The organism is Paraburkholderia sp. RL17-373-BIF-A, from assembly GCF_046030175.1.
In the GTDB taxonomy this organism is placed as follows: domain Bacteria; phylum Pseudomonadota; class Gammaproteobacteria; order Burkholderiales; family Burkholderiaceae; genus Paraburkholderia.
On record NZ_JARESO010000008.1, the window covers coordinates 55,717 to 112,039 of the forward strand.

The 56,323-nt window shown below is 63.3% G+C and carries 55 protein-coding genes (2 of these 55 running past the window's edge); 41 read left to right on the plus strand and 14 right to left on the minus strand.

Going from position 1 to position 56,323, the window contains the following annotated elements:
* The 8 genes from ugpQ to P0D80_RS12200 all read left to right on the plus strand — a co-directional run.
* Positions 1-433 carry the 3' portion of a glycerophosphodiester phosphodiesterase gene (gene ugpQ / locus P0D80_RS12165; protein ID WP_408284123.1) on the plus strand. Its footprint begins 353 nt before the window's first position, so the window shows 433 of its 786 coding nt (coding positions 354-786); its start codon lies beyond the left edge, outside the window; the stop codon is at positions 431-433.
* Between the two features lie 102 nt (positions 434-535).
* Entirely contained in the window at positions 536-1,651 is a 1,116-nt protein-coding gene (locus P0D80_RS12170; protein WP_132376217.1) for an ABC transporter substrate-binding protein, read from the plus strand.
* 146 nt (positions 1,652-1,797) lie between these two features.
* Entirely contained in the window at positions 1,798-2,736 is a 939-nt protein-coding gene (locus tag P0D80_RS12175) for an ABC transporter permease (RefSeq protein WP_132376216.1), read from the plus strand.
* Positions 2,733-3,524: an ABC transporter permease gene (locus P0D80_RS12180; RefSeq protein WP_095417604.1), complete on the plus strand. Its 792-nt coding sequence runs from the start codon at positions 2,733-2,735 to the stop codon at positions 3,522-3,524. The genes P0D80_RS12175 and P0D80_RS12180 overlap by 4 nt, the downstream gene beginning before the upstream one ends.
* Before the next feature lie 32 nt (positions 3,525-3,556).
* The gene (locus tag P0D80_RS12185) at positions 3,557-4,627 is read left to right on the plus strand and encodes an ABC transporter ATP-binding protein (protein WP_408181180.1); all 1,071 of its coding nucleotides are present in this window, start codon (positions 3,557-3,559) and stop codon (positions 4,625-4,627) included.
* Between the two features lie 401 nt (positions 4,628-5,028).
* Entirely contained in the window at positions 5,029-6,309 is a 1,281-nt protein-coding gene (locus P0D80_RS12190) for a dicarboxylate/amino acid:cation symporter (protein ID WP_132376214.1), read from the plus strand.
* A 55-nt stretch (positions 6,310-6,364) separates the two neighbouring features.
* Positions 6,365-8,365 carry a sensor histidine kinase gene (locus P0D80_RS12195; RefSeq protein ID WP_408284127.1) on the plus strand — a complete coding sequence of 667 codons (2,001 nt, stop codon included), beginning with the start codon at positions 6,365-6,367 and terminating at the stop codon, positions 8,363-8,365.
* A 17-nt stretch (positions 8,366-8,382) separates the two neighbouring features.
* Positions 8,383-9,735, plus strand: coding sequence for a sigma-54-dependent transcriptional regulator (locus P0D80_RS12200; protein WP_408181182.1), 1,353 nt, complete (start codon positions 8,383-8,385; stop codon positions 9,733-9,735).
* A gap of 61 nt (positions 9,736-9,796) precedes the next feature.
* Here P0D80_RS12200 and P0D80_RS12205 read toward each other — a convergent pair whose 3' ends face one another.
* Positions 9,797-10,327 (minus strand): TlpA disulfide reductase family protein, encoded by a 531-nt coding sequence (locus P0D80_RS12205; RefSeq protein ID WP_132376212.1) that lies wholly within the window; start codon positions 10,325-10,327, stop codon positions 9,797-9,799.
* A gap of 170 nt (positions 10,328-10,497) precedes the next feature.
* Between P0D80_RS12205 and P0D80_RS12210 the strand changes: the two genes are divergently transcribed.
* Positions 10,498-11,184, plus strand: a complete 687-nt coding sequence (locus tag P0D80_RS12210; RefSeq protein WP_408284130.1) for a hypothetical protein — start codon at positions 10,498-10,500, stop codon at positions 11,182-11,184.
* Positions 11,185-11,528: 344 nt separating this feature from the next.
* Here P0D80_RS12210 and P0D80_RS12215 read toward each other — a convergent pair whose 3' ends face one another.
* Both P0D80_RS12215 and P0D80_RS12220 read right to left on the minus strand, forming a co-directional pair.
* Positions 11,529-13,127 carry a YifB family Mg chelatase-like AAA ATPase gene (locus P0D80_RS12215; protein WP_408284132.1) on the minus strand — a complete coding sequence of 533 codons (1,599 nt, stop codon included), beginning with the start codon at positions 13,125-13,127 and terminating at the stop codon, positions 11,529-11,531.
* A gap of 121 nt (positions 13,128-13,248) precedes the next feature.
* The gene (locus P0D80_RS12220) at positions 13,249-13,503 is read right to left on the minus strand and encodes an accessory factor UbiK family protein (RefSeq protein ID WP_012431591.1); all 255 of its coding nucleotides are present in this window, start codon (positions 13,501-13,503) and stop codon (positions 13,249-13,251) included.
* A 428-nt stretch (positions 13,504-13,931) separates the two neighbouring features.
* Between P0D80_RS12220 and P0D80_RS12225 the strand changes: the two genes are divergently transcribed.
* From P0D80_RS12225 to ptsP (P0D80_RS12255), 7 genes are all read left to right on the plus strand, one after another.
* Entirely contained in the window at positions 13,932-14,270 is a 339-nt protein-coding gene (locus P0D80_RS12225; protein WP_006048089.1) for a P-II family nitrogen regulator, read from the plus strand.
* 44 nt (positions 14,271-14,314) lie between these two features.
* Complete coding sequence (locus P0D80_RS12230; protein WP_408178249.1) at positions 14,315-15,823, plus strand: ammonium transporter; 1,509 nt, start codon at positions 14,315-14,317, stop codon at positions 15,821-15,823.
* A gap of 236 nt (positions 15,824-16,059) precedes the next feature.
* Positions 16,060-17,349, plus strand: a complete 1,290-nt coding sequence (gene gshA / locus P0D80_RS12235; RefSeq protein WP_012431593.1) for a glutamate--cysteine ligase — start codon at positions 16,060-16,062, stop codon at positions 17,347-17,349.
* Between the two features lie 102 nt (positions 17,350-17,451).
* Positions 17,452-18,408: a glutathione synthase gene (gshB, locus tag P0D80_RS12240; protein ID WP_132376167.1), complete on the plus strand. Its 957-nt coding sequence runs from the start codon at positions 17,452-17,454 to the stop codon at positions 18,406-18,408.
* Positions 18,409-18,751: 343 nt separating this feature from the next.
* Positions 18,752-19,282 (plus strand): PTS sugar transporter subunit IIA, encoded by a 531-nt coding sequence (locus P0D80_RS12245; RefSeq protein WP_132376166.1) that lies wholly within the window; start codon positions 18,752-18,754, stop codon positions 19,280-19,282.
* Positions 19,283-19,374: 92 nt separating this feature from the next.
* Positions 19,375-19,644: an HPr family phosphocarrier protein gene (locus P0D80_RS12250; protein ID WP_408284135.1), complete on the plus strand. Its 270-nt coding sequence runs from the start codon at positions 19,375-19,377 to the stop codon at positions 19,642-19,644.
* Between the two features lie 303 nt (positions 19,645-19,947).
* Positions 19,948-21,696, plus strand: coding sequence for a phosphoenolpyruvate--protein phosphotransferase (ptsP, locus tag P0D80_RS12255; RefSeq protein ID WP_408284137.1), 1,749 nt, complete (start codon positions 19,948-19,950; stop codon positions 21,694-21,696).
* 83 nt (positions 21,697-21,779) lie between these two features.
* Here the strand turns inward: ptsP (P0D80_RS12255) and P0D80_RS12260 are convergent, their stop codons facing one another.
* The 3 genes from P0D80_RS12260 to gpmA form a co-directional block, all read right to left on the minus strand.
* Positions 21,780-22,538: a HesA/MoeB/ThiF family protein gene (locus tag P0D80_RS12260; protein ID WP_408284139.1), complete on the minus strand. Its 759-nt coding sequence runs from the start codon at positions 22,536-22,538 to the stop codon at positions 21,780-21,782.
* A 166-nt stretch (positions 22,539-22,704) separates the two neighbouring features.
* Positions 22,705-24,285: a S41 family peptidase gene (locus P0D80_RS12265; RefSeq protein WP_408284141.1), complete on the minus strand. Its 1,581-nt coding sequence runs from the start codon at positions 24,283-24,285 to the stop codon at positions 22,705-22,707.
* Between the two features lie 304 nt (positions 24,286-24,589).
* Positions 24,590-25,339: a 2,3-diphosphoglycerate-dependent phosphoglycerate mutase gene (gpmA, locus tag P0D80_RS12270; protein ID WP_132376162.1), complete on the minus strand. Its 750-nt coding sequence runs from the start codon at positions 25,337-25,339 to the stop codon at positions 24,590-24,592.
* A gap of 137 nt (positions 25,340-25,476) precedes the next feature.
* Between gpmA and P0D80_RS12275 the strand changes: the two genes are divergently transcribed.
* The 5 genes from P0D80_RS12275 (at position 25,477) to P0D80_RS12295 (ending at position 28,451) form a co-directional block, all read left to right on the plus strand.
* Positions 25,477-25,902, plus strand: coding sequence for a rhodanese-like domain-containing protein (locus P0D80_RS12275; protein ID WP_012431601.1), 426 nt, complete (start codon positions 25,477-25,479; stop codon positions 25,900-25,902).
* A complete protein-coding gene (grxC, locus tag P0D80_RS12280; RefSeq protein ID WP_007179466.1) occupies positions 25,899-26,162 on the plus strand; it encodes a glutaredoxin 3 in 264 nt (87 codons plus the stop codon). Before P0D80_RS12275 ends, grxC begins: the two co-directional genes overlap by 4 nt.
* Before the next feature lie 151 nt (positions 26,163-26,313).
* Positions 26,314-26,784, plus strand: a complete 471-nt coding sequence (secB, locus tag P0D80_RS12285; protein ID WP_007179465.1) for a protein-export chaperone SecB — start codon at positions 26,314-26,316, stop codon at positions 26,782-26,784.
* 22 nt (positions 26,785-26,806) lie between these two features.
* A complete protein-coding gene (locus tag P0D80_RS12290) occupies positions 26,807-27,805 on the plus strand; it encodes an NAD(P)H-dependent glycerol-3-phosphate dehydrogenase (RefSeq protein ID WP_408178252.1) in 999 nt (332 codons plus the stop codon).
* A gap of 97 nt (positions 27,806-27,902) precedes the next feature.
* Complete coding sequence (locus P0D80_RS12295) at positions 27,903-28,451, plus strand: O-acetyl-ADP-ribose deacetylase (protein ID WP_408284145.1); 549 nt, start codon at positions 27,903-27,905, stop codon at positions 28,449-28,451.
* Here P0D80_RS12295 and trmL read toward each other — a convergent pair.
* Positions 28,424-28,894: a tRNA (uridine(34)/cytosine(34)/5-carboxymethylaminomethyluridine(34)-2'-O)-methyltransferase TrmL gene (gene trmL / locus P0D80_RS12300; RefSeq protein WP_132376159.1), complete on the minus strand. Its 471-nt coding sequence runs from the start codon at positions 28,892-28,894 to the stop codon at positions 28,424-28,426. The two genes, P0D80_RS12295 and trmL, sit on opposite strands and share 28 nt — an antisense overlap.
* A gap of 18 nt (positions 28,895-28,912) precedes the next feature.
* Entirely contained in the window at positions 28,913-29,698 is a 786-nt protein-coding gene (locus P0D80_RS12305; RefSeq protein WP_408284148.1) for a ComF family protein, read from the minus strand.
* A gap of 84 nt (positions 29,699-29,782) precedes the next feature.
* Here P0D80_RS12305 and P0D80_RS12310 point away from each other — a divergent pair, with 84 nt between their 5' ends.
* The 8 genes from P0D80_RS12310 (at position 29,783) to P0D80_RS12345 (ending at position 37,133) form a co-directional block, all read left to right on the plus strand.
* A complete protein-coding gene (locus P0D80_RS12310; protein ID WP_408178255.1) occupies positions 29,783-30,748 on the plus strand; it encodes a methyltransferase domain-containing protein in 966 nt (321 codons plus the stop codon).
* Between the two features lie 313 nt (positions 30,749-31,061).
* Positions 31,062-31,535, plus strand: a complete 474-nt coding sequence (locus P0D80_RS12315; RefSeq protein WP_132376156.1) for a DUF2244 domain-containing protein — start codon at positions 31,062-31,064, stop codon at positions 31,533-31,535.
* 143 nt (positions 31,536-31,678) lie between these two features.
* A complete protein-coding gene (coxB, locus tag P0D80_RS12320; RefSeq protein WP_408178256.1) occupies positions 31,679-33,316 on the plus strand; it encodes a cytochrome c oxidase subunit II in 1,638 nt (545 codons plus the stop codon).
* A 44-nt stretch (positions 33,317-33,360) separates the two neighbouring features.
* The gene (gene ctaD / locus P0D80_RS12325) at positions 33,361-34,974 is read left to right on the plus strand and encodes a cytochrome c oxidase subunit I (RefSeq protein ID WP_106282189.1); all 1,614 of its coding nucleotides are present in this window, start codon (positions 33,361-33,363) and stop codon (positions 34,972-34,974) included.
* Between the two features lie 122 nt (positions 34,975-35,096).
* Positions 35,097-35,231, plus strand: a complete 135-nt coding sequence (locus P0D80_RS12330; protein WP_243658215.1) for a cytochrome oxidase small assembly protein — start codon at positions 35,097-35,099, stop codon at positions 35,229-35,231.
* A gap of 42 nt (positions 35,232-35,273) precedes the next feature.
* Complete coding sequence (locus P0D80_RS12335) at positions 35,274-35,900, plus strand: cytochrome c oxidase assembly protein (protein WP_132376154.1); 627 nt, start codon at positions 35,274-35,276, stop codon at positions 35,898-35,900.
* 35 nt (positions 35,901-35,935) lie between these two features.
* Entirely contained in the window at positions 35,936-36,145 is a 210-nt protein-coding gene (locus P0D80_RS12340) for a DUF2970 domain-containing protein (RefSeq protein ID WP_132376153.1), read from the plus strand.
* Positions 36,146-36,275: 130 nt separating this feature from the next.
* Positions 36,276-37,133, plus strand: a complete 858-nt coding sequence (locus P0D80_RS12345) for a cytochrome c oxidase subunit 3 (RefSeq protein WP_132376152.1) — start codon at positions 36,276-36,278, stop codon at positions 37,131-37,133.
* A gap of 165 nt (positions 37,134-37,298) precedes the next feature.
* On the opposite strand, the gene P0D80_RS12350 is transcribed toward P0D80_RS12345, so the two are convergent.
* The gene (locus P0D80_RS12350; RefSeq protein ID WP_007179452.1) at positions 37,299-37,508 is read right to left on the minus strand and encodes a twin transmembrane helix small protein; all 210 of its coding nucleotides are present in this window, start codon (positions 37,506-37,508) and stop codon (positions 37,299-37,301) included.
* Positions 37,509-37,619: 111 nt separating this feature from the next.
* On the opposite strand from P0D80_RS12350, the gene P0D80_RS12355 reads away from it, so the two are divergent.
* From P0D80_RS12355 to P0D80_RS12375, 5 genes are all read left to right on the plus strand, one after another.
* Positions 37,620-38,336: an SURF1 family protein gene (locus P0D80_RS12355; protein ID WP_408284152.1), complete on the plus strand. Its 717-nt coding sequence runs from the start codon at positions 37,620-37,622 to the stop codon at positions 38,334-38,336.
* Between the two features lie 69 nt (positions 38,337-38,405).
* The gene (locus tag P0D80_RS12360) at positions 38,406-39,068 is read left to right on the plus strand and encodes an SCO family protein (protein WP_408178259.1); all 663 of its coding nucleotides are present in this window, start codon (positions 38,406-38,408) and stop codon (positions 39,066-39,068) included.
* 22 nt (positions 39,069-39,090) lie between these two features.
* Positions 39,091-40,200 carry a COX15/CtaA family protein gene (locus P0D80_RS12365; RefSeq protein ID WP_408284154.1) on the plus strand — a complete coding sequence of 370 codons (1,110 nt, stop codon included), beginning with the start codon at positions 39,091-39,093 and terminating at the stop codon, positions 40,198-40,200.
* 6 nt (positions 40,201-40,206) lie between these two features.
* Positions 40,207-41,112: a heme o synthase gene (gene cyoE / locus P0D80_RS12370; RefSeq protein WP_132376148.1), complete on the plus strand. Its 906-nt coding sequence runs from the start codon at positions 40,207-40,209 to the stop codon at positions 41,110-41,112.
* Positions 41,113-41,116: 4 nt separating this feature from the next.
* The gene (locus tag P0D80_RS12375) at positions 41,117-41,734 is read left to right on the plus strand and encodes an SCO family protein (RefSeq protein ID WP_408284157.1); all 618 of its coding nucleotides are present in this window, start codon (positions 41,117-41,119) and stop codon (positions 41,732-41,734) included.
* A gap of 67 nt (positions 41,735-41,801) precedes the next feature.
* Here the strand turns inward: P0D80_RS12375 and P0D80_RS12380 are convergent, their stop codons facing one another.
* A complete protein-coding gene (locus P0D80_RS12380; RefSeq protein ID WP_408284160.1) occupies positions 41,802-42,092 on the minus strand; it encodes a YciI family protein in 291 nt (96 codons plus the stop codon).
* Positions 42,093-42,347: 255 nt separating this feature from the next.
* On the opposite strand from P0D80_RS12380, the gene P0D80_RS12385 reads away from it, so the two are divergent.
* A complete protein-coding gene (locus tag P0D80_RS12385; protein WP_408284162.1) occupies positions 42,348-44,204 on the plus strand; it encodes a methyl-accepting chemotaxis protein in 1,857 nt (618 codons plus the stop codon).
* Positions 44,205-44,455: 251 nt separating this feature from the next.
* A complete protein-coding gene (locus tag P0D80_RS12390; protein ID WP_132376144.1) occupies positions 44,456-45,268 on the plus strand; it encodes a MetQ/NlpA family ABC transporter substrate-binding protein in 813 nt (270 codons plus the stop codon).
* A 13-nt stretch (positions 45,269-45,281) separates the two neighbouring features.
* On the opposite strand, the gene P0D80_RS12395 is transcribed toward P0D80_RS12390, so the two are convergent.
* Complete coding sequence (locus tag P0D80_RS12395) at positions 45,282-46,208, minus strand: bifunctional helix-turn-helix transcriptional regulator/GNAT family N-acetyltransferase (protein WP_408178264.1); 927 nt, start codon at positions 46,206-46,208, stop codon at positions 45,282-45,284.
* A gap of 370 nt (positions 46,209-46,578) precedes the next feature.
* Between P0D80_RS12395 and P0D80_RS12400 the strand changes: the two genes are divergently transcribed.
* From P0D80_RS12400 to nagE, 5 genes are all read left to right on the plus strand, one after another.
* Positions 46,579-47,313: a GntR family transcriptional regulator gene (locus P0D80_RS12400; RefSeq protein ID WP_132376142.1), complete on the plus strand. Its 735-nt coding sequence runs from the start codon at positions 46,579-46,581 to the stop codon at positions 47,311-47,313.
* A 102-nt stretch (positions 47,314-47,415) separates the two neighbouring features.
* A complete protein-coding gene (nagA, locus tag P0D80_RS12405) occupies positions 47,416-48,519 on the plus strand; it encodes an N-acetylglucosamine-6-phosphate deacetylase (protein WP_132376141.1) in 1,104 nt (367 codons plus the stop codon).
* Positions 48,512-49,519 carry an SIS domain-containing protein gene (locus P0D80_RS12410; protein ID WP_408284353.1) on the plus strand — a complete coding sequence of 336 codons (1,008 nt, stop codon included), beginning with the start codon at positions 48,512-48,514 and terminating at the stop codon, positions 49,517-49,519. The genes nagA and P0D80_RS12410 overlap by 8 nt, the downstream gene beginning before the upstream one ends.
* Before the next feature lie 38 nt (positions 49,520-49,557).
* Complete coding sequence (ptsP, locus tag P0D80_RS12415) at positions 49,558-52,122, plus strand: phosphoenolpyruvate--protein phosphotransferase (RefSeq protein ID WP_408284165.1); 2,565 nt, start codon at positions 49,558-49,560, stop codon at positions 52,120-52,122.
* A gap of 110 nt (positions 52,123-52,232) precedes the next feature.
* A complete protein-coding gene (gene nagE / locus P0D80_RS12420) occupies positions 52,233-54,008 on the plus strand; it encodes an N-acetylglucosamine-specific PTS transporter subunit IIBC (protein WP_408178266.1) in 1,776 nt (591 codons plus the stop codon).
* Between the two features lie 130 nt (positions 54,009-54,138).
* On the opposite strand, the gene cydX is transcribed toward nagE, so the two are convergent.
* The 3 genes in view from cydX to P0D80_RS12435 are tightly spaced (at most 35 nt apart) and all read right to left on the minus strand, a layout consistent with a single transcriptional unit that may run on beyond the window.
* Positions 54,139-54,255, minus strand: coding sequence for a cytochrome bd-I oxidase subunit CydX (gene cydX, locus P0D80_RS12425; RefSeq protein ID WP_408284167.1), 117 nt, complete (start codon positions 54,253-54,255; stop codon positions 54,139-54,141).
* A 28-nt stretch (positions 54,256-54,283) separates the two neighbouring features.
* Complete coding sequence (gene cydB, locus P0D80_RS12430) at positions 54,284-55,420, minus strand: cytochrome d ubiquinol oxidase subunit II (RefSeq protein WP_408284169.1); 1,137 nt, start codon at positions 55,418-55,420, stop codon at positions 54,284-54,286.
* A gap of 35 nt (positions 55,421-55,455) precedes the next feature.
* Positions 55,456-56,323: the 3' portion of a cytochrome ubiquinol oxidase subunit I gene (locus P0D80_RS12435; RefSeq protein WP_408178269.1), read on the minus strand. The gene runs 725 nt beyond the window's last position; 868 of the gene's 1,593 nt are visible here — the last part of the coding sequence; its start codon lies beyond the right edge, outside the window; the stop codon is at positions 55,456-55,458.

Below are 56,323 nucleotides of genomic sequence, written 5' to 3' on the forward strand. Positions count from 1 at the left end.
TGCCGCCAACATCGAAATCAAACCGTGTCCGGGCCGCGACGAGATCACCGGCACTTTGGTGGCAAGCGGCGCGCTGACGTTATGGCAAGGCCAGACGCCGCCGTTGCTGTCGTCGTTTTCGTTCGAGGCGCTGGCCGCGGCGCGCGACGCGGCGCCGTCGGTGCAACGCGGCATGCTGTTCGACGAGGTGCCTGACGACTGGCTGCGCATCGTGCGTGAACTGGACTGCGTGTCCTTTCACGCGAACCAACGCTATCTCACGGAGCGGCTGGTTGCGGAGATTCACTGCGCCGGCCTGCGCGTGCTCGCCTACACGGTCAACGACACGGCGCGCGCGCAACTGCTCGCGCAATGGGGCGTCGACATGATTTGTACAGATCGCATCGATACACTGCGACCCGACATGTTCTCGGCGCCGGCCAACCCGGCCTGAACATGGCGTGGGCGCGCAAGTGCAGGAGTGCACGACGCGCCCCGAAGCTCGAATTAGAAATTTTCCAAACGTAGCAATTTCGGCAGAGGATGGGGAAAGACTATGAACCGCACCGCGTTAGCTCGCATACTTTCGATGTCGGCCGTTGCGGGTGTCACCGCCGCCGGCGTCAGCAGCAGCGCTTCGGCCGCGCCGCTCGACGCACTGATCGCCGCCGCCAAGCAGGAAGGCCAACTCACCGTGATCGCGCTGCCGCACGACTGGTGCAATTACGGTGAACTGGTGGCCGGCTTTCAGAAGAAGTACGGCATCAAGATCAACGAATTGAATCCGGACGCGGGTTCGGGCGATGAAATCGAAGCCATCAAGGCGAACAAGGGCAACAAGGGTCCACAGGCGCCCGACGTGATCGACGTGGGTCTGTCGTTCGGTCCGTCGGCGAAGGCGGAAGGTCTGCTGCAGCCGTACAAGGTCGCCACGTGGAACTCGATTCCGAAAGAGTCGAAGGATGCCGACGGCTATTGGTATGGCGATTACTACGGCGTGCTCGCGTTCGAAGTCAACGCCGACATGATCGACAAGGCGCCGTCGGACTGGAGCGACCTGCTCAAGCCGGACTATAAGAACGCTGTCTCGCTGGCCGGCGACCCGCGCTCGGCCAACCAGGCGATTCAAGCCGTGTACGCCGCCGGTCTGTCGCAAAGCAAGGGCGATGCGAGTAAAGCCGGACAGGCCGGCCTCACGTATTTCGCCAACCTGAACAAGAGCGGCAACTTCGTGCCGGTGATCGGCAAGGCCGCATCGCTCGCGCAAGGTACTACGCCGATCATCGTGCGTTGGGACTACAACGCGCTGGCCGACCGCGACACGCTGAAGGGCAATCCGAAGGTGGAAGTGGTGGTACCGAAAACGGGCGTGGTCGCCGGCGTGTATGTTCAGGCGATCAGCGCCTACGCCCCGCATCCGAACGCAGCCAAGCTGTGGATGGAGTATCTGTACTCCGACGAAGGCCAGATCGGCTGGCTGAAGGGTTACTGCCATCCGATGCGCTACAACGAACTGGTGAGCGGCAAGAAAGTGCCGCAAGCGCTGCTCGACAAGCTGCCGCCGCCGTCGGCTTACAAGAACGTGGTGTTCCCGACGCTCTCGCAACAGGACGCGTACAAGGACACCATCACGAAGCACTGGGACGAAGCGGTTGGCGCGAACGTCAAGTAAGCGGCATAGCGTGAGTCGCGGCGGCAACGCAGCACGCGCGCCGCGACGCCGAACCGAAGCCTGAAGTTTTGTCGCCCCGGCGCGCCGCCGCTCGTGATGAGCGCTGCGCGCCGGGTGCGTTTGCCAGATTGCCCCAAGGGTGAGCTATGAGCGCTTCATCGGATGCTGGATCGGTGCAGCCGGAATTGCTGGTTCCGCCTGTGCCCACCCCAACGCCTCGCGTCAACGGTCCAAGCCGCGCGTCGTCGTTGCTCGCCTGGATCGGCGTGGTGCCGTTTTTCACGTTCGCGCTGCTGTTCCTGATTCTGCCGACCGGCTTTCTGATGGTCGGCGCGTTCCAGGATTCGCAAGGCCATTTCACGCTCGCCAATTTCCGCGACCTGCTCCAGCCGACCGTGATGGATGCGTACTGGATCAGCTTCAAGGTGAGCGCCGCCTCCTCGATCGGCGGCGCGGTGATCGGCTCGCTGCTCGCATGGGCGGCGGTGCAGGGCAAATTGCCCGGGTGGATTCGTCCGACCTTGATGACGTTTTCGGGCGTCGCGTCGAACTTTGCCGGCGTGCCGCTCGCGTTCGCTTTCATCTGCACGTTGGGGCGGGTCGGGCTCGTCACTGTGCTGCTGAAGAAATACCTCGGCTTCAATCTGTACTCGACCGGCTTCAGCATCCTGAGCTTTTCCGGTCTGACGCTGACCTATCTGTATTTCCAGATTCCGTTGATGGTGCTGATCGTCACGCCCGCGCTCGACGGCCTGAAGCGCGAATGGCGCGAGGCCTGCGATTGCCTCGGCGGCACCGCATATCAATACTGGCGCTACGTCGCGCTGCCGGTGCTGTGGCCGAGCGTGCTCGGCGCCGCGCTGCTGCTGTTCGCCAATTCGTTCGGCGCGGTCGCCACGGCCTATGCGCTGACCGGCAGTTCGCTGAACATCGTGACGATCCTGTTGTACGCGCAGATTCGCGGCGACGTGATGCACAACCAGAATCTCGGCTATGCACTCGCGCTCGGCATGGTGCTTGTCACGGGCCTTTCGAATGGCGGCTACATCTGGCTGCGCTCGCGCGCTGAAAGGGGACGTCGATGAAAAGCCAATCGCGTGTGGGTGCGTGGACCGCGATGATCGTCGGTTCGCTGTACTTTCTCATTCCGTTGATCGCGACATTCGAGTTCAGCCTGCGCATGAAGCGCGGCACCTATAGCTTCGAAGCGTACAGCGTCGTGCTCGGCGATCCGCGCTTTCAGGCCTCGTTCGGCTACTCGATTCTGATGGCGCTGCTGACGATCGTCGTCGGCGTGTTGCTGGTTGTGCCGACCGCGTACTGGGTGCAGTTGCGCTTGCCAAAGCTGCGGCCGCTGGTCGAATTCATCACGCTGTTGCCGCTGGTGGTGCCGGCGATTGTGATCGTGTTCGGTTATCTGCGCATCTATAACAGCAGTTCGATTCTGCCGCTCACGGGCAACGAGCGCGCCACCGATCTGCTGCTGGTGTTCGGCTATGTGACGCTCTCGCTGCCGTACATGTACCGCGCCGTCGATGCCGGGCTGCGTGCGGTCGACGTGCGCTCGCTCACCGAAGCGGCAGAGTGTCTCGGCGCGAACTGGCCGACCATTCTCTTCAAGGTGATCTTCCCGAACATCCGCTCGGGCATTCTGTCCGGCGCGTTTCTCACCTTTGCGGTGGTGATCGGCGAGTTCACGCTGGCGAGCCTGCTCGACCGTCCCGCGTTCGGTCCGTACCTGCAATTGATTGGTGCGAACCGCGCGTACGAGCCGTCGGCGCTCGCGATCATCGCGTTCGTGATCACGTGGGCATCGATGGGATTGATTCAGGTATTCGGCTCGGCCCGCGCGATGAGCGGCCAGAAAGTGTGACCAATGAGTTTGACGGACTGAGGCGGCGAATCATGGCATTTCTTGAGATCGAAAATCTGCATAAGTCCTTCGGGGCGAACATTGCGCTGCATCACTTCGACATGCAGATCGAACGCGGCGAATTCATTACTTTCCTCGGACCGTCCGGCTGCGGCAAGACGACGGTGCTGCGCATGATCGCCGGCTTCGAAACGCCGACGCGCGGCATCATCCGGCTCGACAACAAGGACGTCACGCACCTTCGCACGCGGCAACGCAAGGTCGGCATGGTGTTCCAGTCGTATGCGCTGTTTCCGAACATGACGGTGGCCGAGAACATCGGCTTCGGACTGAAGATCACGCATCGGCCGCAGGCGGAGATCAGTCAGCGCGTGGAGGAGATGCTGCAACTGATCAAGCTGCCGCATCTCGGCGGGCGTTATCCGTGGCAATTGTCCGGCGGCCAGCAGCAGCGCGTGGCGCTCGCGCGCGCGCTCGCCGGCAAGCCGCAGGTGTTGCTGCTCGACGAACCGCTCTCCGCACTCGACGCCAAGATCCGCATCTCGTTGCGCCAGGACATTCGCGCGTTGCAACGCGAACTGGGCATCACGTCGATTTTTGTCACGCACGATCAGGAAGAGGCGCTGTCGATTTCCGACCGCATCGTCGTGATGAACGAGGGCCGCGTCGAACAGATCGGCACGCCCTCGGAGATCTACAACTTTCCACGCACACGCTTCGTTGCGTCGTTCGTCGGCACGCTGAATATCCTGGCCGGACATGTGGTCGATCCGGCGACCGGCAAGATGATCGTGGACGGCCAGGAGCTGACCACCACGCAGGAGTTGCCGTCGAACGATGCGGGCAAGAAACGCCTGCTCGCGCTGCGGCCCGAAGCTATCGTGCTGGAGCCGGCCGCGCCTGGCCGCAACACGTTGAACGCCACCGTCGAGGAAGTGAATTTCCTCGGCGCCGTAGTGCGCATCCGAACCCGCGTGAAAGACGCCGTGATTTCGCTCGACATATTCAACGACCCGAATCGCGGTTTGCCCGAACGCGGGCAGCCGGTGTCGCTCGGTTTCTCGCACGAGAATCTGCTGGTGCTGGAAGAGGGCAGCGTTTAAACGATACGAGTCAGGCGGCGCTTGCGTCCGGCAGTGCACGCCGTAGAAAGCCCTACGGGTTATCCCGAGGCTGCCGCCACAATGGATTCCGGATTCCCCGACAGCCCTTGTCCGGATTTCCGGAATCCCGGACGGCACATAGGATGAAGCGCCAGAAAACCCATAAGAATCAAGGCGCCGAGCCCGGCATCAAGCTGGCATCGACCTTGCGAAATAGAAGCCGCGGCCGCAACGGTCCGACAACTAAAGCAAGGAGACAACGATGTCCGATTTCCCTTCCCGGTATTTCTGAATTCGTCGTCTTGTCGCGGCCTAATGCCGTGCACAGGCGTGACGACTATTCGTTCGCATGATGCGCAGCGTGGCAGGCCATTGAGCTCATCCACATCGCAGGAACCATCGTGAAGAAACCTATCCACAAAGTGCTGTACGTCCAGGTGATCGTGGCGATCATCATCGGCATCGCGCTCGGGCATTTCTACCCGAATTTAGCCGTCGACATGAAGCCGCTCGGCGACGGCTTCATCAAGCTGATCAAGATGGTGATCGGGCCGATCATCTTCTGCACGGTGGTGACGGGCATCGCCGGCATGGAAGACATGAAGAAGGTCGGGCGCGTCGGTGGCAAGGCGCTGCTGTACTTCGAAATCGTCTCGACCTTCGCGCTGGTGCTCGGCCTGATCGCCACGCACGTGTTGAAGCCGGGCGTCGGCTTCAACATCGACCCGGCGACTCTCGACGGCAAGTCGGTCGCGTCGTACGCCGCCAAGGCGCACGGCCAGACCACGGTCGACTTCCTGATGCACATCATTCCGGACACGCTCTCGTCGGCATTCGCGCAGGGTGAAATCCTGCAGATTCTGCTGATCGCGCTGCTGTTCGGTGCGGTGCTCGCGACGGCCGGCGAGAAGGGCAAGGTCGTGACGAACTTCATCGACGGGCTCTCGCATATCCTGTTCGGCATTGTGCGGATCATCACGAAGCTGGCGCCGATCGGCGCGTTCGGCGCGATGGCCTTCACGATCGGCAAGTACGGTATCGGCTCGCTGCTGCCGATGCTGAAACTGATCGGCACGTTCTATCTGACCTCGATCGTGTTCGTGGTGGTGGTGCTTGGCATCATCGCGCGTGCGGTGGGCTTCAACATCCTGCGCTTCGTGGCGTACATCAAGGAAGAGATGCTGATCGTGCTCGGCACGAGCTCGTCCGAAGCCGCGCTGCCGCAACTGATGCTGAAGCTCGAAAAGCTCGGCTGCTCGCGTTCGGTGGTGGGCCTCGTGGTGCCGACCGGTTATTCGTTCAACCTCGACGGCACCAACATCTACATGACGATGGCCGTGCTGTTCATCGCGCAAGCCACCAACACCGACCTCACGTGGACGCAGCAGCTCACGCTGCTGGCGGTGACGATGCTGACCTCGAAGGGCGCGAGCGGGGTGACCGGCGCGGGCTTCATCACGCTGGCCGCGACGCTGGCCGTGGTGCCGACCATTCCGCTGTCGGGCATGGTGCTGATTCTCGGTATCGACCGCTTCATGAGCGAATGCCGCGCGCTGACGAACATCGTTGGCAACGGCGTGGCGACCGTGGTGGTGTCGGCGTGGGAAAAGGAACTAGACCGCAACAAGCTGAACGCCGCCTTGCGTGGCGACGTGACGGTCAAAGAGCCGGCCGGCGTTTAAGCCGCGCATCGGCAACGTCTTGTAACGCAACCCTCCCGGCCGCGGACACCAGCGTATGAATCCGGTGCCCGCCGGCCAGACTCCCGCGCCGTCGGCCGACGAGGCTAGCGCCGACGACGCGTCGCCTTATGCCACAATAAACGATCCTCATCGATCGGATATTGCCAACGTGACGCGACGCCTGCTGATCCTCTTCGCGCTCGTCGCCGGGCTCGTGGTGGCGTGCGGGCTCACGTACAGCATCGCGTGGCAAAGCGGCATCGACCATTTGCGGCGCAACGCCTCGGTACGGGTCGACCGTACGACCAGCGCGCTGAAGAGCACGCTCGAACGCTACGAATCGCTGCCTTATCTGCTGGCCGAACATCCCATCGTGCAGGACGTGCTGGTTAGTCCCACTCCGGCCAATGTCGCGCGCGCCAATGTTTATCTTGAAGACCTGAACCGCCACGCGCGCGCCACGGTCACCTACATCATTCCGCTCGACGGCTTTTGCGTCGCGGCGAGCAACTGGCGCGGGCCGGGCAGCTTCGTCGGCGCGGGCTATCAATTCCGGCCGTATTTTCTCGATGCGGTCAAAGGCAGCGTGGGGCGCTTCTTCGGCATCGGCACGATCTCGCAGGCGCCGGGCTACTACATCTCGCAGCCGGTGCGGCGCGAGGGCAAGATCGTCGGCGTGGCGGTCGTCAAACTCGACCTCGAATGGTTTCAGGGCGCGGATGCGTCCGAGCCGCTCGTCGTGACCGACGACCACGGCGTGATCTTTCTGTCGTCGGTACCGGCGTGGAAATACCATACGATCCGGCCGCTGTCGGGGCCCATCGCCGATTCGATCTACCAGGCGCGTCAATACGCGCAGCAGCCGATCGCGGCGCTGCCGGTGTCGATCGAACGCACGCTCGAAGGCAACGCGCAGATCGTGCGCATTGGCGGCGGCCGCTACGCTCCGCGTTATCTGGCATCGCGGCGCGGCATGGGCGAGCCGGACTGGCATCTGATCACCCTGTCGCCCGTCGATCCGGTCGACGCCGACGCGCGCAAGGCGACCATCGTGACCGCCTTCGGCTACGTGTCGCTGGTGTTGCTCGCGTTCTACTGGAGAATGCGCCGGGCGCGCGTGCGCGAGGTGATGCGCAGCCGCGCGCTTCTGCAAAAAGCCTACGCTGAACTGAACCGGCGAGTGGCCGAGCGCACCGCGGATCTTTCTCAGGCGAATGAACAGTTGCAGAAGGAAGTGGCCGAACGCACGCGCGCCGAGCAGGAGTTGCGCGCCGCGCACGACGAGCTCATCCAGGCGAGCAAGCTCGCCGCGCTCGGTCAGATGGCCGCCGGTATCACGCACGAACTGAATCAGCCGCTCGCCGCGTTGCGCGGTTTCTCGGACAACACGCGTGTGCTGCTCGAGCGCGGCGACCAGGCGTCGGCGCGCGAAAATCTCGAAGCGATCGCCGCGCTCACGGAGCGCATGGGCAAGATCACCAATCAGTTGAAACTGTTCGTCGGACGCGCGCGGCCACGCAGTGCGCGCGCGCCGATCGTGCGGGCGTTGCGCAATGTCGTCGCGCTGTTGCAAAAGCGCTTGCAGGGCGTCGAGGTCGAATTTGCTTTGCTCGATGCGGACAGCGGCATGCGCACGCCGCTGAATCTCGCCGACGATCATCCCGAACTGATCGCGCATTGCGACGATCTGCGGCTCGAACAGGTGTTGATCAACCTGCTCGGCAACGCGCTCGATGCAACCGCCGACGTGCACCCGCCGCGCATTTCGATCGAGATCGAAGTCGCCGATGCGAATCTGTCGTTCGCCGTGAGCGATAACGGCCCCGGCATTCCCGACGATGTCCTGCCGCATCTGTTCGAACCGTTCTTCACCACCAAGGAAATGGGCCACGGGCTGGGGCTCGGCCTCGCGATCTCGTCGTCGATCGCGCGCGATTGCGGCGGCACGCTGGTGGCGCGCAACGCGCAGGACGGCGGTGCATTATTCGTGTTGACGCTGCGCCGTGCGCGCGTGCAGACGAACCACACATCGGACCCGCTGACCACGGGCTCCTGAATCACACGGAAGACGCCATGCTGAACCACGGCCTGCAAGTGCTGTATATCGAAGACGACGAACTGGTGCGGCGCGCCAGCGTGCAGAGTTTGCAACTGGCGGGTTTCGACGTGATCGGCCATGCCTCGGTGGAGTCCGCGGCGAAGACGATCAGCGCGGACTTCTCCGGCGTGATCGTCAGCGACATTCGCCTGCCGGGCGCAAGCGGCCTCGATCTGCTCGCGCAATGCCACGAGCGCGCGCCCGACGTGCCGGTGATTCTGGTGACGGGCCATGGCGATATTTCAATGGCCGTTCAGGCGATGCGCGACGGCGCGTACGACTTCATCGAAAAGCCTTTCGCGTCCGAACGTCTGATCGAAACCGTGCGGCGCGCGTTGGAGCGTCGCAAGCTGGTGCTGGAGAACCTCGCGCTGCGCCGTGAGTTGGCGGAACAGAACTCGGTGGCGCCGCGCATCATCGGCAGGAGTCCGGCCATCGAACAGGTGCGGCGGCTGATCGCCAATGTCGCGCCGACCGACGCCTCGGTGCTGATCAACGGCGACACGGGCGCGGGCAAGGAATTGATCGCGCGCAGCCTGCACGAACTGTCCCCGCGCCGTGACAAACCGTTTATCGCGGTGAACTGCGGCGCGTTGCCGGAGCCTATGTTCGAGTCGGAAATGTTCGGCTACGAGCCGGGCGCTTTCACCGGTGCGGCGAAACGCCGCATCGGCAAGCTCGAACATGCGTCGGGCGGCACGCTGTTTCTGGATGAAATCGAGAGCATGCCGCTCGCCTTGCAGGTCAAGCTGCTGCGCGTGCTGCAGGACGGTGTGCTGGAGCGGCTCGGCTCGAATCAGCCGATTCGCGTGAATTGCCGCGTGGTCGCCGCCGCCAAGGGCGACATGGCCGAGCATGTCGCGGACGGCTCGTTCCGGCGCGATCTGTTGTACCGGCTGAACGTGGTGACGATCGCGCTGCCGCCGTTGGGCGAGCGTCGCGAGGATATCGTGCCGCTCTTCGAGCACTTCCTGCTGGACGCGGCCGTGCGTTATCAACGTCCCGCGCCGATCCTCACCGATCGTCAGCGCGCGAGCCTGATGCAGCGCGACTGGCCGGGAAACGTGCGGGAGTTGCGCAACGCCGCCGACCGCTTTGTGCTCGGCATCGCCGACGATCCGGTCATGTCTTTCGGCGACGACGGTGCGGACACGCAGCCCTTGAAGGAGCGCGTCGAGCAATTCGAGCGGGCGGTGATCGCGGAGGCGTTGGAGCAGACCGGCGGCGTGGTCGCGGTCGCGGCAGACAAGCTGCAACTCGGCAAGGCGACGCTCTACGAAAAGATCAAGCGATATGGCCTCGCGGCCAAAGGGGAAGGGGAACGGTGAGGATATGAAAACGCCGGCCTTGAGATGCGAGGCCGGCGTTTTTTGAATCAACTGAATCCGGTCAAGCCGCTTTGAGCGCCTTTTCCAGCAACTGGTCGAGTTCCGCGAATTGCGGTTCGCCGACATAGCGCTTCAGAATCTTGCCGTCCTTGTCGATGAGGAACGTGGTCGGCGTGAGCTGGACGTTGCCGAACTGCTTGGCGGCCGAGCCGTCGTCCATTGCCACCTTGAACGGCAACTGGCGAGTTTGCGTGTAGTTGGCCACGTACATCGGTGCGTCGTAGTTCATGGCCACGGCAACGAATTCGAGACCTTGACCCTTGAAGCGGTTATAGGTCTGGACCATCTGCGGCATTTCCTTCATGCAGGTATCGCAGCTCGTTGCCCAGAAGTTGACGAGGTAGACCTTGCCTTTCAGGTCGGCGGTCGAGACTTTCTGGCCGGACAGCAACGTGAAGGTCGCATCAGGCACGCGCTGCTGGCCGGCAAACGCGAAATAACCGGCGATGGCGATCGCAACGGCCACGGCGGCGATGATGATGTAGCGAAGCGGACTCGCGCGCCGGGCGGCGGTGGACGGGGTGGAGCTCATGAACGGAACCTCGGAGTCGCGCGGAACGCGCGGGACAGTGCGTCGGTTTGGGCTTTCGGCCCGTGCTGAACAGCGTCGCTATTGTAGCCCCATTCCGGCGGCGCGGCAGGACGTCGGCCGGGAGCGGATAATAGGGTTTTACGTTCTCGTCAGTCCGATCTTCTGTCCCCATGTTCCGAACTGTTTTTCGCGTCAGTCGCGTTGGTCGCGTCAGTCACTTCCTCGCTCGAATTCCGTCCCGTCTTACTTCTGCCAGCCGCTCAACGGAGCGCTCTCCGCGTTGTGTGGCGGCCGGCTCCACGTCTCGGCTGTCGAGCGCGCGTGCAATCCTCGGCACGCTGGCTTGGACGGTGGTTTTGGGTGCCGCGCTGAGCGCCTGCTCGCCGACCTTCGACTGGCGGACCATCATGAATAACGACAACGGCTATACCGTCGACTTGCCGGCCAAGCCGGGCAACGATCAGCGGGCTGTGCAGATCAACGGCACGCCGATGCAGATGGCGATGCAGACGGCCGAAGCCGGCGACGCCGTCTTCGCGGTCGGCACCGTGATGCTGCCCAACGACGACGCGGCCACGCAACGCGCCGCACTCGATTTCTTGCGCAACGGCCTGGCCCGCAACGTGGGCGCCGCGCCCGAAGCGCGTGCCGTGCAGATCCCGCTGGCGGCCGGCGGCCAGGTGCTTGGCCTGGAAATGAAGCTGAGCGGCGAGGCGGGTTCGCAACACGAAGCGCGCACCGTCTACGCACGACTCGTCGCGCGCGGCCGGCACGTCTATCAGGCGGCGATCATTGCATCCAAGCCGATGCAACAGGAACAGATCGACCAATTTTTTTCGTCCTTCCAACTGTATTGAGAGCGGTATTTTTGTCCGATTCGGCGCGTGATGGGCGCTCAACTGAGGCGCTGCGCACAGTGAAAGTTCCTTCGCAGCATCGCGCGCTAATTCCCGGTTTACGTTGAAGTTTTCCTGTTACTCACCGCGCCTGTGGATAACTCTGTTGAGAACTCGGGCAAATTGGCCGGAGATGCCCATTCTATGGGCACTCTGTCAGATTCGTCTCGCACAAGGTCGTTAAAAAAAGTTAATTAAATCAATGCTTTTTGGATGCTGCCCGCGACGTACCTTTCAGTTGTTTCAAAATCTATCTGGAACGTGCGCGTGTGCATAAGTCAAGTCTTGACAGCAGATTTTTCACCTCATAGGGAGCCAAAAGCCCTGCGATATTGGATCGCTTCGCCGATCTGCGCGGCGCTCGGCATGGTCGCGCCGGCGAGGTCGGCGATGGTGCGCGCCACCTTCAGAACTCGGTAGTACGCACGCGCTGACCAGCCGAAGCGCTCGCCTGCTTCGCGCAGCAAGGCTTCGCCCGCTGAGTCGGGGCGGCAGACCTCGTCCACTTCTCGTCCTCCCAGTTCGCGATTGGTTTTGCCCTGACGGCTCAATTGCCGCTCGCGGGCGCGGCTGACGCGTGCCGCAATGGCCGCGCTTGTTTCGCCGGCCGCCGTTGAACGGGCGGACAGTTCCGCCGGCGTGAGCGCTGGTATCTCAAGTTGGATGTCGATCCGGTCGAGCAGCGGCCCGGAAAGCTTGCGCAAATAGCGCGCAGCGATCTCGGGTGTGCAGCGGCAGCGGCCGTTGGGATCGCCGCGCCAGCCGCATGGGCAAGGGTTCATGGCGGCGATTAACTGGCAGGCTGCCGGAAAATCCGCCTGCAACGCGGCGCGTGAGATCGTGATGCGCCCGGCTTCAAGCGGCTCACGCAGCGTCTCCAGGACTTGGCGATCGAATTCAGGAAGTTCGTCGAGAAAGAGCACGCCCAGATGCGCCAGCGTGATTTCACCGGGCTGCGGCGGATTGCGCCCGCCGACCAGCGCCGCGGCGCTCGACGAATGATGCGGGGCGCGAAACGGCCGTCGACGCCATTGCGAGGGCGTGAAACCGGCCCGGCTGGCGGACAGCAAGGCAGCGGAGGCGAGCGCTTCGTCGTCGGTCATGGGCGGCAGCAGGCCCGGCAGGCGGGCGGCGAGCATCGATTTGCCCGCGCCCGGCGGCCCGACCAGCAAGACGTGATGGCCGCCGGCCGCGGCGACTTCAAGCGCCCGGCGCGCGCCGCGTTGCCCGATGACATCACCCATATCCGGGACGACGGCGGCTGGGCTTTCGGCGAGGTCCGGCACGGCGATTGGATAGAGCCGCGCGTCCGGCGCTCCCGCGAGATGAGCGCACAACGAAGGCAGATCGGCCGCGCCGTAGACATCGACGCCGGGTACGAGCGCCGCTTCCGCCGCGCTCGCAGCGGGCAGATAGAGCTGCGGCGTGGAATGAGCGGGCGTCTCGCATGCGGCAAGCTCGCTTGCAATCTCGCCGGACTGCGCCGCACCGTCGCCTTGAGCCACGGCGCTGCGCGCCGTTCCGCACGCCATGGCGAAAGCGCCGCGCATCGGCCTGAGCGCGCCGGTCAACGACAGTTCGCCCGCGAATTCACGATGCAGCAAGGACTCGGCGGGAATCTGGCCGCTCGCGGCGAGGATGCCCAACGCGATTGGCAGATCGAAGCGGCCGGATTCCTTCGGCAGATCGGCGGGCGCTAGATTCACGGTGATGCGTCGGACGGGGAAGTCGAAATTGCAGTTCTGCAGCGCCGCGCGCACGCGCTCGCGGCTTTCGCGCACTTCCAGATCAGGCAGGCCGACGATCGAAAAAGAGGGTAATCCGTTCGCGAGGTGGACCTCGACGGTTACTTCGGGCGCGCAGCCAGAGGCCGGCGCGCGACTGCGCACCACGGCAAGCGACATGTTTTCTCCCGTCGGACGGCGCGCCGAGGGCGCGCGCAAGTCCCCTAAAACGCTGATGACGTCACGGCTCGCTTGCCTGTGATGTGCAGCACTGCGCGGCGACTCCGCCGCGAGCAAAGCGTTACGGCGTTTGCGTGACCGGCAGCTTCTGTTCGAGCTCGGCAACGCGGCGTTCCAGCTCTTCCAGACGAGCGCGCGTGCGCACCAGCACCTGGGTCTGGGTATCGAATTCCTCACGCGTGACCAGATCGAGCTTCGAGAAACCCTGCGACAGCATGGCTTTGACGTTGCGTTCGACATCTTTGGCCGGCGAGTTCTTGAACAGCTCGCTCATGCGGGCCTGAAAGTCGTTAAAAACATCGTTCGGTTGTTTCATGGTGTTCCCCTAGGTGCACAAAAACTGTGCATGTTTCGTTACGCCTGTGCTTTGTGACGGCAAATGGGCGGTGTTGGTGCATGGCCCGTTGCGTGCCGCTGCCGCATGAGCCCCTTTGGTGCGCGCCCGTGCGTTCAAAACCTTCGAACACTCTAGCAACGATCCATACGCCGCGCCAGCGTGCCCCCGCCAACGTTGGCCGTCCGGCCAGGGCGGCTTGCGCCCCTTTTGCGACGGCCACGGTGCGGTGTCTGACACAACATGGCATGCGAGTTGCTGTTACTGCCCCGCGCGCACTGCCCGGCGCCTTTTTACCGGCAGCGGAACGAGACCACGCGAACGTGTTACGGGAACGCACGAGAGTTACGCAACGAAAGTCAGGCAACACGGGTTACGCAAACGGGTTACGCAACTAAGCGAGGGATTTCATGAAACTCATTACCGCAATCATCAAGCCGTTCAAGCTCGATGAGGCGCGCGAAGCCTTGTCGGCCATCGGCGTCTCGGGCATCACGGTGACGGAAGTCAAAGGCTTCGGTCGCCAGAAGGGCCATACGGAGCTGTATCGCGGCGCTGAATACGTCGTCGATTTTCTGCCGAAGGTGAAGATCGAGGCCGCTGTCTCGGACGACATCGTCGACCAGGCGATCGAGGCGCTCGAACGCGCGGCACGCACCGGCAAGATCGGCGACGGCAAGATCTTCGTCACGCCGATCGAACAAGTGATTCGGATCCGTACCGGGGAGACCGGCGCGGACGCTCTGTAATACCAAAAGATAGCGACACAGATAGCGACAAGAGGAAACGAAAGATGCGCAAATTAATGATGTCCTTGCTGATGGCCGGTTCGCTGCTCGCGGGCGGTATCGGCGCCGCCCTCGCGGACGACGCTTCCGCCCCCGCAGCCGCCTCGGCCGCTGCTTCCGATACGACGGCGAGCGCGCCGGCGCCGGACGCTTCGGCAGCACCTGCTGCCGCCGCGGCTTCGGCACCGGCCGCTGACGCGTCCGCCGCACCGGCTGCCAGCGCGGCTGCCGCCGCACCCGCAGCATCGGACGCTGCGCCGGCTGCCCCGACCGCGCCGTTCTCGGTCGATTCGTCGAAGATCAATTCGGGCGACACCGCCTGGATGCTGACCTCCACCGCGCTCGTGCTGTTCATGACGATTCCGGGTCTGGCGCTGTTTTACGGCGGCATGGTCCGCAAGAAGAGCGTGCTCGCGATCCTGATGCAAAGCTTCGCGATCACCTGCCTCGTGTCGATCATCTGGGTCGTGGTGGGCTACAGCCTCGCCTTCACGCCTGGCGGATCGTTCATTGGCGGCTTCTCGCGCTTCTTCATGTCGGGCATGAACTACATCAAGGGCGACAAGGCCACGACGCTGACCGTTAGCCACCTCGCGCCGACGATCCCGGAAACGGTCTACGTCGTCTATCAGATGACGTTCGCGATCATTACCCCGGCGCTGATCACGGGCGCGTTCGCCGACCGTATGAAGTTCTCGGCCATGCTGGTGTTCATGACGCTGTGGTCGATCATCGTCTACTCGCCGATCGCTCACATGGTCTGGGAACCGACCGGCTGGCTGGCTAGCGCGGGCATCCTCGACTTCGCAGGCGGCACGGTGGTGCACATCAACGCCGGTATCGCGGCGCTGGTCTGCGCTCTGGTGCTCGGCAAGCGTGTCGGCTACGGCAAGGAAGCGATGGCGCCGCACAACCTGACGCTCACGCTGATCGGTGGCGCCATGCTGTGGGTAGGCTGGTTCGGCTTCAACGCGGGTTCGGCAGTGGCGGCTGACGGCCGTGCCGGTTTCGCGATGTTCGCCACGCAAGTGGCAACGGCGGCAGCAGCACTCGCATGGATGTTCGCCGAATGGGCAGCCAAGGGTAAGCCGTCGGTGCTCGGTATCGTGTCGGGCGCAGTGGCGGGTCTCGTGGCGATCACGCCGGCTTCGGGCTTCGTCGGTATGGCGGGTTCGCTGGTGATCGGTATCGTGGCAGGCGTGGTCTGCTTCTGGTCGGCAACCTGGCTTAAGCACAAGCTCGGTTACGACGACTCGCTCGACGCGTTCGGCGTGCACTGCATCGGCGGTATCGTGGGTGCGCTGCTGACCGGTGTGTTCGCGGTGAAGGACATCGGCGGCGCGGACGGCAGCGTGATCCTGCAAGCCAAGGGCGTGCTGACGACGCTGATCTACAGCGGTGTGGTGAGCTACATCCTGCTGAAGGTGATCGACATGGTGATGGGCCTGCGTGTAACCGAAGAACAGGAACGCGAAGGTCTGGACGTGACGCTGCACGGCGAACACGTCGAATAAGCAACGCACGGCGAGCCCGCGCTCCCGGGCTCGTTGGATCACGAATAAGCGCAGCGATTTTGGCCCGCCTTCATGGCGGGCTTTTTTCTTGCGGGCTATCTTGTAAACGGTAGTTTTCCCCGCCTATCATGGCGATAGCGAGAATGCATTCGCGTCCGCTTGCGAATGGAGAAACCGTCCCCAAATGGACAAAGCATTTGCTCTACAATCTTTTTTCTCCAGTCTGCGAGTGATCAATGGTTCCGCACCTAGTTACGGCGTTAAACGGCCCGCTGCTCGATCTTGAGCGGAAGATCCTCGACGCTACCCCCGCCATCGAACGCTGGTTCCGGCTCGAATGGCAGGAGCACACGCCGCCGTTCTACTGTTCCGTCGATCTGCGCAACGCGGGCTTCAAGCTCGCGCCGGTCGACACCAATCTGTTTCCCGGCGCATTCAACAATTTGCCGCAGGAAGTGTTGCCGCTCGCCGTGCAGGCCGCGATGGCATCGATCGAGAAGATCTGCCCGGACGCCAAGAACCTGCTGGTGATTCCCGAACGCCACACGCGCAACGCGTTTTATCTCGAGAATGTCGCCCGTCTGGCCGCGATCATGCGCCAGGCCGGCTTGAACGTGCGTTTCGGCACGCTCGACGAAACCATCAATGGGCCGGTCACGATCGCGCTCTCCGACGGCCAGAAGCTCGTGCTCGAACCGCTCGAGCGCTCGCAGCGGCGCCTCGGCCTGAAGAATTTCGACCCGTGCTCGATTCTGCTGAATAACGATCTGTCGGGCGGTATTCCGCCTGTGCTCGAAAATCTGCACGAGCAGTACCTGCTGCCGCCGCTGCATGCGGGCTGGGCCGTGCGCCGTAAATCGACGCATTTTTCCTGCTACGACGACGTCGCGAAGAAGTTCGCGAAGATGGTCGAGATCGATCCGTGGATGATCAATCCGTACTTTGCGCACGTGGAAGGCGTCGACTTCCAGGAACGCACCGGCGAGGAAGCGCTGACGGACGCGATCGACGGGGTGCTGAAGAAGATCGCCAAGAAGTATCGCGAGTACGGCATCTCCGAAAAACCGTATGTCGTCATCAAGTCGGATGCGGGCACGTACGGCATGGGTGTGATGACCGTGCACGACGCGTCGGAAGTCGCCGCGCTTACCAAGCGCGAACGCGCCAAGATGGCCGCGACCAAAGATGGCCTCGAAGTGCATGACGTGATCGTGCAGGAAGGCGTGTACACCTTCGAGCGCATCGGGGAAGAAGTGGCCGAGCCGGTCGTGTACATGATCGACCGCTATGTCGTGGGCGGCTTCTATCGCGTGCACGGCAGCCGCGAGCGCGATCAGAATCTGAACGCGCCGGGCATGCACTTCGTGCCGCTCGGCTTCGAGCATACGGCGCTGCCCGACGCGCACGCCAAGCCCGGCGCGGCGCCGCCGAACCGCTTCTATATGTACGGCGTGGTGGCGCGGCTCGGACTACTGGCCGCATCGGTGGAACTGGAAAAGACCGATCCGGAAGCGATTCAGGTCTAAGCCACCTTGGGTGGTCGATGGCGGCATGCGTGCCGCCATCGCCATTTTCAACGACTATATTTACGATCAATGCCAAGCCCGTCAGGGCGCACCGGGACCTTCATGGACATTCTTTTCATCGCCGATCCGCTCACGCAATTCAAGATCTACAAAGACTCGACCTACGCGATGATGGCCGAAGCGGCGCGCCGCGGTCACGTGGTGTACACGTGCGAGCCGAAGCATCTGGCGTGGACGGGGGGCGACGTCGAGGCGAACGTGCAGCGCTTTGCGATTGTCGGCGACGTCACCGATCTGCATCGCGAAGTCTGGTACGACGCCGAACCGGCCGCGCCGCGCACGCTCAAGAGCTTCAGCGCCGTGGTGATGCGCAAAGACCCGCCGTTCGACATGGAATACGTCACGTCGACTTGGCTGCTCGAAATGGCCGAACGCGGCGGCGCGCGCATCTTCAACAAACCGCAGGCGATTCGCGATCACTCGGAAAAGCTCGCGATCGGCGAGTTCGCGGAGTTCGTCGCGCCCACGCTGGTTACGCGCGACGCAACCCGCTTGCGCGCCTTCCATGAGGAGCACGGCGACGTGATCCTGAAGCCGCTCGACGGCATGGGCGGCATGGGCGTGTTTCGCGTGAAGGCCGACGGCATGAACCTCGGTTCGATCATCGAAATGCTGAGTCATGACGGCGCGCGTTCGGTGATGGCGCAAAAATTCATTCCCGAGATCAAGGAGGGCGACAAGCGCATCCTGCTGATCGGTGGCGAAGCCGTGCCGTATTCGCTCGCGCGTATTCCTCAGGGCAATGAAGTGCGCGGCAATCTCGCGGCCGGTGGCCTCGGCGTGGCGCGTCCGCTGACCGAGCATGACCGCAAGATCGCCGATACGCTGGCGCCGGTGCTGGCCGCGCGAGGTTTGGTGCTGGTGGGGCTGGACGCGATCGGCGACTGGCTGACCGAAGTGAACGTGACGAGCCCGACGTGTTTCCGCGAGATCATGGATCAAACCGGCTTCGACGTCGCCGCCATGTTCATCGACGCCTTGGAGCGCGCGGCGGCTTGATGGCGCGGCCGGTTGGCGGCACTTGAATGCCCGCCATGTTCCCCAAACTGTGTAGTAAATCCGCATCACGCAGCACGCCCGATTTGGCGCGAAAATGAGCCTGATACAATGCCCGCTCCTCCGCGCCAGGCGCAATCGCTGGCACCTGACGGGTGTCATAGGCATGGTTTGCGGACTGTAGGCGAGCAGTGTTTCGCCGGCGCAGGCACGAGGCCATGCGCGGCGGGCCGCTCGTCAAACGATGCGTTCCGGCCCTCATGGCCCACGGCCGGCAGAGGGCGCTGACGAACCGGGCTTGGGCCCGGTCCACGGTTCGGGGCCGTTCTTTTGCAGTAAGGCTGACATGGCAGGCATTCTGATCATTGCGCACGCTCCGTTCGCCACCGCGTTGCGCGATTGTATTTCGCACATCTATGGTGGTTTGCCGGCTCGCATCGGCGTAATCGACGTATCGCCGGATTGCGATCCCGTACAGCAGGTTGCGTTTGCGAACTCGGAAATCGAGCGCCTCAAGGAAGAAAACGGCGCGCTCGTCCTCACGGATATGTTCGGCGCCACGCCGGCGAATATCGCCGGACGGCTCGCGTCGCTGCCAGACGTGCGCGTACTGTGCGGCGTCAACTTGCCGATGCTGGTGCGCGCGGTCTGTTATCGCGCCACGCCGCTCGACACGCTGGTCGACAAGGCACTCGCCGGCGCCACCAAGGGCGTGCATGCGATCGGACCGGCGACCCCGGCGCCCGTCGCGCCCACTGCGGAGTCCGGCGACTGTTTGCCGGCTCTGCCGCCCGATGCGGCGTGCGGTGGCGCGTGCTTGCCCGCCTTGCCGGCCGACGCGGACCTGACGCAGAAAGCCGACTCGGCTGGCTTGTAGATAGATCGGCCGACTCATCAGGGTGTCAAACGCATTGCAACCGCTTAGCAGTTTCACTTTTCACAACACTTACCCGCGCTTCGGACCATCACATGCTGCAACAGGAAACGACTATTGTGAACAAGCTGGGGCTGCACGCGCGCGCGTCGGCCAAGTTGACGCAACTCGCGGGCAACTACCAGGCGGAAATCTGGATGAGCCGCAATGGCCGCCGCATCAATGCCAAGAGCATCATGGGTGTGATGATGTTGGCCGCGGGCATCGGCAGTACGGTGCTGATCGAAACGGAAGGCTCGGACGAAAAAGAAGCGATGAACGCATTGTTGAAACTGATTGCCGATAAATTCGGCGAAGGGCAGTGAGCTAACGCGTCCACGTTGCGATGAGCAAAAAACGCCGCGGTTGTCCGCGGCGTTTTTTTTAGCGCGTGACAATGGCCGGACGAAACGCGCGTGAGGGCGCGCGCGTCGAGATGCACATGCAGGATTCGCATTGCCGAAACGCGAGACGGATGAAGGCGTATCACTACGGCTGCTTACGGTATTCGTGCTGCACTGCACACAGCCCCAGCGCACCTGCAAAGGGCGCGGAATTTATAATGACGACCAGTGTCTGAGAGCATTGCAGCGGTTTGCCGCGGCATTACACAACTAGAGGAGGTGCGCGTGTCCTTCACGCTGCATGGAATTCCCGTGTCACGCGGTATCGCCATCGGGCGGGCTTATCTGATCGCCCCGGCTGCACTTGACGTAGACCACTATCTGATCGAACCCGCCCAGATCGAGAGCGAGATCGAACGCTTTCGCGCGGCCCAGCAACACGTGCATCAAGAGCTCGACACGCTGCGCGCCGATCTCGCCGCGGACGCGCCCAGTGAAATGGGCGCGTTCATCACCGTTCATTCAATGATCCTGAACGATGCGATGCTCGTGCAGGAAACCTTCGACCTGATCCGCACGCGCCGCTACAACGTGGAGTGGGCGCTGACCGAACAACTCGAGCGCCTGTCGCGTCATTTCGACGATATCGAAGACGAGTACCTGCGCGAGCGCAAAGCCGACATCGAACAGGTGGTGGAGCGCGTGCTGAAGGCGCTTGCCGGTGCGTCGGTGGCGCTGGGCGCTGGCGTGCACGGCGCCTGCGACGAGATGATCGTGGTCGCCCACGACATCGCGCCGGCCGACATGATGCAGTTCAAGACCCAGACGTTTCAGGGTTTCGTCACGGACCTCGGTGGCCGCACGTCGCATACGGCGATCGTCGCGCGCAGCCTGGGCATTCCGGCCGCGGTCGGCGTGCAGCACGCGAGCGCGCTGATTCGTCAGGACGACCTGATCATCGTCGACGGCGATCACGGCATTGTGATCGTCGACCCCGCGCCGATCGTGCTGGAAGAGTACTCATATCGGCAGAGCGAGAAAGCGCTCGAACAGCGCAAGCTGCAGCGGCTGAAGTTTTCGCCCACGCAGACGCTGTGCGGCACCCGCATCGAACTGTGCGCGAACATCGAGTTGCCGGACGACGCGCTCGCCGCGATCGACGCGGGTGCGACGGGCGTCGGCCTGTTCCGCACCGAGTTCCTGTTCATGAATCACAAGGACCGTTTGCCGGAAGAGGAAGAGCAGTTCGGCGCGTACCGTCGCGCGGTCGAGTTGATGAACGGCCTGCCGGTCACGATCCGCACGATCGACGTGGGCGCCGACAAGCCGCTCGATTCGATGAGCGGGGGCGACGGCTACGAAACCGCAGCGAACCCGGCCTTGGGGCTGAGAGCGATTCGCTGGAGCCTCTCCGAGCCGCAGATGTTCCTCACGCAGTTGCGCGCGATTCTGCGTGCGTCGGCGTTCGGCTCGGTGAAGATTCTGATTCCGATGCTCGCGCATGCGCAGGAAATCGACCAGACGCTCGATCTGATTCGCGAAGCCAAGCGCCAGCTCGACGACGCGGGCATGGCCTACGATCCGAACGTGCAGGTCGGCGCGATGATCGAGATCCCGGCTGCCGCGATCGCGTTGCCGCTGTTCCTGAAGCGGCTCGATTTTCTGTCGATCGGCACCAACGATCTGATCCAGTACACGCTCGCGATCGATCGCGCGGACAACTCGGTCGCGCATCTGTACGACCCGCTGCATCCGGCCGTGCTGTATCTGATCGCATTCACGCTGCGCGAAGCGAAGCGGGCCGGCGTACCGGTCTCGGTGTGCGGTGAGATGGCGGGGGATCCGGCCTTGACGCGTCTATTGCTCGGCATGGGCCTCACCGAGTTTTCGATGCATCCCAGCCAGTTGCTGGTGGTAAAACAGGAAGTGCTGCGCTCGCATCTGAAGACGCTGGAGAAGCCGGTGGCGGATGTGCTGGCTTCGTTCGAACCGGAAGAAGTGCAGGCTGCGCTCAAGCGCGTGATGCTGGCCTGAGTCGCCGCGCTCGCTCCGTCAGATAAAGAAACGCCGCACGTTGTGCGGCGTTTCTGTTTTAGCGTGCGGTTGAGGCGCTGGCGTCAAGCCGTGTGCGTCTGCCCGCATACCGGGCAATCCGGCTGGCGCGCGATGCGCATCGTGGTCCACTCCATCCGCAGCGAATCGAGCATCATCAGGCGGCCGAGCAACGGCGTGCCGATTGCGCCGATCACCTTGAGCGCTTCGGCGGCCTGCATCGAACCGACGATGCCGACCGTCGGCGCGAACACGCCCATGGTCGAACACGCGACTTCCTCGAACGGCTGGTCTTCGGGAAATACGCAGGCATAGCAGGGCGACGCTTCGTCGCGGAAATCGAAGGTGCTGATCTGGCCGTCGAAGCGCAACGCCGCGCCCGACACCAGCGGCACGCCGTGCTTAACACAGGCGCGGTTGATCGCATGGCGCGTCGCGAAGTTGTCGGTGCAATCGAGCACGACGGTCGCATTCGGCACGTGCGCGTCGAGCCACGCGTCGTCGACGCGCTCGGCCACCGCGTTCACCACGACCTCGGGATTGATCTGTGCGATCGCGTCGCGCCCGGACTCCACCTTCTTGCGTCCGACCGATGCGGTCACGTGCAGGATCTGCCGCTGCAGGTTGGTCAGGTCGACCGTATCGGCATCGACGAGTGTCAAGCGGCCGACGCCGGCCGCCGCCAGATACATCGCAGCGGGCGAACCCAGGCCGCCAGCGCCGACGATGATCGCGTGCGCGTCGATAAAGCGCTGCTGCGCCTCGATACCGATTTCATCGACGAGGATGTGGCGGGAATAGCGAAGGAGTTGATCGTCGTTCATGGCGGGGCGCGTGAATGTGTCGCGCGCTGAGATGCAGGACCGATGCGCCTGCCGTGCGCGTTTTCGATATTTTAATCGCGCCGGGAGCGGGTGTTCTTACTGGTGCCGGGTATGACAGCGTGTCTTCGCAGCATGTTCCGCTACGAAGACACGTCAGGTTTGCTGCTTAGTTGCTTTGCGAAGCAGGCGCCGGTACCGGGCCCGATGCGCCCGGCACCGGTTGCGTCGGCTTCACCGCGACCGGCGCGGACGCCGACGTGGCCGGCTTGTTCTGCGCGAGACGGCGCTCGGTCAGCGACTTCGATTCCTGCACCTGCTTGCCCTCCAGCTTGTTCAGAGCCTGTTGCAGCATGAAGTCGTCGGTCGAACCGAATTCCACCGGCTTGCGCTCACGATCCTTCTGACGCTGTTCCGGCGTCTTCTTATCGTTCTGCTCTTCGAGCTGGCGCAACTGGTCCATGCGTTCCTGTTCGCGCTGTTCCGCTTCCTTCTTCTCGTTCGGGTCTTGCGTGTTCGCAAGGTGATTCGAGTAGTCGACTTCGCGGGTGACGAGTGCGTCGTCCGGATCGCCTTCTGCGTATTGATCGACCGCGATGTCAGGACGGATGCCCTTGTTCTGAATCGAACGGCCGCTCGGCGTGTAGTAGTACGCCGTGGTCAGACGCAGCGCGGTGTCGGCCGTCATGGGGCGCACGGTCTGTACCGAACCCTTGCCGAACGTAGTCTTGCCGACGATCAGCGCACGATGCTGATCCTGCAGCGCGCCCGCGACGATTTCCGACGCCGACGCGGAGTACGCGTTGGTCAGTACGATCATCGGCACGGTCTTGAAGATCGGCGCTTCGTCTTTCAGCGGATCGCTGTCGAAGGATTGCAGGCGGTAGTTGTCGTAGGTGTCGCGATAGACCTGTTTCGAATCCGGAATCTGGCCGTTGGTGGACACCACAACCGAATTCGGCGGCAGGAACGCGCCGGCCACGCCGACTGCGCTTTGCAGCAGACCGCCGCCGTTGTTGCGCAGGTCGAGCACGAGGCCCTTCAGATTCGGCTGCTGACGCGCGATGTCTTGCAGTTTCGCGGCCAGATCAGGCGTGGTGCGCTCCTGGAAGCTGGTTACCCGCACATAGGCGTAGCCCGGCGCGAGGATCTTCATCTTGACCGACTGGACCTTGATGATTGCGCGCGTGACGGTGAGCGGGAACGTGCGGTCGTCGGTCTTGCGGAAGATCGTGAGCGTGACCTTGGTGCCCGGGTCGCCGCGCATCTGCTTGACCGCCTGGTCGAGCGTCATGCCGCGCACGGGTTTGTCGTTGATACGCGTGATCAGGTCGCCCGGACGGATGCCGGCGCGGAACGCGGGCGTGTCCTCGATCGGCGAAATCACCTTGATCAGCCCGTCTTCCGACGAAATTTCGATGCCGAGACCGGCGAAGCGACCCTTGGTCTGCTCCTGCAGTTCTTCGTAATCGGTCTTGTCGAGATACGACGAGTGCGGGTCGAGGCTCGACACCATGCCCTTGATGGCGGCGGTGAGAAGCTTTTTATCGTCGACCGGTTCGACGTACTCGTGCTTGATTTGCCCGAAGACTTCGGCAAAGAGCCTGAGCTGGTCCAGCGGCAGCGGTGCAGCAGCGTTCGACGCTGCGCTGGCGGGTTGCTGGGCCGAAGCCGAGAGTTGCAGGGTGGCAAATACACCGGTAGCAAGGCCCGCGGCAATCAGGCCGATATTTTTCAGGTTCTTTCGCATAGAGTCTGTTGCGGTCGGAAGCGCGTGGCAGCGTCGATAGAGATGGGGACGGACAAGTATAACTGCACACCCGCCAACTCAGGGCGCGGCGCAGCCAATCGTGATTCGACAGCGCGCGCCGGGCCCGGTTCGTGGGATTGCGCGCACAACGATGAAGTAATGTGCCGTAACGGACTGATGGCGGCCAGAAGAGCGCTCGCAAATGACATGAGCCGCGCTGACCGGTACGTCTTGCCGGGCGGCGCGGCCCTTCTGCCGCCATTGCGCTGCATTTCTGACAGCAGCATGTCGGCGAGATGGCAGATCAGCCCGCCGCCTTACCCTGCTTGGCGACGGCGGCCTGCGCTTTGGCGATCGCTTCCTGGTCGCCCAGATAGTAGTGCTTGATAGGCTTCAGGTTTTCGTCGAGTTCATAGACGAGCGGCACGCCGTTCGGAATATTCAGGCCGACGATGTCGTCGTCCGAAATATTGTCCAGGTATTTCACCAGTGCGCGGATCGAGTTGCCGTGAGCGGCGATCACGAGCTTGCGGCCCGACTTGATGGCCGGCGCAATCGACTCGTTCCACAGGGGCAGAACGCGCGCGACCGTGTCTTTCAGGCATTCGGTGAGCGGCAGTTGCTCGCGCGGGACCTTGGCGTAGCGCGGATCGTCGTACGGTGCGCGCTCGTCAGTCGGTTCGAGCGCCGGCGGCGGCGTGTCGTAGCTGCGGCGCCAGACCAGCACCTGCTCGTCGCCGAACTTGGCGGCCGTTTCCGCCTTGTTCAGCCCCGACAGCGCGCCGTAGTGGCGTTCATTCAGACGCCACGAATGCACCACCGGCAGGTACATCAGATCCATTTTGTCCTGCACGTGCCACAAGGTGCGGATCGCGCGCTTGAGCACCGATGTGTAGGCGATGTCGAACGTGTAGCCCGATTCCTTCAGCAGCACGCCCGCTTGCTGCGCCTCATTGTTGCCCTGCTCGGTAAGGTCGACGTCGACCCAGCCCGTGAAGCGGTTTTCCTTGTTCCACGTCGATTCGCCGTGGCGGATGAGAACGAGTTTGTACATGAGATTGCCGGTCGGTAGTGAAGAAGCCGTCAAGCGCCGCGGAGGTCCTCTAGAGGAGCGCCGCCATCGCGTCAGATGGTTATTTTATAATGGCTGGATTGCCCTTTCCGATTTCTCCCTTTTTCGGCGGATTTTCCGTGAAGTTTTTCACTGATTACACAAACCTTGTACTGATCGCGATCGTCCTCATCTCCGGTGGGTTGCTGCTGTGGCCGACGATCAGCCGGCGCGGCCGTGGCGGCCTGTCGGCCGCTGAAGCCACGCAACTGATCAACCGGCGCAATGCGGCGGTCATCGATCTGCGTCCGTCCGCCGACTACGCCAAAGGGCATTTGCCCGCGGCACGGCACCTTGAATTTGCAGAGTTGCAGGCAAAAGTCGCGCAACTCGTGAAAAACAAGAGCAACCCGGTGCTGCTGGTATGCCAGACCGGCCAGCAGTCGAACAAGGCGGCGCGTATCGTGCAGGATGCAGGTTATGCGGAAGTCCATGTTCTCGAAGGCGGTGTCGACGCCTGGCAGAAAGCCGGCATGCCGGTTGTGAAACAAGGAGCAGCGAAGTGAACAAAGTGATCATGTACAGCACCCAGGTGTGCCCGTATTGCCAGATGGCCGAACGTCTTTTAAAGTCGCGCGGCGTTGAGCACGTTGAAAAGGTACTGATCGACAAAGACCCGGCCCGTCGTGAGGAAATGATGACCCGGACCGGTCGCCGCACGGTGCCGCAAGTGTTCATCGGCGAGACGCATGTGGGCGGGTACGATGACCTCTCCGCGCTCGATCGCGCGGGCGGTTTGATGCCGCTGCTCGAAGCAACCGCCTGAATTCGCGCGCCCGCGGGCGCGCGAGCAGGGCGGGTGAACACCAAGCCGGCGTGGCCTCGCCTCTTCAGGGCGGGCGGTGCGCCGCAACGATCTGGCGGCCCATGCAAGCATGGGCCGCCGCCATGCATACCTATCAGGGAATCACTTCATCATGTCCGACGAGAATAACCAGCCGTTCTTCAACATCCAGCGCATCTACCTGAAGGACATGTCGCTCGAGCAGCCGAATTCGCCGGGCATCTTCCTCGAGCAGGAAATGCCCTCGGTCGAAGTCGAAGTCGACGTGAAGGCCGAGCGCCTCGCCGACACCGTGTTCGAAATCCTCGTCACGGGCACGGTCACGGCCAAGGTGTCGGACAAGGTTGCGTTCCTGATCGAAGCCAAGCAAGCCGGCATTTTCGACATCCGCAACATTCCGGCTGAGCAGATCGATCCGCTGGTCGGCATTGCCTGCCCGACCATCCTGTTCCCGTACCTGCGCTCGAACATCGCCGACGCGATCACTCGCGCCGGTTTCCCGCCGATCCACCTCGCCGAGATCAATTTCCAGGCGCTGTACGAGCAACGCCTCGCGCAGATGGGTGGCCAGGACGGCGCGGCGCAAAACGGCGTCACGCACTAAAGTGCCGCAGGCAGTGCCGGCTATGAAGGTTGCTGTCCTTGGCGCCGGCGCGTGGGGCACAGCCCTCGCCGGCCATCTGGCCGTACGGCACGACACGGTGTTGTGGGCGCGCGAGCCTGCGCTCATTGCCGATCTCTCCGCTTCGCACGAAAACGCCCGCTATCTGGCGGGCGTTGCTTTGCCGCCGGCGCTTCGCTATGAAGCCGATCTGAACGCGGCGCTCGACCACGCGCTCGCCGACGATGCGTTATGCGTCGTGGCGACGCCCGTCGCCGGACTGCGCGGTTTGTTTCAGGCCATGCGCGACGCGGGCACAGTGCCGGCGCATGTGGTGTGGTTGTGCAAAGGTTTTGAAGCCGATTCGCAGTTGATGCCGCATCAGGTGGTCGCGGCCGAATTGCCGGAGCACGGCAGTAACGGCGTGTTGTCCGGTCCGAGCTTTGCGCGCGAAGTCGGGCAGGGCTTGCCGGTCGCGCTGACCATCGCGAGCGCGTCGGCGGCCTGCCGCGAGCGCACGGTCGCCGCGTTTCATCATGGCGCCATGCGCATCTATACCGGCGACGATGTCGTCGGCGTGGAAGTGGGCGGCGCGGTGAAAAACGTGCTGGCCATTGCAACGGGCATCGCCGACGGCCTCGGCCTCGGTCTGAACGCACGCGCGGCGCTGATCACGCGCGGCCTCGCTGAAATGTCGCGCCTCGGCGTGACGCTCGGCGGACGGGCGGAAACGTTCACCGGTTTGACCGGCCTGGGCGATCTGATCCTGACCGCAACCGGCGATCTGTCGCGCAATCGCACGGTCGGCCTGCAACTCGCCGCAGGCCGCACGCTCGACGATATTCTCGGCGCCCTCGGTCACGTGGCCGAAGGCGTGCGTTGCGCGCAAGCGGTCCTCGCGATCGCCCGCGCTCATTCAATCGAGATGCCGATCACGCAGGCGGTCTGTGCCGTGCTGTTCGACGGCGTGGCGCCGCGCGACGCCGTCAGCGCCTTGCTGCGGCGCGACTCCAAAGCTGAATAAGCCTTGTCTTTCAGCCGTTTAGCGCACAAATGCGCTGAACGGCTGCCCGCTATCGCTGTCCACGTTTTTATCGACGCTTCGGATCAGCGAGGTTCCCATGCTCAGATTCAATCGTTGCACGCTGGAAGCACGCGTGGTCGACATCACCACGCTCGCCGTGGATGCGATCGTCAACGCCGCGAATACGTCGCTATTGGGCGGAGGCGGCGTGGACGGCGCGATTCATCGCGCGGCCGGCAAGGATTTGCTGCGCGAATGTGAAACGTTGGGCGGTTGCGCGACCGGCGACGCGAAGCTGACCGGCGCCTACCGTCTGCCGGCTAAACATGTGATTCATGCCGTCGGCCCGGTCTGGCGTGGCGGGACGCATGGCGAGGCCGACTTGCTCGCGTCCTGCTATCAGCGCTCGCTGGAGGTGGCGCGCGAGGCGCAGTGCAAAAGCATCGCGTTCCCCGCGATTAGTTGCGGCATCTACCATTTTCCCGCTGACGAGGCCGTGCGAATTGCGGTCGGCACGGTGCTCGACACGTTGCCGCGCATGCCGCAAATCGAACAGGTGGTGTTCGCCTGTTTCGACGACGCCATGTTCGCGCGCTACGCGGCCGAATTGAAACGCCGTCAGGCGCCGCCCTCAAAGCCGGTCTGACGCCACGCTTCGAACACCACGACCGCGACGGTATTCGACAGATTGAGACTACGGTTGCCCGGACGCATGGGCAGGCGCACGCGTTGCTCGTTGGCGAACTGGTCGAGCACCGAGTCGGGCAGGCCGCGCGTTTCGGCGCCGAACACGAACCAGTCGCCGGATTGAAACGCGTGCTCGTGAAAGCGGCCCGAGCCGCGCGTGGTGAAGGCGAACATGCGCGCCGGGTCCGGCGATTCCTTGGCGATGAACGCCGCCCAGTCAGCGTGCACGTTCATCTGCGCGTACTCGTGATAGTCGAGGCCGGCGCGGCGCAACTTGGCGTCGTCGAGCGGAAAGCCGAGCGGCTCGATCAGATGCAGCCGGGCGCCGGTGTTGGCGCACAGGCGGATCACGTTGCCGGTGTTCGGCGGGATTTCCGGTTCTACGAGAACGACATTGAACATGGTGAACTCAGGTGGAGACTAGTTTTTCGGTGTGCGCAACGCGACGAAGTTGGTGACCCGCCGCGCGCCGGCTGCCTTGAGCGTGCACGCCAGCGCTTCGAGCGTGGCGCCGGTCGTCATCACATCGTCGACGATGCCGACGTGCAGCCCTTGCACGGACCCGGCGACCTTGAACGCGCGACCCACGTTCAGGCGGCGGGCGTCGAGATCGAGCCGCGACTGCGGCGCGGTGTGAATCACGCGATTCAGCAAGGTCGCGTCGCTGTGTACATTCAGCGCGCGGGCCAGCGGCCTCGCGATTTGCCAGGCCTGGTTGTAGCCGCGCTCGGTGAGACGTTTGCTTGCAAGCGGCACGGGCGCGATCACATCCGGCCATTCAGCAAGTTCTTGCCAGGAGTCCTGTGCAAGACGTGCGAGCCGTTGTGCGAACTCGCGCGCCAGCAGCAGGCGGGCGCGGAATTTCAGGCCGACCGCCAGTGTGTCGAGCGGCGCCCGATAGTCGGCGAGGGCGAAGGTCGCGTCGAACGGCGGCGGCTCGCCGATGCAATCCGCACAGCAATATTGCGTGCGCGCCGCCCATCGCGAACTGGATAAGGGCACCGCACAGACGGTGCAGCGCAACCGGCTTTCGTTCCAGTAGGCTTCGTCGCAACCGGCGCACAGCGTCGTATGCGACAAATTGCCGCATAACGCGCAGAGGTTCGGCAACGCGGCGTGCATCACGCGCGGCCAGGCCGATTGCAAGGTGCGCGCGAAACGCGCGAATCTGCCGCCGGAAAATGACGAATTGGGTCGGAATGGCATGATTGGACCGCCCGCGAAGGCCTCTCACGCTGAATTGAAGGAAGCGAGCGAGTATACTTCCTGCTCCACGCCAGCACGACACTCATGTCCCCAACTCCCGCTCAATCAGGCCGTCCGGCCTATGATTCCCGGCGCCTCCGGCGGATCTTCGACCGCCGCGCAGCGACGTTCAGCGACGTCGCGTTCCTGCCTCGTGAAATCGCGCAACGCATGCGCGAGCGGCTCGACTACATCAAGGTCACGCCGGCGAGCGTGCTCGACGCCGGCTGCGGTGCGGGCGAAGACATCCCCGCTTTGCGCGAGCGCTTTCCCGAAGCGCCGGTGTTCGGCTCCGACCTGTCGCACGGCATGCTCACGCGCGCGCTGCAACACGATTCCGGCGACACGAGCTGGCGGCGCTTTCTGCCGGCCTCGCTCGGCAAAGCGCTCGGCGCCCGCGGTCCGCGTTTCGCGCAAGCCGACTTTTCGGCGCTGCCGTTCGCGGCCGGCGCCTTCGAATTCATCTGGTCCAACCTGGCGCTCCATTGGCACTCGCGGCCCGATCTCGTGTTTCCCGAGTGGCAGCGCGTGCTCAAAGTGAACGGCCTGCTGATGTTCAGCACGCTCGGTCCAGACTCGCTCAAGGAATTGCGTGGCGCCTACGCCGAAGTCGAGGCTGCGCACGGCGTTGCCTCGCGCAAGCACGTGATCGACTTCGTCGACATGCACGATCTCGGCGACATGCTGGTCGAAAGCGGCTTCGAGATTCCTGTGATGGACCAGGAAGTGCTCACCATTACCTATAAGTCGCCGCAGTCGCTGCTCGCCGACGTGCGCCGCTGGGGCGCCTATCCGTTCGAGCGCGAAGCGTCGTCGAGCGCCGCCGCGCGCCGGCTGCACAAGGCTTTGCTGGCGGCCCTCGAAGCCCGTCGGCGTGCCGACGGGACGATCGCGCTGACCTTCGAAGTGATCTACGGACACGCATGGAAAGCCGTGCCGCGCACCACGGCGGAAGGTCATGGCATCGTCCGAATCGAGGACATCGGACGCGGTTCGTCGAGGAATCGTTGAGGAATCGACGAGGCGGTAAAGAGGACATCTGTTATGTCTGAAATTACCGCTTCAAAAGACGCGCAAAAGGTGCGTCAAAACGGCGCGGAGGCTTGTCGCGCCTGGCTTGTGGGCCAATAGAGGCTTGCTTGTGGATGCTATGGATCGCGCCTATAATGCGTCAGTTTGTCGCCCGGAGTTCCCACATTTGGGGCGGCAGGCCCGAGGCACAGGGCAGCAAGATAAGATGGCGCAGCGGTGATCGAGCGGCCGGAATAATGGTCGCGAGCAATGGCCGCGGGCGGCGATTGGAGACAATCGGCGGGAGGCAGCGATGGGAGCATCAGATCTGCTGGCGGATTCAGAACCAGTTCTCAAAGACTGGACGATGAAACGCAACTGTTCGATATCGCCGCGGCAGTTCGTATGTTTCTACGTGTCGCTTGCGTTGTTCTCGTTGGCAATTGCTTTCATGCTGGTTCTGGTCGGCGCCTGGCTGGTGTTGCCGTTCACCGGTGTCGAATTGCTGGCGGTGGGCATCGCGTTTGCCATATATGCGCGTCATGCTGTGGATTACGAGCGTATCCGGTTGTTTCAGAACCGGCTCGTCATCGAGCAGGTCAGCGCCGAGCAGCTTACGCAGTTCGAGTTCAATCCGCGCTGGGTGCGGATCGAGGCGGGCGCAACACCGCGTGACCGGATCAAACTGGTCTCGCGCGGGCAGACGATCATGATCGGGCAACATCTCGCGCAGTATCGGCGCGCGCAGTTCGCAGGCGAATTGCGTATGTGGCTCACGCGTTGTTAGGGGCCCCCAAACCTGGCGCTTGGCGCCGGGCCCTCCAAGGGGGAAGAAAACCTGGGGCGACCCAGACGTTTTCTTAGACGCGTGGAGTCGCGCGGCGTTCACGGGGAGCGCGAGGCAACCTGCCAGCGGGGTCGAGGGTTTGAATGGAAATTTTGGGTAAGGAAGCTATGAAAACAATCAAGCGAGCCCTCATGGGCGTGCTGGCGATGAGCGGACTGCTTTTCGCCGGCGCGGCCCTGGCAGTGGGCGATGTTCCGGGCGGCCCTGCCGTCAACGAGATCAATCTCCAGCCGCCTGCGACGAAAATCGCTGAGGAGCTTTTCAGCCTCCACATGTTCATGCTGGTTCTTTGCCTGGTCATCTTCGTCGGCGTGTTCGGCGTGATGTTCTATTCGATCTTTGCGCACCGCAAATCGAAAGGCCACAAAGCTTCCAACTTCCACGAAAGCACCACCGTCGAAATCATCTGGACGATCGTGCCGTTCATCATCGTCGTGCTGATGGCGCTGCCCGCCACCAAGACGGTGGTCGCGATGAAAGACACCACGAACGCCGACGTCACCATCAAGGTCACCGGCTATCAGTGGAAATGGGGCTACGACTACGTGAAGGGCCCGGGCGAAGGCATCAACTTCCTGTCCACGCTGGCCACGCCGCGTGCGGAAACCGATGGCCGTGAGCCGATTTCCACCACGTATCTGCAGGAAGTCGACAATCCGCTGGTCGTCCCGGTCGACAAGAAAATCCGCATCATCACCACCGCGAACGACGTGGTCCACTCCTGGTACGTGCCGGCTTTCGGCGTGAAGCAGGACGCGATTCCGGGCTTCGTGCGCGACACGTGGTTCAAGGCTGAGAAGGTCGGCACATTCCGCGGCTTCTGTACCGAACTGTGCGGCAAGGAACACGCGTTCATGCCGGTGGTGGTCGAAGTGCTGTCCGCCGACGACTACGCGAAGTGGGTCGACACGCAGAAGAAGAAAATGGCCGCCGGCCAGGACGATCCGAACAAGACCTACACCATGGCCGAGCTGATGGAGCGCGGCGGCAAGGTCTACGCGGCGAATTGCGCGGTCTGCCACCAGCCGACCGGCAAGGGCGCGGGCGCATTCCCGGCGCTCGACGGCAGCAAGATCGCCAACGGCGCGATCGCCGAGCACGTCAGCCTGGTGCTGAAGGGCAAGAACGCGATGCCGTCGTGGGCGCCTACGCTGAACGACGTCGAAATCGCTTCGGTGGTCACGTACGAACGTAACGCGTGGGGCAACCACACCGGCGACATTCTCCAGCCGAAGCAGGTTGCGGACGCCCGTAACGGCAAGCTGCCGGAAGGCGGCAACCATCTGGCCGATGCAGGCGCAGCGGCGAGCGGCGCAGAAGCGGCTTCGGGGGCGGCGGCAGCATCCGGCGCCTCGGGCGCGGCAGCGGCGGCACCGGCAGCTTCGGACAGCGCGGCAACGCAAGCAGCATTGCCGGCGAGCATCTACTTCGAAACCGGCAAGAGCACGTTGCCGGCCGACGCGAAAGCCGCAGTCGACGCAGCCGCGGCCTACGCGAAGGCGCATCCGGACGCGAAATTCACGCTGTCGGGCTTCACCGACGCCACCGGCTCCGCCGACCTCAACGCGAAGCTCGCGAAGAGCCGCGCCGAAGCCGTGCGCGACGCGTTGAAAGCAGCCGGCATTGCCGAAGACCATATTATTTTGAAGAAGCCGGAAACGATCACGGGCGGCAGCGACGCGAAAGAAGCCCGGCGTGTTCAGATCAGCCCGGCTGCCTGACGTGTTCATGGTCAGCACCGCAGTATTCGCTTTAGGAGATTGTCATGTCTAGCATCGGACACGATGTAGTCGCAGGCCACGAACACGTGCACGGCGACCATGCCCACGAAACGCCGCATGGCTGGCGTCGTTGGCTGTTCGCAACCAATCACAAGGACATCGGTACGCTGTACCTGATCTTCTCGTTCACCATGTTCCTCTCCGGGGGCGTGATGGCGCTGATGATCCGTGCAGAACTGTTCGAACCGGGCCTGCAGATCATGCGTCCCGAGTTCTTCAACCAGTTGACCACCATGCACGGCCTGATCATGGTGTTCGGCGCGATCATGCCGGCTTTCGTCGGCTTCGCGAACTGGATGGTGCCGCTGCAGATCGGCGCATCGGACATGGCTTTTGCCCGCATGAACAACTTCAGCTTCTGGCTTCTGCCGGTGGCGGCTGTCCTGCTGGTCGGCTCGTTCTTCTCGCCGGGCGGCGCGACCGCCGCGGGCTGGACGCTCTACGCGCCGCTTTCCACGCAGATGGGCCCGGGCATGGACTTCGCGATTTTCGCGGTCCACTTGATGGGTGCTTCGTCGATCATGGGCGGGATCAACATCGTCGTGACGATCCTGAACATGCGCGCACCCGGCCTCACGCTGATGAAGATGCCGATGTTCGTGTGGACGTGGCTGATCACCGCCTACCTGCTGATCGCCGTGATGCCGGTTCTGGCAGGCGCGATCACCATGGTGCTGTTCGACCGCCACTTCGGCACGTCGTTCTTCAACGCGGCAGGCGGCGGCGACCCGGTCATGTACCAGCACATCTTCTGGTTCTTCGGGCACCCCGAGGTGTACATCATGATCTTGCCGGCGTTCGGGATCGTCTCGCAGGTGATTCCGGCGTTCTCGCGCAAGCCGCTGTTTGGCTATAGCTCGATGGTGTACGCAACCTCGTCGATCGCGATTCTGTCGTTCATGGTGTGGGCGCACCACATGTTCGCAACCGGCATGCCGGTGACGGGCCAGCTGTTCTTCATGTACGCGACCATGTTGATCGCCGTACCGACGGGCGTGAAGGTGTTCAACTGGGTCGCGACGATGTGGCGCGGTTCGCTGAGCTTCGAGACGCCTATGCTGTTCGCGGTCGGCTTCCTGATCGTGTTCACGTTCGGTGGTCTGTCGGGTCTCATGCTGGCAATGGCCCCGCTCGACATCCAGTATCACGGTACTTATTTCGTCGTCGCGCACTTCCACTACGTGCTGGTGGCGGGCTCGCTCTTCGCGCTGTTCTCCGGCTGGTACTACTGGGCGCCGAAGTGGACCGGCTGGATGTACAACGAAACGCGCGGCAAGATCCACTTCTGGGCATCGCTGTTCTTCTTCAACCTCGCGTTCCTGCCGATGCACTTCGTTGGCCTCGCAGGTATGCCGCGTCGTTATGCTGACTACCCGGCACAGTTCACGGACTGGAACCAGGTCATCTCGATCGGCGCGTTCGGCTTCGGTCTGGCGCAGGTCTACTTCCTGTTCGCGGTTGCACTGCCGGCCTACCGTGGTGGCGGCGAACTAGAAAAGGCTGGCGACAAGCCGTGGGACGGCGCAACGGGCCTCGAATGGACCGTGCCGAGCCCGGCTCCGTTCCACACGTTCGAAAACCCGCCGACCGTCGAGTAACCGGTAGTTGGTGAGGTAGCGGGTTCTGGTGCCGCAAGTAATATCGCCACCAGAACCTGACAGCCGCCTAAGCGGTGGCTGTCGACCGGTAGTCACGAAAGCAGGTATTCAGAAAGTCGAGCATGACGCGCAATTCACTGGAAAGACGTACGCCGGAACAGATTCGTGCAGGCAACCGGCGTATCGGTTTTGTGATGTTCGTAATCGCCGCGGTCTTTTTCGCGAGCGTCATCATCCATCAGAAGTGGTTTTCCTGACGGACTGATCCAAGTCTGTGTGCAGGTTTGTTGAGGATTGAGATGTCGACGCAACCGCCGGCTCAGGCCGACCGCTCTTTTAACCGTTCGATGCTGATCAAGCTGTTCATCGTCGCGTTGATGATGTTCGGTTTCGGTTTCGCGCTGGTGCCGATGTACCGCGCAATCTGCCAGATCACCGGCATCAACAACCTCGTACAGCGTGACGCCACGGTGCGCGAGGCGAAGAATACGCAGGTCGACATGAGCCGCACGATTTCGATCGAATTCGATGCGAACGCGCGCGGCCCGCTGGGTTTCAAGCCGGAGCAGCGCAGTCTCGACGTGCATCCGGGCGAAGTGACGACGGTGATGTACGAGGTGAGCAACGAACAGGCGCGCACGATTCAGGCGCAAGCCATTCCAAGCTACGCGCCGAAGCAGGCCACCGAGTACTTCAAGAAGATCGAGTGTTTTTGCTTTACGCAGCAGACGTTGACGGCGAATCAGACGAAGCGCCTGCCGGTGGTGTTCGTGGTCGATCCGAAGTTGCCGAAAGACGTGAAAACGATCACGTTGTCGTACACGTTCTTTGAGTTGAGTACGCCGGCAGCGGCGACGGCCGGAAGCGCAGCACCCACGGCCAATACGGATACACGCGCGGCGGCCACCGCCGCCAATCCCGCCTGACGGCTCGCGCCGCAGGCGAAGGAAGAAGAAAAGAGATGAGCGATAACGGCGGCAGCCCGCGCAAGAGCAGTTTTGGTCAGTCGATGCGTGCGGTGCTCTGGTCGTTTTTCGGGGTGCGCAAGCGTCGCGATCTGGAGGCGGACGCCACGCAGTTGAACCCGCTGCACGTGATCGCGGCAGCGTTGATCTGCGCGGCAATTTTTATCGTGGTGCTGATTCTGATCGTACGGGCCGTAGTAGGGTGAAGTGCCAGACGCACACGTAGAATCGGGCGAACAGCGCCCACGAATTAGAGCGAAGCGGTGCGGTATCGACGCGCCGCCGAAGATACAGCCGGAGATTCCGGAACAACTGGACTGAAGTGGAGAATCAAGAATGAGCGGTCAAAACGAGAGCCCGTACTATTTCGTACCGCATCCGTCGCGGCATCCGATTAGCGCCGCCGTTGGGTTGCTGGTCATGCTCGGATCGCTTGCGGCCTGGATCAACGAACATGACTGGGCGCCGATCGGCGTCGTCGCCGGTTTGTTGTGGCTGCTCTTTACGCTGTGGCACTGGTTCGGCGACGCGATCGCCGAGTCGGAAGGCGGCATGTACGGCAAGAACGTCGACAAGTCGTACCGCTGGAGCATGAGCTGGTTCATCTTCTCCGAAGTGATGTTCTTCGGTGCGTTCTTCGGCGCGCTGTTCTATGCGCGTGAGATCGCGCTGCATCAATTGGGCAGCCTTGATTACAAGCTGATCTGGCCGGATTTCTCGGCGGTGTGGCCGAACAACGGTCCGGCAGCGCTGGTTTCGACCTTCAAGTCGATGCAGCCGTGGCCGGTGCCGACCATCAACACGGCGCTGCTGCTTTCCTCGGGCGCGACGCTGACGGTCTCGCACCATGCGTTGCGTGAAGATCATCGCAAGAAAGCGATCATCTGGCTGGCTGCAACGCTCGTGCTCGGCGTCTGCTTCCTGTTCCTGCAAGGCTTTGAATATTTCCACGCGTACAACGAACTGAATCTGACGCTGTCGTCGGGCGTGTATGGTTCGACGTTCTTCCTGCTGACCGGCTTCCACGGCTTCCACGTGTTCCTCGGCGGCACGATGCTGGCGGTCGTGCTGGCGCGTATGATTCGCGGTCACTTCACGGCGGAGCATCACTTCGCGTTCGAAGGCGCGGCCTGGTATTGGCACTTTGTGGACGTCGTGTGGCTCGGGCTGTACGTCGTCGTGTACTGGCTGTAACGCAGTCCCGCCTGCGCCGACCGGCAAGCCGGAATGTGTGCAGGCCATGTGCGCCACGCCCTTCGGGGCGCGGCGCACGAGCAGTATGCAAGACCTATGCAGCGCCGCCCTCGACCCTGTCAGGGCGGCGTTTTGTTTGGCGGCGTGGAGATTTTTCCGCCGGGCTCAGCGCCCGTAAGGAATACCGGTCGACTGAATCCAACCCATCCAGTGAGCGAACAGGATGAACAGGAACAGCGAGATCGACAGGCCCACCCGCGTGGCGAGCGACCAGACCATCCGCTTGGTTTTGCCCTTGTCATGCATCATGAAGTACAGCGCCGACACCATGCTGGCGATGATCAGGACGAAGGCGATGGGAACGAGAATGTGCATGGAACCGGCTGAAACCAGGAAGCGCAGAGGCAAGACGTTTATTATCGCACCGCGAGCCTGCGTTTGCCGTGCGTTCCCCGTGACGTCGCAGGCGACGTTGGAGCGTGCGCGATGAAGTTCCGCCTCGTTCCCGCGCTGTTGATTCTGCTGGTGATCGTGGTGACGGTGCGGCTAGGTTTCTGGCAGCGCGACCGCGCGCATCAGAAGGAAGCGCTCGAAGCGCACATCACGCAGTTCGAGAACGCGCCCGCGCAAACGGTGAGCGCCGCGCCGGTTCGGTTGAAGGACATCGAGTTTCATCGCGTGAAAGCGCGTGGCAGTTTCGTCGCGGACAAGGTCGTCTACCTCGATAATCGTCCGTATAACGATCAGCCGGGCTTTTACGTCGTGATGCCTTTTAAACTGGCCGACGGCGGTTACGTGCTGGTCAATCGCGGCTGGTTGCCACGCAATATGAACAACCGCGAGACCATCGCGCCGTACACCACGCCGCAAGGCGACATCGAAATCGAAGGCATTGCGCGGGCCGACGCGTCGCGCGCTTACGAGTTGGGGCAGGGCGGTTCGGCCGAGCATCAACTGATCCGTCAGAATCTGGATGTCGCCGCGTACGCCGCGGAAACCGGCTTGCCGCTGCAATCGTTCGTGATTCAGCAATTAAGCGACGACGGCGACAAGCTGGTGCGCGATTGGCCCGCGCCGACTAGCGGCGTCGAACGCAACTATGGCTACATGTTCCAGTGGTGGGGCATGGCGGCCGCGGCGCTGGTCTTCGGCCTGTATGCCGCACGCCGCGCCGCGAAGAAAGAGCACGCGCCGGGCGTGTAACGCAGCACATGCGGTTTGTGGCCAGGGTTCGAGTCACAAGCCGCGCAAATCATTGATAGAGGTCCAGTAGTGTCGACGCAATCTCCCCGTTCGCCGCAAGCCGGCAAACCCTCAACGTCTCAAGCCACGCCCGGCCAACCCAACGGCAAAGGCTCGTGGCAACGCGGCCGCTGGATGCTGCTGCTAGTGGCGATCATCTGCGCCGCACCGATCGCCGTGTCGTATTTCACGTACTACGTGATCCGGCCGACCGGCGGCACCACGAGCTACGGCACGCTGGTCGAACCGCAACGCCCGATTCCCGATTCGCTCACGGTCACCGGCGAGGATGGCAAGCCCATCAAGTTCGCCACGCTGCGCGGCCACTGGCTGATGATTTCCGTCGACAACAGCGCGTGCGACAAAGCGTGCGTCACCAAGCTCTACTTCATGCGACAAATCCGCGCAGCTCAGGGCCCGGAACGCGAGCGCGTCGTGGAAGTATGGCTGCGCACCGATGCAGGCAACGTCGCGGACGTGATACAAAAGGCCTACCCCGACACCGACATGATGATCGCCGATCCGGCGCAGGTGTCCGCGTGGCTGCCAACGGATAGCGGCACCAAAGTCACTGACCACATTTACCTGGTCGATCCGAACGGCAATCTGATGATGCGTTTCCCGAAAGATCCGAACCCCGGCAAGATCAAAGGCGACCTGACCAAGCTGCTCAAATGGTCGCGCATCGGCTGACGCCGCAATATAGGTAAGAGAGATGTTCGTACTGCAACTGGCTTTGATCGGCTTGTGTATCGCGTTGTTGCCGCTGTCCTACGTGTGGGTCAGGGCCGACGACAACAAATTTCGCAAGCTGGTCTGGCTCACCACCTTCCTCACGCTCGATCTGGTGATGTTCGGCGGCTTCACGCGGCTCACCGATTCCGGGCTTGGCTGTCCGGACTGGCCGGGCTGTTACGGCACATCATCGCCGTTCATCGCGCATGCGGCGATCGCGGCCGCACATCAGGCGATGCCCACCGGACCGGTCAGCATGACGAAGGCCTGGATCGAAATGATCCACCGTTACTTCGCGATGGCGATCGGCGTGCTGATCATCGCGCAGACCCTCATCGCGTGGACGGCGCGTATCAAGCGACGCCCGCTGCATGTATCGCCGTGGTGGCCGACCTCGCTGTTGCTGCTGATTCTGGTGCAAGGCGCGTTCGGCGCCTGGACCGTGACGATGAAGCTGCAACCGATCATCGTGACGACACACTTGCTGCTCGGGCTCGCGCTATTGGGCACCCTCGGCTGGCTGGCCGCGCGGCAAACGCCGTTGCCCGCTTACGAGCCCGAGGCCGCGCGCTGGCGTGCGGCGGCGATCGCGGGTCTCGTGCTGCTGATCGCGCAGATCGCACTGGGCGGCTGGGTCAGCACGAACTACGCGGTGCTCGCGTGCACGGATTTCCCGACCTGCAACGGCCAATGGGTCCCGCCGATGGATTTCGCGCACGGCTTCCACCTGTGGCGTGCGCTGGGCATGACCGGCGACGGCGACATGATCACGCAGGATGCGCTGGTGGCGATCCACTGGACGCACCGCACGTTCGCCATCGTCGTGGTCGCCTATCTGGCGTGGTTCGCGCTCAAACTGCGCCGCTTCGAGTCGCTGCGGCGGCCCGCAAACGGCGTGCTGCTGGTCGTGCTGATCCAGTTCATCACCGGGCTGTCGAACATCGTTCTGCAATGGCCGTTGCCCATTGCGGTCGCGCATAACGGTGGGGCCGCGATCCTGCTGCTTCTGCTCGTTATGTTAAACTTTCGGATCGCTTATAGCCGTCCCGGCCGCGCCGTGCTCCCTGCGCGCGATGCCGCGCCAGCGTGACTCCACATGGACAGCACAACACTCTCCCAAACGCCCGGTAGCCGGGTCTCCCAGTACATCGCCCTGACGAAGCCGCGCGTCACGCAACTCGCCGTGTTCTGCGCCGTCATCGGCATGTTTCTGTCGACGCCTGGCATGGTGCCGTGGACTCCCCTGATCGGCGGCACCGTCGGCATCTGGTTGCTGGCCGGCGCGGCGTTCGCCATCAATTGCCTCGTCGAGCAGAAAATCGACGCCAAGATGCGCCGCACCTCGTGGCGCCCGTCCGCGCGCGGCGAAATCACCACCACGCAGATTCTGCTGTTCTCGGCCGTGCTCGGCGGCCTCGGCATGTGGACGCTCTACACGTTCGCCAATCCGCTCACCATGTGGCTCACGCTGGCCACGTTCGTCGGCTATGCCGTTATCTATACGCTGCTGCTCAAGCCTGCCACGCCGCAGAACATCGTGATCGGCGGCGCCTCGGGCGCCATGCCCCCGGCGCTCGGCTGGGCCGCGGTCACCGGCCACGTGCCCGGCGACGCCTGGATCCTGGTGCTGATCATCTTTGTGTGGACGCCGCCGCATTTCTGGGCGCTCGCGCTGTATCGCCGCAAAGACTACGAAAACGCCGGCCTGCCGATGCTGCCGAACACGCACGGCGAGAAGTACACGCGCCTGCATATTCTGCTGTACACGGTGATCCTGTTCGCGGTCACCATGATGCCCTTCATCTCCGGCATGAGCGGCGTGGTGTACCTCGCGTCGGCCGTGCTGCTGGGCGCCGTGTTCCTTGCCTATGCGTGGAAGATCTATCGCGAGTACTCGGACGATCTGGCGCGCAAGACCTTTCGTTATTCGATCGTCTATCTCTCGCTGCTATTCGCTGCGCTGCTGATCGACCACTATGCGCGCGTCCTGATCGGCGCGTAATACCATGCTCAATAACCGCTTCGCGCGCATGGCGCGTGCTGCCGTGATCGCTTGCGCGCTCGGTGGCGCCTCGCTGGTCGCAGGCTGCGGCAAGCAGCCGCCGGCGTTCCAGAATCTCGACATCACGGGCAATACCCAGTTCGGCAGCAACTTCTCGCTGCCCGACACGGCCGGCCACCTCCGCAGCATGGCGGACTACAAGGGCAAGGTCGTGGTGCTGTTCTTCGGCTACACGCATTGCCCGGACGTTTGCCCGACCACCATGGCCGAGCTATCGCAAGCGTTGCAGCAACTCGGCCCGGAAGACGCGAAGCGCGTGCAGGTGCTGTTCGTCACCGTCGATCCGGATCGTGATACGCCGGCCTTGCTCGCGCAATACGTGCCGGCGTTCAACCCGACGTTCGTCGGCTTGCGTCCGGCCGATCAGGCGCAGCTCACCAAGATCACGAAGGACTTCCGCGTCTACTACGCGAAGGTGCCGGGCAAGACGCCTGACAGCTACACGATGGATCACACGGCCGCGAGCTATGTGTTCGACACGGACGGCAAGCTGCGTCTGTTCGCGCGCGACGGCCAAGGCGCAACGCCGTGGGTGCACGACATCAAGCTGCTGCTCGACTGACACGCGCAGCCGTAAGGGCGCGTGTCGTATCACGCGCCCGTTTTCAAATTTCCCTGCGCTTCAAGACTCAAGCTGGCATCGGCAAATTCAATCCGGGCGCTAGCCGCGTCGCCTTGAACTCCGTCACCACGTAACGCGCAAGGTTCTGCTGCGCGAACGGGTCGCTGGCGAGAATCTCATCCAGCTTATCGCGCTCGATGCGCACCGCCAGAATGATGCCGCCGTCGCGCGGCACTTTCGGTCCGGCGGCGACGAACACGCCTGCTTCGAACTGCTGCGTCAGAAACGCGCGATGGGCTTCCAGCGCGTCGTCGACGCGTTCGAGCGGTGCGGTGTAGGTAAGGTCGATGACGTACATGGGCGTTCTCTCCGCAATGGAATGTGCCGCTAAAAGGTGCGGCCGCAGCCTCGGATTATCGGTCAGAGAACGATTCAGCGCGTGTGATCTGCCTGCACGCACGCCGCCCTCGCCAGGCGGCTGGTTTCCTTGCAGCGTCTCTCAAGTTGCCCGTTTGTCTTGCCGTTATATCTATAGCAATCGTTTGCGCGCGATACGCAGTCGCGTGCTTGCGACCGCGAACGGAACACGAATCACACGAGAGAGACCACAACAATGAGCAGGATGAGTTTGAATCGCAAACTATGGCTGTCGCTCGCGCTCGTCTGGCTGGGGCTGCTGGGCGTCGGGCTGTGGAGCGCGGTCGAAACGCGCAGCACGATGCTGGCCGAGCGCAAGGCGGGCATGGTGAATCTGGTCGATGCCGCGCAGGGCATCGTGAACGGTTATTACGCGCTCTCGCAAAGCGGCAAGCTGAGCGAGGCCGATGCGCAGCGCGAAGCGCTCGCCCGTCTAGCGACCATGCGCTACGGCGAATCCGGCTACCTGTTCGTGATGGATTCGAAGCCCGTCGTGCTGATGCATCCCACATTGCCGCAAATGACCGGCAAGCCGGTCGGCGACTTCAAGGACCCGGACGGCAAGCTCCTGTACGTGGCGATCGTCGACGCGGCCAAGGCGAGCGGCCGTGGTTTCGCGGAGTATCGCGGACGCCTGCCGCACAGCGAAACGGCCGTGCCGAAGATCAGCTACGTGGTGCGTTTCGCGCCGTGGGACTGGAACATCACGAGCGGCGTTTTCATCAAGGACATCGACACGGTGTACTACGAGACGCTGCTCGGCCACCTGGCTGTGGTGCTGGTGATCGGCGCGATCATCTCGCTGGCGATGGTGCTGATCATCCGCAACGTACGTGCGAGCCTCGGCGGCGAACCTGACCAGGCGGCGCGGCTTGCGGCAAGTATCGCGCAAGGCGATCTGACGCAGGTGGTCGAGGTTCGTCCGCAGGACAAGACCAGCATGATGGCGGCCATGCATGAAATGCAGAACCGTTTGCAGCGGACCATCGGCGAGATTCGTCGCTCGGCCGAATCCATTGCGTCGGCGACGCAGCAGATCGCCGCCGGCAATGGCGATCTGTCGCAGCGCACCGAGCAGCAGGCGGCTTCGTTGCAGGAGACAGCGGCGAGCATGGAAGAACTCACCGCGACGGTCAAGCAGAACGCCGACAACGCGCGGCAGGCGAGCGGACTCGCACATAACGCGTCCGAAATCGCGACGCGCGGCAACGACGTGGTGAGCCGCGTGATCGGCACGATGGGCGAGATCAACGACAGCTCGCGGCAGATCGCGGACATCATCGGCGTGATCGAAGGCATTGCTTTTCAGACCAACATTCTTGCGTTGAACGCGGCCGTGGAAGCGGCGCGCGCCGGTGAGCAGGGCCGCGGTTTCGCGGTCGTCGCGGGCGAGGTGCGCAGCCTCGCGCAGCGCTCGGGAACGGCGGCGAAGGAGATCAAGCAGTTGATCAGCGCGTCGGTCGAACGCGTGCATAACGGCTCGACCTTGGTGCAGCAAGCCGGGAGGACGATGGGCGAAATTCTGCAAGCCGTGCAGCGTGTCACCGACATCATGGGCGAGATCGCGGCGGCATCCGAAGAGCAGAGCAGCGGCATTTCGCAAGTCGGGCGCGCCGTCACGCAAATGGATGAGGTGACGCAGCAGAACGCGGCGTTGGTCGAGCAGGCGGCCGCCGCAGCCGCTTCGTTGCAGGATCAGGCGGGGCGGCTGCGTGACACAGTGAGCGCGTTTCGCGTGAATAGTGCGGACGTTGCCGTGCAGAATTCGGCTGCGGTCGCGGCGCGGAGAGTGACGGCTACGGCGACGGCTGCGGCGCCGCAAGCAGCCGCAACGGCAGCGGCAATGCGCGAAATCGGCACGGCACTGCACTCTGCGTCGGCATTGTCGCGCGCGGAGCCGAAGCTGTCGGCTCCCGCCAGAGCGTCCGCCGCGCCGACCTCGGCATCGCCCGCGCATGTGACGAGCGCCAAGCCTGCCGCCTCGACCGCGCCACGCGCGTCAACCGTGGCAGTGAAAGCCACCCCGCCCGGCGACGACTGGACCACCTTCTGATTCTCCGCTGCAGCGCCCGCGTGCCTCTCATGAGCACGCGGTCCCGCGCCGTTCAACGCGCATAACCATATGCGATCGTGATATTTCCCATCTCGCCGGGACTATGAGACCATTTCAGGTCCAGTCGGCTGCGCATTGTCAAAAGCAATGTCCGCCGTCGGCTTCCACCCGAATCTGACACCGATCAGAAGTCGATGAGCGGTCGATCAAGTCACCGATCCAGCCATCGATTAGAAACAAGCGAGAATCACATGCAGCGCAGAAACATCCTCAAAGCCCTCTCGGCAGTCGTCGCCAGCACGGCGATCTTCACCAGCTTCGGCGCGCACGCCGACGACAAAGTCATCAAGGTCGGCACCATCGGCGGCCCGGACGCGCAGATCTGGGAAGTCGTCACCAAAGTGGCGAAGCGCGAAGGCCTGAACGTGAAGGTCGTCGAATTCAACGACTACGTGCAGCCGAACGCCGCGCTCGACGCCGGCGACCTCGACGCAAACAGCTTCCAGCATCAGCCGTACCTCGATAGCCAGATCAAGCAGCGCGGCTACAAGATCGTCAATGCCGGTCTCACGTACATCTCGCCGCTCGGCATCTACTCGAAGAAGCTGAAGTCGCTGAAGGATCTGCCGCAAGGTGCGAAGGTCGCGGTGCCGAACGATCCGTCGAACGAAAACCGCGCGTTGCTGTTGCTGCAAGCGCAAGGCGTGCTCAAGCTGAAGACCGGCGCGGGCACGAACGGCAATAACGCGACGCCGCTCGACGTCGCCGACAATCCGAAGAAGATCAAACTGGTCGAACTCGACGCCGCACAACTGCCGCGCTCGCTGTCGGACGTCGACGCCGCCGCGATCAACACGAACTTCGCGCTGGCCGCCGGCCTGCAGCCGACCAAAGATGCGATCGCGCTCGAAGACGTGCATAGCCCGTACGCGAACCTGATCGCCGTGCGCACGCAGGACAAGGACAAGCCGTGGGTCAAGAAGCTGGTTGCCGCTTACCAGTCGGAAGACGTGCGCCAGTTCATCAAGACGCAGTTCAAGGGTTCGGTGGTGCCGTCGTTCTAAGCGGCGACGCTTGCTACAAGCCTAATTCCCATCGCTCGATCATCAGGTCCTTGCCGAAACGGCGCTCAGCCGCCGTGCCGGCGAGCCTGAACCCGGTGCGCTCGCACAGGCGCCGTGGTTGTTCGAGCGAGGCGGCCGTTGTCAGCGTGAGCTTCGTATAGCCCGCGCGCCTCGCAAAGCGCACGCATTCGCTCAGCAACTGCGTGCCGATGCCCAGCCGCTGCACGTCCGGCTCGACCCACAGCAGCCGCACGCCGGCCACCGTCGTCGACACGCCGACGATGCAGACCGAGCCGACCACCATGCCTTCCTGATCGGCGACCCAGCACATCTCCCGCACCGGATCGTTGCGTTGTGTGTAATCGGCGACGACCCGCGCGAGCAATCCCTCGAACGATGGATCCCAGTCGTATTGCGCGGCGAACCATTGCGCCTGCCGATGCACGAGCCAGCCGCATTCACCTGGGCGCGGCTGGCGGAGCACCACGAGTTCGTGCCGCGGCTTGTCACCGAGCAGCCGCTCGATGGTCTTCATCGCGGTGATCAACTGATCCTGAGAGAGGGCCGTGAGGCCGGAAAGCAGTATCGACACTTCTTCGATCGCCGCGTTATCGAGCGGTGCGTACGCGGCGTGGCCGCTGTCCGTGAGCGCGATCAGCGACTGGCGCGCGTCCGTCTCGGACGGGCGGCGCGTGATCAGATCGCGTCGTTCGAAGCTGGTCAGCAGACGGCTGAGATAACCGCTGTCGAGACCGAGGGAACGCCCGAGCACCGAGGCCGTTTGAGGACGTCCGCGGGAGAGCTCGTGCAGTACGCGCACCTCGGTCAATGAGAACGCGCTCTTTGCCAAATGCTCATGCAGTGCGCCAATGTGTCGGGTATAGAAGCGGTTGAAATGGCGGACGGCCTGAGCGCGCCTCAGCGCCTCGGAATCTGTCAAATGCTGCTCCCAGGGGATTTTTATAGCTTGCTACTCAGCACTATATTGGAACGCACCCCATTACAAAAGCCACGCCGGCAAAGGCTTGATCGGCACTGGTATTAAAAAGGTATCGATCACGGCAGAGTGTCAGTGTACTGAAACCCTGCTTAAAGCCGGCCAGATGCCTTCCCAAAGCCCAATACGGGTAAATCCTGGGCTCCAAAAACCCTCTCCAGCGCCTCCGAATGCCCCTCTAAGCCTTATTCAGCAAGGCTTTGCGCCAAATCATACCAGCATGGAACCAGTTGGTTGACTGGTATTATGTTGGTTATATAATGGGCTCTCATTTTTCGTAGGCCTACCTTTTCGCGAAGGCCGCCGGAGCCCCATGGAAACTCGCTGGTCCGCACTGATGCCTGACGCCCGCAACGTCACGCCGCTCTATTTGCAGCTCGCGCGCAATCTTGCGACAGCGATCCACTGCGGCGTGTGGTCGGCCGGTGAGGCGCTGCCCTCGGAGCGCACGCTCTCGGACGCGATCGGCGTGTCGCGCATCACGGCGCGCAAGGCGATCGAGTTGCTGGTCGAGCAAGGGTTGATCCGGCGCGCTCGCGGCGCAGGCAGCTTCATTACGCCGCGCGTCGAAGACCCGCTTTCGCGGCTCACCGGCTTCACGAAGAAGATGCAGCAGCGCGGTTTCCGGCCGGATTCGGTGTGGCTCGAGCGCGATATCCGCGCCGCCAACCGCGACGAGCTGGTGCACCTCGGGCTGTCGCCCGGCGCGGCGGTAACGAGTCTGCGGCGCCTGCGGCGCGCGGACGGCATCGTCATGGCGGTCGAGCATTCGGCGTTGCCGGCGGCGATCGTGCCCGATCCGCACGCCATCGGCGACTCGCTTTACAGCTATCTCGAACGCCGTGGCGCCGCCGTCGTGCGTGCCTTGCAACACTTCCGCGCGGTCAACGCTTCGAGCGAGATCGCTTCGTTGATGGACATCGAACCGCGCTCGGCGCTGCTGGTCATTACCCGTATCGGCTATAGCGCCGACCAGCGCGCAATCGAACTGACCGACACCTATTGCCGCGACGATTACTACGACTTTGTCGCTGAATTGCGCACCTGAACTGCTCGACCGAGCAGAGCGCGAAGCCCGCAAGTTCAGGTGCGGCGCCGCCGTCAGGCGCCATTCAGTCACGCCCCGTATCACGCCTCACCAGAGAGACTCATGCTGACCGGAAACATACTCACCACCGATGGGTGGATTCACGGCACGCTCGAATACGAAAACGGCCGCATCACGGCGCTCACCGGCGAACGCGTCGATCCGTCGACGAACGACGCGCCGTACATCCTGCCCGGCTTCATCGATCTGCACGTGCATGGCGGCGGCGGGTCCGACGTGATGGAAGGCGGCAACGCGATCGAAACCATCACGCGCACGCATGCGCGTTACGGCACGACCAGCCTGCTCGCCACCACCATGACCGCGCCGCGCGACGAACTGATGAGCGTCGTCGCTGAGTTGGGCAACAACGCGCGGATTCGCACGCCAGGCGGCGCGCGCGTGCTCGGCGTGCATCTGGAAGGGCCGTACATCAACCCCGGCAAGCTCGGCGCGCAACCGGATGCGGCGGTCTCCGCGGTGATGGACGAAGTGCTGAAGTATCTGTCCATCGCGCCGATTCGCGTGGTGACGCTGGCGCCGGAAATTGCCGGCCATATGGAGATCATCTCCGAAATGGCGGCGCGCGGCGTGCGCGTGCAACTGGGCCATTCGCTCGGCACTTACGACGATGCCGTCGCCGCGCTCAAGCACGGCGCCTGCGGCTTCACGCATCTGTTCAACGCCATGTCGCCGCTGCACCATCGCAATCCAGGCCTCGTCGGCGCGGCGCTCGCGCACGCCGAGTTCGCCGAAATCATTCCCGATCTGCTGCACGTCCATCCTGGGGCGATCCGCGCGGCCTTGCGCGCGATTCCGCGTCTCTATGTGGTCACGGACAGCACCTCGGCCACCGGCATGCCCGACGGCGAATACCGCCTCGGCAGCCAGCATGTGACGAAGTGTCTCGGCGGCGTGCGTCTCGCCGACGGCACGCTCGCCGGCAGCACCCTGACCATGGATCAGGCGCTGCGCAATCTTGTGTCGATCGGCTTGCCGATCGCCGATGTATCGAACCGTTTGTCGCGCTACGCCGCCGACTACCTGGGCATTGAAGACCGCGGCCGCATCGCGCGCGGTGCATGGGCCGATGTGGTCGTGTTCGATCGTGAATTGGCGTTGACCGCGACTTACGTCGAAGGAGAAGCAATTGTCGAATATGCTTAAAGAGGCGCTGGCGTCCGCTGATACGGTCGCCGCGCAACTCACGGACACCTCGCGCGTCGAGGCGCTGGCGGCGAAGCTCGCCCAGCAGCCGCGCCATGTCGCGCTGACGGTCGCGCGCGGCAGCTCCGACCATGCGGCGAGCTACTTCGCCAGCCTGACGATGAGCCGCCTTGGCGTGCCGGTCGCCTCGCTGCCGATGTCGGTCGCCACGCTGCAACAGGCGCCGCTGCAGGTGCGCGATCAACTCGCGCTGGCGTTCTCGCAGTCGGGTAAGAGCCCTGACCTGGTCGGCACCATGGAGGCATTGCGCCAAGCCGGCGCGCTGACCGTTGCCGCCGTGAACGTGTCGGGCTCACCCTTGGCCGACGCGTGCGAATTCGAGTTGCCGCTCGAAGCCGGTCCGGAATTGAGCGTCGCGGCCACCAAGAGCTATATCGCGATGCTGTCGATTTCCGCGCAGCTCGTCGCGCATTGGCAGCAGGACGCCGAATTGCTCGCTGCGTTGAAGACGCTGCCCGAAGCACTGCGTGCCGCCGGTGAACTCGACTGGTCGGCAGCCGTGGAGGAATTGCGCGGCGTCGAGCGCATGATCGTGATCGGCCGCGGTTTGGGTCTTGCCATCGCGCAGGAAGCCGCGCTGAAACTGAAGGAAACCTCCGGCATTCAGGCCGAAGCGTTTTCGAGCGCGGAAGTGCGTCACGGTCCGATGGAATTGATCGATCGCGACTACCCGCTGCTGGTCTTCGCACCGCGCGGGCCCGAGCAGGCCGGCTTGCTGCAACTCGCGCGCGATATGAAGGCGCGCGGCGCCCGCGTTCTGCTCGCGGCGCCGGCTGACGTGCCGGAAGCCACGTTGCCGCTTGCACCCACCGCCCATGCGGCGCTCGATCCGATCGCTGCAATCCTGTCCTTTTACGTGATGGCCGCCGGTCTTGCCGCCGCGCGCGGGCGCAATCCCGATGCGCCGCGCCATCTCAACAAAGTCACCGAAACTCACTGACGAGAAATCAGATGCGACGTGTCGAGGAGTCCCGCTTGATGAGCCATTCTGAAGGCCATATTGTTTTACTCGCGCCCATGACCGGTCCGGTCGTGCCGCTCGCGAACGTGCCCGACCCTGTGTTTTCGGGCGGCATGTTCGGCGACGGCATCGGCATCGATCCGCTCGAGGGCCGACTCGTCGCGCCGTGCGACGGTACCGTCACCCATCTCGCGCGCACCGGTCACGCCGTGACGCTGGCCACGGCCGAAGGCGCCGAAATTCTGCTGCATATCGGTATCGATACGGTCGAACTGAACGGCAAGGGCTTTGCGCCGATGGTCGCTCAAGGCGCTCACGTGCGCGCTGGCGATGTGCTGATCGAATTCGATCAGGATCAGGTCGCGCTGAATGCGCCGAGCCTCGTGTCGGTAATCGCGATCGCCAATTCGGATGCGTTCGAGATCGTCGAACGTGTGCAAGGCGGCTTGCTGAAGGCGGGTGAAACGCCGCTGCTGGTGCTGCGTGCGCGCGGCGGCGCGGCGGCCGAGGCCTCGCGCCAGGCGAGTGCAACGAACGTGACGGAGGAAGCGCGTCAGCAGGTCACGCTGGTTCACGCAGGCGGTCTACATGCACGCCCGGCGGCGCGTGCACGTGAAGCGGCACGCGGCTTCGACGCACGCGTCGAAGTGCGTTACGAAGGACGCAAGGCGGCGATCGAAAGCGTGGTCGGTTTGCTGGGCCTCGGTGCAGGCGAAGGCGCGACCATCGAGTTGCTCGGCGTCGGTCCGCAAGCAAAAGCTGCGATCGAAGCGATCGCGCATGAATTGACGCGCGAAGCGCACGGCGAAGTCGAAGAAAAACCGGCGCGCCAAAGCTCGCCGGCGCCGCAAGCCGTTGCGCGTCCGGCGGGCGAACCGCTCGCGCCGAATACACTCGCCGGCGTCTGCGCGGCGCCGGGCGTCGCGGTCGGCAAGCTGGTGCGCTGGGACGACGCGGACATCGATCCGCCCGAAAAAGCGAACGGCACGTCGGCTGCGGAGAGCCGCTTGCTCGACAAGGCGATTGCCACCGTCGATGCGGACCTCGGCACGACCGTCCGTGACGCCTCGCAACGCGGCGCGGTTGGCGAAGCGGGCATTTTCGCGGTGCATCGCGTGCTGCTCGAAGATCCGACGCTGCTCGACGCCGCGCGTGATCTGATCAGCCTCGGCAAGAGCGCCGGTTTTGCGTGGCGCGAAGCGATCCGCGCACAGATCGCCATCCTGACGAATATCGAAGACGCGTTGCTCGCGGAACGCGCCGCCGATCTGCGCGACATCGAGAAGCGCGTGCTGCGCGCGCTGGGTTACACGAACGCCGCGGCGCGCACGTTGCCGGAAGAAGCCGTGCTAGCGGCTGAAGAGTTCACGCCGTCCGATCTGTCCACGCTGGATCGCTCACGTGTCACCGCCTTGGTGATGGCGCGCGGTGGCGCGACCTCGCACGCGGCGATTCTCGCGCGTCAGGCCGGCATTCCCGCGCTGGTGGCAGTCGGCGACGCGTTGCATGCGATTCCCGAAGGCACGCAAGTGGTAGTGAACGCCACGACCGGCCGCCTCGAATTCGCGCCGACCCAACTCGATGTCGAGCGCGCGCGCTCGGAGCGCACTCGCCTCGCCGATGTGCGCGAAGCGAATCGCCGCACCTCGCAGCAAGCGGCGGCCACGTCCGATGGCCGCGCGATCGAAGTGGCCGCGAACATCGCCACGCTCGACGACGCGAAGACCGCCGTTGAAAACGGCGCCGATTCCGTCGGCCTGTTGCGCACCGAACTGCTGTTCATTCACCGCGCCGCTGCGCCGACCACGGACGAACATCGTCAGAGCTACCAGGGAATCGTCGACGCATTGAGCGGCCGCACCGCGATCATCCGCACGCTGGATGTCGGCGCGGACAAGGAAGTCGACTATCTGACGCTGCCGCCCGAACCGAATCCCGCGCTCGGATTGCGCGGCATCCGACTCGCGCAAGTGCGTCCGGATCTGCTCGACGATCAGTTGCGCGGCCTGTTGGCGGTGCAGCCGCTCGGCGCCGTGCGCATCCTGCTGCCGATGGTGACCGACGTCGGCGAATTGATCCGTATCCGCAAGCGTATCGACGAATTCGCGCGCGAGTCGGGCCGCACGGAGCCGATCGAAGTCGGCGTGATGATCGAAGTGCCGTCGGCGGCGCTGCTTGCCGATCAACTGTCGCAACACGCGGATTTCCTCTCGATCGGCACCAACGATCTGACGCAATACACGCTCGCCATGGACCGGTGCCAGGCCGACCTCGCCGCCCAGGCGGACGGCTTGCATCCGGCTGTGCTGCGGTTGATCGCGGCCACCGTGCAAGGCGCGAACAAGCACGGCAAATGGGTCGGCGTGTGCGGCGCGCTGGCGGGCGACCCGCTCGCCGTGCCGCTGCTGGTCGGCCTTGGCGTGACCGAGCTTTCGGTGGATCCGGTGTCGGTGCCGGGCATCAAAGCGCGGGTGCGCAACCTCGATTATCAGCTGTGCCGTCAACGCGCCCAGGATGCCCTGGCGCTCGAATCGGCGCAGGCGGTAAGAGCAGCAAGCCGCGAAACCTGGCCTTTGGACTGAACCCCATACGGTCCGCAGCCAGCTTCGCTCAGTCATTACTCGTAGCTACAAAACTCAACGACGCCGTTTAATCACGGCGTTCAACAAAGAGACAAGGATTGGAGGTGTCAATGGATGGGAATCCGTTTCTGAAGATTCAGCGGCTGGGACGCGCGCTGATGCTGCCGATTGCGGTGCTGCCGGTTGCCGGCCTGCTGCTGCGCCTCGGTCAACCCGATGTGTTCAACATCAAGATGATCGCCGACGCCGGCGGCGCGATCTTCGACAACCTGCCGCTCTTGTTCGCGATCGGCGTGGCGGTCGGCTTCGCGAAAGACAATAACGGCGTGGCGGGTCTGGCCGGCGCGATCGGTTATCTGGTCGAAGTCGCGGTGATGAAGGACATCAACGACAAGCTCAACATGGGCGTGTTGTCCGGGATCGTGGCGGGTATCGTCGCGGGCTTGCTGTACAACAGATACAAAGACATCAAGCTGCCCGATTACCTCGCGTTCTTCGGAGGGAAACGCTTCGTGCCGATTGTCACAGGGGTGGTCTGCCTCGTGCTCGGCATAGCGTTCGGCTACGTGTGGCAACCGGTGCAAGCCGTGATCGATACGGCCGGCCACTGGCTGACCACCGCGGGCGCGCTCGGCGCGTTCGTGTTCGGCGTGCTGAACCGCTTGCTGCTCGTCACGGGTTTGCATCACATCCTCAATTCGCTGACGTGGTTCGTGTTCGGCACGTTCACGCCGCCGGGCGGCGCCGCCGTGACGGGCGACCTGCATCGCTTCTTCGCGGGCGATCCGACTGCGGGCACTTTCATGACGGGCTTCTTCCCGGTCATGATGTTCGGCCTGCCGGCTGCCTGTCTGGCAATGTTCCATGAAGCGCCGAAGGAGCGCCGCGCGCTGGTCGGCGGCCTGCTGTTCTCGATGGCGCTCACGTCGTTCCTGACGGGCGTGACCGAGCCGATCGAATTCAGCTTCATGTTCCTCGCACCGGTGCTGTACGTGATCCACGCGCTGTTGACGGGCCTCTCGCTCGCCATCTGTTCGGCGCTCGGCATTCACCTCGGCTTCACGTTCTCCGCTGGCGCGATCGATTACGTGCTGAACTACGGCCTGTCGACTCGTGGCTGGTGGGCGATTCCGATCGGTCTCGTCTACATGGTGGTGTACTACGGGCTGTTCCGCTTCTTTATCCGCAAATTCAACATGGCGACGCCGGGCCGTGAACCCGCTGCAGCCGATGAGCAAGTCGACTCGTTTGCTGCTGGTGGTTTCGTTTCGCCGGTCGCCGGTGCGGCTGTGCCGCGTGCGCAGCGTTATATCGCTGCTCTCGGTGGTGCGTCGAATCTGTCGGTGGTTGATGCTTGCACGACACGACTGCGTCTGTCGGTGGTCGATTCGAACAAGGTCTCTGAAAACGAACTGAAGACGATCGGTGCGCGTGGTGTGCTCAAGCGCGGGTCGACCAACGTGCAGGTGATCATTGGACCGGAAGCGGACATCATCGCGGACGAAATCCGCACGGTGATCGCGCAGGGTGGTGGTGAGGTGGTGAAGCCGGTGGCTGCTGCTGCGGCTCCGGCTGTGGCGGCTACGCGGGTTGCAGCTTCGGGTGCTCAAGGTAGCGGTCCGCTCGATCCCGATCCGCTGCGCTGGCTCGCCGTGTTCGGCGGCGCGGGCAACGTGGTGTCGCTTGATGCGGTGGCGGCCACGCGTCTGCGTATCGTCGTGCGGGATCCGTCGGCGGTTGATCGTCAACGTCTGGCGACGCTCGATACGGCGTGGATTTCTGCGGACACGTTCCATATCGTCGTCGGCGACGCCGCGCAGCGCTACGCTGAAAAGCTGGCAACGCGCACGACGCAAAGCGGCGGTGCAACGCCTTTGCCGGCATGACGCAGTGCTGAAGCAGGAGCGGCTCGCGCTGCTTCACCTCCAGTAGTCATGCAGCAATAAAAAAGCGGCACTTTGAATCATTCAAGGTGCCGCTTTTCCGTTTACCGGCCCGTGGCCGGCACAGGCTGTTTTAGCGTCTCTTCTGTGCGCCGGCTTTTGACGGCCGATGCGATTCCAGCCACATCACATTGATGATGCCGAACGCCAACGCCACGCCGATCCCGAGAATCCAACTGAAATACCACATCGCAAACTCCTGTTGAGCGTGTTGCGGATCAATACATCGTATGGTGATTTTCTTCGAGCGCGGCGGCGGTCACCTTGCCGCGCATCACGCGATACACCCAGCTCGTATAGATCAGGATGATCGGTAGGAAAATGATCACGGCGATCAGCATGATCTGCAGCGTCATGCGGCTCGAGGTCGAATCCCACACGGTGAGACTGCTGCGGCCGTCGAGCGAGGAGGGCATGATGAACGGGAACATCGAGAAGCCCGCCGTCAGAATCACGCCGATGATCATCAGCGAAGTCGACAGGAAGGCGCTCTTTTCGAAGCGCGAGCGCGCGAGCAACGTGGCCAGCACGCCGCCTACGAGACCGGCCACCGGCGCGCTCACCATCCACGGATAGTTCGCGTAGTTGGTGAGCCACAGGCCGGGTGCCCCAATTACGTTCTTCATCAACGGATTGGCGACCGTGTCGAGCGGCGGGGCGTCGATCACCTGATAGCCGCCGATCATCGTGGAGATCAGCGCGCCGGCGATCAGGAACAGCACCACGCAAGAGAGCGCAGCGATCCGCAGCGCCAGCGAAGCGCGCTCGGCGACGATGTCGTCCGCTTTCATCTTGACGAAGGCGGCGCCGTGCGCGGTCAGCATCGAGACGCTGACGAGGCCGCACAACACGGCGAATGGGTTGAGCAGCGCGAAGAAGCCGCCGTGATAGGTGACGCGCAGGTCGGTGTCGAACGAGAACGGCACGCCTTGCAGCAGGTTGCCGAACGCGACGCCGAACACCAGCGCCGGCACGAAGCCGCCGACGAATAGCGCCCAGTCCCACGCCGTGCGCCAGCGCGGGTCTTCGCGTTTGCTGCGGTAGTCGAAGCCGACCGGCCGGAAGAACAGCGAGAACAACACCAGCAGCATCGCGAAATAGAAACCGGAGAACGACGCCGCGTACACCAGCGGCCACGCGGCGAACATCGCGCCGCCCGCCGTGATGAGCCAGACCTGATTGCCTTCCCACGTCGCGCCGACCGTGTTCACGACGATGCGCCGCTCGGCGTCGGTCTTGCCGATGAACGGCAGCAGAATCGCCGCGCCCATGTCGAAGCCGTCGGTGAGCGCGAAGCCGATCAGCAGCACGCCGATCAGCACCCACCAGATCAGTTTGAGGGTTGCGTAATCCATGATGATCTTTTCCCTTGAAGCTCAGTGGCGGCGAATCATGCGGCCGTGTTGGTCGGCAGCGGCTGATTCAGCGGCTGTTGTTCGTGGTGATAGCGGCCCGTATGCAGCGACGAGGGACCGAGCCGCGCGTACTTGAACATCAGCATGATTTCGATGATGAACAGCACCGTGTAGAACACCACGAAGCCCGCGATACTCAGATACAGGTCATTCGGTGTCAGGCTCGAGGCCGACAGGTTGGTCGGCAGAATGCCCGCGATGGTCCACGGTTGACGGCCCACTTCAGCGACAATCCAGCCGAACTCTGCCGCGAGCCAAGGCAGCGGAATCGCCCACACGGCCCAGCGCAGGAACCAGCGGCGCTTCTCCAGCAACAACGAGCGCTGCGCGCAGAACCAGAACGCCAGCACGAAAGTGGCGAGGAACAGAATGCCGAGGCCCACCATCAAGCGGAACGAGAAGAACACGGGTGCCACAGGCGGGATCGTTTTCTTCGCGGCCTGGGCGATCTGATCCGGCGTGGCGTCGGTGACGTTCGCGGTGAACTGCTTGAGCATCAGGCCGTAGCCGAGATCCTGCTTGTGCGCGTCGAAGTCGGCTTTGGCTTCGTCGGTGATATCGCCTTGCTTCAGTTTCTGCAGCGCGGCGTAGGCGAGCATGCCGTTCTTGATGCGCTCTTCGTTGCGCGCCATCAAATCCTTCAGGCCGACCACGGGTTCATCGAGCGAACGCGTGGCGATGAGGCCTAGCGCGTAGGGAATCCGGATAGCGTAATCAGTGCGCTCTTCCTTCTGATTCGGAATCCCGATGATCGTGAACGGAGCCGGCGCGGGCGCGGTTTCCCATTCGGATTCGATCGCGGCCAGTTTGACCTGTTGGACTTCGCCGGTGCGGTAGCCGGAT

Excerpts from the sequence above, each read along its gene's own strand:
- P0D80_RS12170 (WP_132376217.1), top strand. The coding sequence starts at position 536 with ATGAACCGCACCGCGTTAGCTCGCATACTTTCGATGTCGGCCGTTGCG.
- P0D80_RS12175 (WP_132376216.1), top strand. The coding sequence starts at position 1,798 with ATGAGCGCTTCATCGGATGCTGGATCGGTGCAGCCGGAATTGCTGGTT.
- P0D80_RS12180 (WP_095417604.1), top strand. The coding sequence starts at position 2,733 with ATGAAAAGCCAATCGCGTGTGGGTGCGTGGACCGCGATGATCGTCGGT.
- P0D80_RS12185 (WP_408181180.1), top strand. The coding sequence starts at position 3,557 with ATGGCATTTCTTGAGATCGAAAATCTGCATAAGTCCTTCGGGGCGAAC.
- P0D80_RS12195 (WP_408284127.1), top strand. The coding sequence starts at position 6,365 with ATGAATCCGGTGCCCGCCGGCCAGACTCCCGCGCCGTCGGCCGACGAG.
- P0D80_RS12200 (WP_408181182.1), top strand. The coding sequence starts at position 8,383 with ATGCTGAACCACGGCCTGCAAGTGCTGTATATCGAAGACGACGAACTG.
- P0D80_RS12205 (WP_132376212.1), bottom strand. The coding sequence starts at position 10,327 with ATGAGCTCCACCCCGTCCACCGCCGCCCGGCGCGCGAGTCCGCTTCGC.
- P0D80_RS12210 (WP_408284130.1), top strand. The coding sequence starts at position 10,498 with ATGTTCCGAACTGTTTTTCGCGTCAGTCGCGTTGGTCGCGTCAGTCAC.
- P0D80_RS12215 (WP_408284132.1), bottom strand. The coding sequence starts at position 13,127 with ATGTCGCTTGCCGTGGTGCGCAGTCGCGCGCCGGCCTCTGGCTGCGCG.
- P0D80_RS12220 (WP_012431591.1), bottom strand. The coding sequence starts at position 13,503 with ATGAAACAACCGAACGATGTTTTTAACGACTTTCAGGCCCGCATGAGC.
- P0D80_RS12225 (WP_006048089.1), top strand. The coding sequence starts at position 13,932 with ATGAAACTCATTACCGCAATCATCAAGCCGTTCAAGCTCGATGAGGCG.
- P0D80_RS12230 (WP_408178249.1), top strand. The coding sequence starts at position 14,315 with ATGCGCAAATTAATGATGTCCTTGCTGATGGCCGGTTCGCTGCTCGCG.
- gshA (WP_012431593.1), top strand. The coding sequence starts at position 16,060 with ATGGTTCCGCACCTAGTTACGGCGTTAAACGGCCCGCTGCTCGATCTT.
- gshB (WP_132376167.1), top strand. The coding sequence starts at position 17,452 with ATGGACATTCTTTTCATCGCCGATCCGCTCACGCAATTCAAGATCTAC.
- P0D80_RS12245 (WP_132376166.1), top strand. The coding sequence starts at position 18,752 with ATGGCAGGCATTCTGATCATTGCGCACGCTCCGTTCGCCACCGCGTTG.
- P0D80_RS12250 (WP_408284135.1), top strand. The coding sequence starts at position 19,375 with ATGCTGCAACAGGAAACGACTATTGTGAACAAGCTGGGGCTGCACGCG.
- P0D80_RS12260 (WP_408284139.1), bottom strand. The coding sequence starts at position 22,538 with ATGAACGACGATCAACTCCTTCGCTATTCCCGCCACATCCTCGTCGAT.
- P0D80_RS12265 (WP_408284141.1), bottom strand. The coding sequence starts at position 24,285 with ATGCGAAAGAACCTGAAAAATATCGGCCTGATTGCCGCGGGCCTTGCT.
- gpmA (WP_132376162.1), bottom strand. The coding sequence starts at position 25,339 with ATGTACAAACTCGTTCTCATCCGCCACGGCGAATCGACGTGGAACAAG.
- secB (WP_007179465.1), top strand. The coding sequence starts at position 26,314 with ATGTCCGACGAGAATAACCAGCCGTTCTTCAACATCCAGCGCATCTAC.
- P0D80_RS12290 (WP_408178252.1), top strand. The coding sequence starts at position 26,807 with ATGAAGGTTGCTGTCCTTGGCGCCGGCGCGTGGGGCACAGCCCTCGCC.
- P0D80_RS12295 (WP_408284145.1), top strand. The coding sequence starts at position 27,903 with ATGCTCAGATTCAATCGTTGCACGCTGGAAGCACGCGTGGTCGACATC.
- trmL (WP_132376159.1), bottom strand. The coding sequence starts at position 28,894 with ATGTTCAATGTCGTTCTCGTAGAACCGGAAATCCCGCCGAACACCGGC.
- P0D80_RS12305 (WP_408284148.1), bottom strand. The coding sequence starts at position 29,698 with ATGCCATTCCGACCCAATTCGTCATTTTCCGGCGGCAGATTCGCGCGT.
- P0D80_RS12310 (WP_408178255.1), top strand. The coding sequence starts at position 29,783 with ATGTCCCCAACTCCCGCTCAATCAGGCCGTCCGGCCTATGATTCCCGG.
- P0D80_RS12315 (WP_132376156.1), top strand. The coding sequence starts at position 31,062 with ATGGGAGCATCAGATCTGCTGGCGGATTCAGAACCAGTTCTCAAAGAC.
- coxB (WP_408178256.1), top strand. The coding sequence starts at position 31,679 with ATGGAAATTTTGGGTAAGGAAGCTATGAAAACAATCAAGCGAGCCCTC.
- ctaD (WP_106282189.1), top strand. The coding sequence starts at position 33,361 with ATGTCTAGCATCGGACACGATGTAGTCGCAGGCCACGAACACGTGCAC.
- P0D80_RS12330 (WP_243658215.1), top strand. The coding sequence starts at position 35,097 with ATGACGCGCAATTCACTGGAAAGACGTACGCCGGAACAGATTCGTGCA.
- P0D80_RS12335 (WP_132376154.1), top strand. The coding sequence starts at position 35,274 with ATGTCGACGCAACCGCCGGCTCAGGCCGACCGCTCTTTTAACCGTTCG.
- P0D80_RS12340 (WP_132376153.1), top strand. The coding sequence starts at position 35,936 with ATGAGCGATAACGGCGGCAGCCCGCGCAAGAGCAGTTTTGGTCAGTCG.
- P0D80_RS12345 (WP_132376152.1), top strand. The coding sequence starts at position 36,276 with ATGAGCGGTCAAAACGAGAGCCCGTACTATTTCGTACCGCATCCGTCG.
- P0D80_RS12350 (WP_007179452.1), bottom strand. The coding sequence starts at position 37,508 with ATGCACATTCTCGTTCCCATCGCCTTCGTCCTGATCATCGCCAGCATG.
- P0D80_RS12355 (WP_408284152.1), top strand. The coding sequence starts at position 37,620 with ATGAAGTTCCGCCTCGTTCCCGCGCTGTTGATTCTGCTGGTGATCGTG.
- P0D80_RS12365 (WP_408284154.1), top strand. The coding sequence starts at position 39,091 with ATGTTCGTACTGCAACTGGCTTTGATCGGCTTGTGTATCGCGTTGTTG.
- cyoE (WP_132376148.1), top strand. The coding sequence starts at position 40,207 with ATGGACAGCACAACACTCTCCCAAACGCCCGGTAGCCGGGTCTCCCAG.
- P0D80_RS12375 (WP_408284157.1), top strand. The coding sequence starts at position 41,117 with ATGCTCAATAACCGCTTCGCGCGCATGGCGCGTGCTGCCGTGATCGCT.
- P0D80_RS12380 (WP_408284160.1), bottom strand. The coding sequence starts at position 42,092 with ATGTACGTCATCGACCTTACCTACACCGCACCGCTCGAACGCGTCGAC.
- P0D80_RS12385 (WP_408284162.1), top strand. The coding sequence starts at position 42,348 with ATGAGCAGGATGAGTTTGAATCGCAAACTATGGCTGTCGCTCGCGCTC.
- P0D80_RS12390 (WP_132376144.1), top strand. The coding sequence starts at position 44,456 with ATGCAGCGCAGAAACATCCTCAAAGCCCTCTCGGCAGTCGTCGCCAGC.
- P0D80_RS12400 (WP_132376142.1), top strand. The coding sequence starts at position 46,579 with ATGGAAACTCGCTGGTCCGCACTGATGCCTGACGCCCGCAACGTCACG.
- nagA (WP_132376141.1), top strand. The coding sequence starts at position 47,416 with ATGCTGACCGGAAACATACTCACCACCGATGGGTGGATTCACGGCACG.
- P0D80_RS12410 (WP_408284353.1), top strand. The coding sequence starts at position 48,512 with ATGCTTAAAGAGGCGCTGGCGTCCGCTGATACGGTCGCCGCGCAACTC.
- ptsP (WP_408284165.1), top strand. The coding sequence starts at position 49,558 with ATGAGCCATTCTGAAGGCCATATTGTTTTACTCGCGCCCATGACCGGT.
- nagE (WP_408178266.1), top strand. The coding sequence starts at position 52,233 with ATGGATGGGAATCCGTTTCTGAAGATTCAGCGGCTGGGACGCGCGCTG.
- cydX (WP_408284167.1), bottom strand. The coding sequence starts at position 54,255 with ATGTGGTATTTCAGTTGGATTCTCGGGATCGGCGTGGCGTTGGCGTTC.
- cydB (WP_408284169.1), bottom strand. The coding sequence starts at position 55,420 with ATGGATTACGCAACCCTCAAACTGATCTGGTGGGTGCTGATCGGCGTG.